This window comes from Nonomuraea sp. NPDC049378, from assembly GCF_055586745.1.
In genome coordinates, this window is sequence record NZ_JBVJHP010000027.1 from 55,812 (window position 1) to 112,528 (window position 56,717).

47 protein-coding genes and 1 pseudogene (2 of these 48 cut by a window edge) are annotated in these 56,717 nt (G+C 72.6%); 22 read left to right on the forward strand and 26 right to left on the reverse strand.

What is annotated here, in order from left to right; translation table 11 throughout:
- The 3 genes from ACZ6SA_RS41900 to ACZ6SA_RS41910 form a co-directional block, all read right to left on the reverse strand.
- A protein-coding gene (locus ACZ6SA_RS41900; RefSeq protein ID WP_465834598.1) for an NtaA/DmoA family FMN-dependent monooxygenase crosses the window boundary here: on the reverse strand, positions 1-895 show its 5' portion. 425 nt of this gene lie to the left of the window's left edge; only the first 895 of its 1,320 coding nucleotides appear in the window; it begins with the start codon at positions 893-895; its stop codon lies off the left edge, out of view.
- Positions 896-1,001: 106 nt separating this feature from the next.
- A complete protein-coding gene (locus ACZ6SA_RS41905; protein ID WP_347649357.1) occupies positions 1,002-1,514 on the reverse strand; it encodes a flavin reductase family protein in 513 nt (170 codons plus the stop codon).
- Positions 1,515-1,885: 371 nt separating this feature from the next.
- Positions 1,886-2,473: a TetR/AcrR family transcriptional regulator gene (locus ACZ6SA_RS41910; RefSeq protein ID WP_347649358.1), complete on the reverse strand. Its 588-nt coding sequence runs from the start codon at positions 2,471-2,473 to the stop codon at positions 1,886-1,888.
- A 59-nt stretch (positions 2,474-2,532) separates the two neighbouring features.
- On the opposite strand from ACZ6SA_RS41910, the gene ACZ6SA_RS41915 reads away from it, so the two are divergent.
- Complete coding sequence (locus tag ACZ6SA_RS41915; protein WP_347649359.1) at positions 2,533-3,915, forward strand: amidohydrolase family protein; 1,383 nt, start codon at positions 2,533-2,535, stop codon at positions 3,913-3,915.
- Positions 3,912-4,406: an FAD-dependent oxidoreductase gene (locus ACZ6SA_RS41920; RefSeq protein ID WP_465834601.1), complete on the forward strand. Its 495-nt coding sequence runs from the start codon at positions 3,912-3,914 to the stop codon at positions 4,404-4,406. The genes ACZ6SA_RS41915 and ACZ6SA_RS41920 overlap by 4 nt, the downstream gene beginning before the upstream one ends.
- A 133-nt stretch (positions 4,407-4,539) precedes the next feature.
- On the opposite strand, the gene ACZ6SA_RS41925 is transcribed toward ACZ6SA_RS41920, so the two are convergent.
- Positions 4,540-5,199 (reverse strand): carboxymuconolactone decarboxylase family protein, encoded by a 660-nt coding sequence (locus tag ACZ6SA_RS41925; protein WP_347649363.1) that lies wholly within the window; start codon positions 5,197-5,199, stop codon positions 4,540-4,542.
- Entirely contained in the window at positions 5,196-6,116 is a 921-nt protein-coding gene (locus ACZ6SA_RS41930; RefSeq protein WP_443156742.1) for an SDR family NAD(P)-dependent oxidoreductase, read from the reverse strand. The genes ACZ6SA_RS41925 and ACZ6SA_RS41930 overlap by 4 nt, the downstream gene beginning before the upstream one ends.
- 127 nt (positions 6,117-6,243) lie before the next feature.
- Here ACZ6SA_RS41930 and ACZ6SA_RS41935 point away from each other — a divergent pair, with 127 nt between their 5' ends.
- From ACZ6SA_RS41935 to ACZ6SA_RS41945, 3 genes are all read left to right on the forward strand, one after another.
- Positions 6,244-9,012: a helix-turn-helix transcriptional regulator gene (locus ACZ6SA_RS41935; protein WP_465834604.1), complete on the forward strand. Its 2,769-nt coding sequence runs from the start codon at positions 6,244-6,246 to the stop codon at positions 9,010-9,012.
- Positions 9,013-9,111: 99 nt separating this feature from the next.
- Positions 9,112-12,234, forward strand: coding sequence for a hypothetical protein (locus ACZ6SA_RS41940; protein ID WP_465834606.1), 3,123 nt, complete (start codon positions 9,112-9,114; stop codon positions 12,232-12,234).
- A 251-nt stretch (positions 12,235-12,485) separates the two neighbouring features.
- A complete protein-coding gene (locus ACZ6SA_RS41945; protein WP_465834608.1) occupies positions 12,486-14,027 on the forward strand; it encodes a PQQ-dependent sugar dehydrogenase in 1,542 nt (513 codons plus the stop codon).
- On the opposite strand, the gene ACZ6SA_RS41950 is transcribed toward ACZ6SA_RS41945, so the two are convergent.
- From ACZ6SA_RS41950 to ACZ6SA_RS41975, 6 genes are all read right to left on the reverse strand, one after another.
- Positions 13,996-14,586: a MauE/DoxX family redox-associated membrane protein gene (locus ACZ6SA_RS41950; RefSeq protein ID WP_465834610.1), complete on the reverse strand. Its 591-nt coding sequence runs from the start codon at positions 14,584-14,586 to the stop codon at positions 13,996-13,998. The genes ACZ6SA_RS41945 and ACZ6SA_RS41950 overlap by 32 nt on opposite strands.
- Before the next feature lie 6 nt (positions 14,587-14,592).
- Positions 14,593-14,985, reverse strand: coding sequence for a S26 family signal peptidase (locus tag ACZ6SA_RS41955; protein ID WP_465834612.1), 393 nt, complete (start codon positions 14,983-14,985; stop codon positions 14,593-14,595).
- Positions 14,982-16,790, reverse strand: a complete 1,809-nt coding sequence (locus ACZ6SA_RS41960; protein WP_465834614.1) for an ABC transporter ATP-binding protein — start codon at positions 16,788-16,790, stop codon at positions 14,982-14,984. Before ACZ6SA_RS41960 ends, ACZ6SA_RS41955 begins: the two co-directional genes overlap by 4 nt.
- Positions 16,783-17,310, reverse strand: coding sequence for a TlpA family protein disulfide reductase (locus ACZ6SA_RS41965; RefSeq protein WP_465834616.1), 528 nt, complete (start codon positions 17,308-17,310; stop codon positions 16,783-16,785). Before ACZ6SA_RS41965 ends, ACZ6SA_RS41960 begins: the two co-directional genes overlap by 8 nt.
- A gap of 79 nt (positions 17,311-17,389) precedes the next feature.
- Positions 17,390-17,566 (reverse strand): hypothetical protein, encoded by a 177-nt coding sequence (locus ACZ6SA_RS41970; RefSeq protein WP_347649379.1) that lies wholly within the window; start codon positions 17,564-17,566, stop codon positions 17,390-17,392.
- A gap of 23 nt (positions 17,567-17,589) precedes the next feature.
- On the reverse strand, positions 17,590-17,763 hold the full coding sequence (locus tag ACZ6SA_RS41975; protein WP_347649380.1) for a hypothetical protein: 174 nt from the start codon (positions 17,761-17,763) through the stop codon (positions 17,590-17,592).
- 141 nt (positions 17,764-17,904) lie between these two features.
- Between ACZ6SA_RS41975 and ACZ6SA_RS41980 the strand changes: the two genes are divergently transcribed.
- Positions 17,905-20,616 carry an AfsR/SARP family transcriptional regulator gene (locus ACZ6SA_RS41980; RefSeq protein ID WP_465834619.1) on the forward strand — a complete coding sequence of 904 codons (2,712 nt, stop codon included), beginning with the start codon at positions 17,905-17,907 and terminating at the stop codon, positions 20,614-20,616.
- 22 nt (positions 20,617-20,638) lie between these two features.
- Here ACZ6SA_RS41980 and dgoD read toward each other — a convergent pair whose 3' ends face one another.
- Genes dgoD through ACZ6SA_RS42005 form a run of 5 tightly spaced genes read right to left on the reverse strand, consistent with a single transcriptional unit; the run spans position 20,639 to position 26,468 of the window.
- Positions 20,639-21,784, reverse strand: a complete 1,146-nt coding sequence (gene dgoD, locus ACZ6SA_RS41985; RefSeq protein ID WP_465834621.1) for a galactonate dehydratase — start codon at positions 21,782-21,784, stop codon at positions 20,639-20,641.
- A 34-nt stretch (positions 21,785-21,818) separates the two neighbouring features.
- On the reverse strand, positions 21,819-22,559 hold the full coding sequence (locus tag ACZ6SA_RS41990; protein WP_465834623.1) for an SDR family NAD(P)-dependent oxidoreductase: 741 nt from the start codon (positions 22,557-22,559) through the stop codon (positions 21,819-21,821).
- Positions 22,556-24,220, reverse strand: coding sequence for a discoidin domain-containing protein (locus ACZ6SA_RS41995; protein ID WP_465834625.1), 1,665 nt, complete (start codon positions 24,218-24,220; stop codon positions 22,556-22,558). Before ACZ6SA_RS41995 ends, ACZ6SA_RS41990 begins: the two co-directional genes overlap by 4 nt.
- An 8-nt stretch (positions 24,221-24,228) precedes the next feature.
- Positions 24,229-25,785 carry an alkaline phosphatase D family protein gene (locus ACZ6SA_RS42000; RefSeq protein WP_347649385.1) on the reverse strand — a complete coding sequence of 519 codons (1,557 nt, stop codon included), beginning with the start codon at positions 25,783-25,785 and terminating at the stop codon, positions 24,229-24,231.
- Positions 25,782-26,468 carry a FadR/GntR family transcriptional regulator gene (locus tag ACZ6SA_RS42005; protein WP_465834627.1) on the reverse strand — a complete coding sequence of 229 codons (687 nt, stop codon included), beginning with the start codon at positions 26,466-26,468 and terminating at the stop codon, positions 25,782-25,784. The genes ACZ6SA_RS42000 and ACZ6SA_RS42005 overlap by 4 nt, the downstream gene beginning before the upstream one ends.
- Before the next feature lie 107 nt (positions 26,469-26,575).
- On the opposite strand from ACZ6SA_RS42005, the gene ACZ6SA_RS42010 reads away from it, so the two are divergent.
- The 5 genes from ACZ6SA_RS42010 to ACZ6SA_RS42030 all read left to right on the forward strand — a co-directional run bounded on the left by ACZ6SA_RS42010 (position 26,576) and on the right by ACZ6SA_RS42030 (position 33,166).
- Entirely contained in the window at positions 26,576-27,823 is a 1,248-nt protein-coding gene (locus tag ACZ6SA_RS42010; RefSeq protein WP_465834670.1) for an extracellular solute-binding protein, read from the forward strand.
- Entirely contained in the window at positions 27,820-28,695 is an 876-nt protein-coding gene (locus ACZ6SA_RS42015; protein ID WP_347649387.1) for a carbohydrate ABC transporter permease, read from the forward strand. The genes ACZ6SA_RS42010 and ACZ6SA_RS42015 overlap by 4 nt, the downstream gene beginning before the upstream one ends.
- Complete coding sequence (locus ACZ6SA_RS42020; protein WP_465834629.1) at positions 28,692-29,528, forward strand: carbohydrate ABC transporter permease; 837 nt, start codon at positions 28,692-28,694, stop codon at positions 29,526-29,528. The genes ACZ6SA_RS42015 and ACZ6SA_RS42020 overlap by 4 nt, the downstream gene beginning before the upstream one ends.
- Positions 29,525-31,501: a beta-galactosidase gene (locus ACZ6SA_RS42025; protein WP_465834631.1), complete on the forward strand. Its 1,977-nt coding sequence runs from the start codon at positions 29,525-29,527 to the stop codon at positions 31,499-31,501. The genes ACZ6SA_RS42020 and ACZ6SA_RS42025 overlap by 4 nt, the downstream gene beginning before the upstream one ends.
- 102 nt (positions 31,502-31,603) lie before the next feature.
- Positions 31,604-33,166 carry a carbohydrate-binding protein gene (locus ACZ6SA_RS42030; RefSeq protein WP_465834633.1) on the forward strand — a complete coding sequence of 521 codons (1,563 nt, stop codon included), beginning with the start codon at positions 31,604-31,606 and terminating at the stop codon, positions 33,164-33,166.
- A gap of 47 nt (positions 33,167-33,213) precedes the next feature.
- Here the strand turns inward: ACZ6SA_RS42030 and ACZ6SA_RS42035 are convergent, their stop codons facing one another.
- Together ACZ6SA_RS42035 and ACZ6SA_RS42040 are read right to left on the reverse strand one after the other, a co-directional pair.
- On the reverse strand, positions 33,214-34,947 hold the full coding sequence (locus ACZ6SA_RS42035; protein WP_465834635.1) for a protein kinase domain-containing protein: 1,734 nt from the start codon (positions 34,945-34,947) through the stop codon (positions 33,214-33,216).
- A gap of 9 nt (positions 34,948-34,956) precedes the next feature.
- Positions 34,957-35,193, reverse strand: coding sequence for a hypothetical protein (locus ACZ6SA_RS42040; protein ID WP_465834637.1), 237 nt, complete (start codon positions 35,191-35,193; stop codon positions 34,957-34,959).
- Positions 35,194-35,369: 176 nt separating this feature from the next.
- On the opposite strand from ACZ6SA_RS42040, the gene ACZ6SA_RS42045 reads away from it, so the two are divergent.
- Complete coding sequence (locus ACZ6SA_RS42045; RefSeq protein ID WP_465834639.1) at positions 35,370-36,632, forward strand: DUF3558 domain-containing protein; 1,263 nt, start codon at positions 35,370-35,372, stop codon at positions 36,630-36,632.
- Positions 36,633-36,791: 159 nt separating this feature from the next.
- Here the strand turns inward: ACZ6SA_RS42045 and ACZ6SA_RS42050 are convergent, their stop codons facing one another.
- From ACZ6SA_RS42050 to ACZ6SA_RS42065, 4 genes are read right to left on the reverse strand one after another with little or no spacing between them, the layout of a single operon-like run.
- Complete coding sequence (locus ACZ6SA_RS42050) at positions 36,792-38,468, reverse strand: urease subunit alpha (RefSeq protein WP_443156763.1); 1,677 nt, start codon at positions 38,466-38,468, stop codon at positions 36,792-36,794.
- Positions 38,465-39,079, reverse strand: coding sequence for an urease subunit gamma (locus ACZ6SA_RS42055; RefSeq protein ID WP_347649394.1), 615 nt, complete (start codon positions 39,077-39,079; stop codon positions 38,465-38,467). Before ACZ6SA_RS42055 ends, ACZ6SA_RS42050 begins: the two co-directional genes overlap by 4 nt.
- Positions 39,080-39,087: 8 nt before the next feature.
- The gene (locus ACZ6SA_RS42060; protein WP_347649395.1) at positions 39,088-40,086 is read right to left on the reverse strand and encodes a dimethylarginine dimethylaminohydrolase family protein; all 999 of its coding nucleotides are present in this window, start codon (positions 40,084-40,086) and stop codon (positions 39,088-39,090) included.
- Between the two features lie 20 nt (positions 40,087-40,106).
- On the reverse strand, positions 40,107-41,396 hold the full coding sequence (locus ACZ6SA_RS42065; protein ID WP_465834642.1) for an MFS transporter: 1,290 nt from the start codon (positions 41,394-41,396) through the stop codon (positions 40,107-40,109).
- 99 nt (positions 41,397-41,495) lie between these two features.
- Between ACZ6SA_RS42065 and ACZ6SA_RS42070 the strand changes: the two genes are divergently transcribed.
- Together ACZ6SA_RS42070 and ACZ6SA_RS42075 are read left to right on the forward strand one after the other, a co-directional pair.
- A complete protein-coding gene (locus ACZ6SA_RS42070) occupies positions 41,496-42,644 on the forward strand; it encodes a PucR family transcriptional regulator (RefSeq protein ID WP_465834644.1) in 1,149 nt (382 codons plus the stop codon).
- A gap of 146 nt (positions 42,645-42,790) precedes the next feature.
- A complete protein-coding gene (locus tag ACZ6SA_RS42075) occupies positions 42,791-43,609 on the forward strand; it encodes a hypothetical protein (RefSeq protein WP_347649398.1) in 819 nt (272 codons plus the stop codon).
- A gap of 25 nt (positions 43,610-43,634) precedes the next feature.
- Here the strand turns inward: ACZ6SA_RS42075 and ACZ6SA_RS42080 are convergent, their stop codons facing one another.
- Positions 43,635-44,267: a pyridoxamine 5'-phosphate oxidase family protein gene (locus ACZ6SA_RS42080; RefSeq protein ID WP_465834646.1), complete on the reverse strand. Its 633-nt coding sequence runs from the start codon at positions 44,265-44,267 to the stop codon at positions 43,635-43,637.
- Between the two features lie 102 nt (positions 44,268-44,369).
- Here ACZ6SA_RS42080 and ACZ6SA_RS42085 point away from each other — a divergent pair, with 102 nt between their 5' ends.
- Complete coding sequence (locus tag ACZ6SA_RS42085; protein ID WP_465834648.1) at positions 44,370-47,177, forward strand: AfsR/SARP family transcriptional regulator; 2,808 nt, start codon at positions 44,370-44,372, stop codon at positions 47,175-47,177.
- 24 nt (positions 47,178-47,201) lie between these two features.
- Here the strand turns inward: ACZ6SA_RS42085 and ACZ6SA_RS42090 are convergent, their stop codons facing one another.
- Together ACZ6SA_RS42090 and ACZ6SA_RS42095 are read right to left on the reverse strand one after the other, a co-directional pair.
- Positions 47,202-48,170 (reverse strand): threo-3-hydroxy-L-aspartate ammonia-lyase, encoded by a 969-nt coding sequence (locus tag ACZ6SA_RS42090; RefSeq protein ID WP_347649401.1) that lies wholly within the window; start codon positions 48,168-48,170, stop codon positions 47,202-47,204.
- Between the two features lie 95 nt (positions 48,171-48,265).
- On the reverse strand, positions 48,266-48,958 hold the full coding sequence (locus tag ACZ6SA_RS42095; protein WP_347649402.1) for an alpha/beta fold hydrolase: 693 nt from the start codon (positions 48,956-48,958) through the stop codon (positions 48,266-48,268).
- 180 nt (positions 48,959-49,138) lie between these two features.
- On the opposite strand from ACZ6SA_RS42095, the pseudogene ACZ6SA_RS42100 reads away from it, so the two are divergent.
- From ACZ6SA_RS42100 to ACZ6SA_RS42110, 3 genes and pseudogenes are all read left to right on the forward strand, one after another.
- Positions 49,139-49,207 (forward strand): annotated as a pseudogene (locus ACZ6SA_RS42100) (hypothetical protein); the annotation flags it as partial.
- A 275-nt stretch (positions 49,208-49,482) separates the two neighbouring features.
- Positions 49,483-50,322, forward strand: coding sequence for an RNA-guided endonuclease InsQ/TnpB family protein (locus ACZ6SA_RS42105; RefSeq protein WP_465834651.1), 840 nt, complete (start codon positions 49,483-49,485; stop codon positions 50,320-50,322).
- A 152-nt stretch (positions 50,323-50,474) separates the two neighbouring features.
- Complete coding sequence (locus ACZ6SA_RS42110) at positions 50,475-51,437, forward strand: helix-turn-helix transcriptional regulator (RefSeq protein ID WP_347649404.1); 963 nt, start codon at positions 50,475-50,477, stop codon at positions 51,435-51,437.
- Between the two features lie 72 nt (positions 51,438-51,509).
- Here the strand turns inward: ACZ6SA_RS42110 and ACZ6SA_RS42115 are convergent, their stop codons facing one another.
- Entirely contained in the window at positions 51,510-54,449 is a 2,940-nt protein-coding gene (locus tag ACZ6SA_RS42115) for an AfsR/SARP family transcriptional regulator (protein ID WP_465834653.1), read from the reverse strand.
- A 99-nt stretch (positions 54,450-54,548) separates the two neighbouring features.
- On the opposite strand from ACZ6SA_RS42115, the gene ACZ6SA_RS42120 reads away from it, so the two are divergent.
- From ACZ6SA_RS42120 to ACZ6SA_RS42135, 4 genes are all read left to right on the forward strand, one after another.
- Entirely contained in the window at positions 54,549-55,130 is a 582-nt protein-coding gene (locus ACZ6SA_RS42120; RefSeq protein WP_465834655.1) for a dihydrofolate reductase family protein, read from the forward strand.
- 72 nt (positions 55,131-55,202) lie between these two features.
- On the forward strand, positions 55,203-55,499 hold the full coding sequence (locus ACZ6SA_RS42125; protein ID WP_347649407.1) for a DUF3817 domain-containing protein: 297 nt from the start codon (positions 55,203-55,205) through the stop codon (positions 55,497-55,499).
- Between the two features lie 188 nt (positions 55,500-55,687).
- Positions 55,688-56,026 carry a histone-like nucleoid-structuring protein Lsr2 gene (locus ACZ6SA_RS42130; RefSeq protein WP_347619729.1) on the forward strand — a complete coding sequence of 113 codons (339 nt, stop codon included), beginning with the start codon at positions 55,688-55,690 and terminating at the stop codon, positions 56,024-56,026.
- Positions 56,027-56,436: 410 nt separating this feature from the next.
- A protein-coding gene (locus ACZ6SA_RS42135) for a sulfotransferase (protein WP_465834658.1) crosses the window boundary here: on the forward strand, positions 56,437-56,717 show its 5' portion. 661 nt of this gene lie beyond the right edge of the window; only the first 281 of its 942 coding nucleotides appear in the window; it begins with the start codon at positions 56,437-56,439; the stop codon falls past the right edge of the window.

Below are 56,717 nucleotides of genomic sequence, written 5' to 3' on the forward strand. Positions count from 1 at the left end.
CCGTCTGCGGCCCGACCTGCTGGCGGCGGATGCGAGCCGCGTTCTCCGCGGCCTCCTCCTCGGTGTCTCCCAGCGCGAACGTCACCCCAGGCATGATCTTGAGCTGGTGCGGCTCCCGGCCGTACCTGGCCAGACGGCTCTTGACGTCGGCGTAGAACCGCTTGCCGTCCTCCAGCCGCCCGTGCGGGGAGAAGATCACATCGGCGTGGGCCGCGGCGAATTCGCGCCCCTCGCCCGAGTCGCCGGCCTGGATGATGACCGGGCGGCCCTGCGGGCTGCGGGGCAGCGTGAACCGGCCGCCGACCGTGAAGGACGGCCCCCGGTGCTCGACCGTCCCGATGGCGCCGGGCCGGACGAACGTGCCCGTGTCCGGGTCGGCGGCGAGCGCGTCCGGCCGCCACGAGTCCCACAACTCTCGTGCCAGGCTCACGAACTCCTCGGCCCGCCGGTACCGGTCGGCCCGGTCGAGATAGCCGCCGCGCCGGAAGTTCTCGCCGGTGAACGCGTCGGACGTGGTCACCACGTTCCACGCGGCCCGGCCCTCGCTCAGATGGTCGAGCGTGGACAGCCGCCGGGCCAGCTCGTACGGCTCGTTGAAGGTGGCGTTCACGGTGCCGGCCAGGCCGAGCCGGTCCGTCACCGCGGCCAGGGCGCTGAGCACGGTGAGCGACTCGGGCCTGCCCACCACGTCGAGGTCGTGGATGCGGCCCTTGAGCTCGCGCAGCCGCAGCCCTTCGGCGAGAAAGAAGAAGTCGAGCTTGCCGCGCTCGGCCGTCCGGGCCAGGTGGGCGAACGAGGCGAAGTCGATCTGACTGCCGGAGCGCGGGTCGGCCCAGACGGTGGTGTTGTTCACGCCGGGGAAATGAGCCGCCAGGTGGATGCGCCTGCGGCTCATCGGCCGCGCCCGTGCTGGACGTCGCCGCGGCGGCCGGGCCCGGCGTCGGCAGGAGTCGCGTACGGTTCCGTGGCCGGTGTGGGTGTGGACACGAGCAGCTCCGGGTTCAGGAGTCGGGGTGGGCCAGGAAGCGGCCGAAGCGGCCCTGGTGGTAGAGGAGCGGGCGGCCCGCGTGCCGCACGCCGGCCTCCGCGACCAGGCCGACGACCAGGAGATGGTCGCCGACCTCGACCCGCTCGTAGGGCAGGCAGATGAGGTGTGCGGAGACGTCGTGCAGCAGCGGGGCGCCCAGCGGTCCCGGCCGCCAGCGGGTGGGGGCGGCGAAACGGTCGATGTTCTTGCGGGCGAACCGGGCGGCCAGGCCGGCCTGGTCGCTGGCCAGGATGTTGACCGCGAAGTGGTCGGCGGCGCCGAGCTGCGGCCAGGTGGTGGAGGAGCGGTCCACGTAGAAGGAGACCAGGGGCGGGTCGAGGCTGACGGAGGAGAAGGAGGTGGCGGTGAGCCCGGCGGGGACACCGCCGTTCTGCGCGGTGATGATCACGACGCCGGCGGCGTGCACGGCGAGCGCCTGCCGGAACCGGTCGGCGGCCAGGGCGCGGTCGGGCAGGGTGTCGGTCATGCGAGTGGCTCCGTCCGGTACGCGCGGTCGCTGGGGTGGCCTGATGTCGGCGATGGATTGATCACGAGAGGGTTCCTCACGGGGAGAAGGCATGCTCACGCGGCGCCCCGGCGGTCGGTCCGGGGCGCGGGGTCGTCATGGTCGGCGAGGGCGTGGGCGTCGTCGGCCACGCCGGCGGCACGAAGAAGGCGGGCGGCGGGGCCCGCGGCTACATATCCGTGATCAACGACACTGGGCGCTGGCGACGTGGCCGAAGTCCACGTGGGAGCGCTTGGTCAGGAGGGGATCCTGCCTCATGTTGATGACGCTAAGCCGACATTCCGGATAAGTCAACATTTCCTACTAGTTTTGCCGGAAATCCCGGTACGCCCCTAAGCGTCGAGGTAGCGCTGCACGTTGTCGCCGACCGCGGCGACGAGGTCCTCGAAGTCCATGGAGGCCAGCGGCTCCAGGCGGAGCAGGTAGCGGCCGACGATCACGCCGAGGCCCTGCCCGTGCACCAGGCCCGCCTTCACCTCGATGGCCGGGTCGTCGGGCCTGGCGGCCTTCAGTGCGGGTAGCACCTGGCGGTCGACCAGCCGCTGCACGGCCTCGGCGGCGTCGTCGCGGGTCATCGCGGCGCGGTGCAGCGCGGCCATGGCCTCGTTGCCGCCGCGCTCCCACGGCTCCAGCGCGGCGCGGGCGAAGCGGCGGCCGATCTCCCCGCGCGGCACGCCGGTCAGGTCGAGCGCGGCGAAGCCGGCCTGCGTGGTCAGCGCGAACAGGTCGGCCTTGCTGCCGTAGTAGCGCACCACCATCGCGGCGGTCACCCCGGCGTCGGCCGCGATGCCCCTGATCGTGGTCTTCTCGTAGCCGTCCTTGGCGAACCTGGCCCGCGCCGCCTCCAGGATCGCCCGCCGGGTCGGTGCCGAGCGTTCGCTGAAGCGCGCCACCGGCGTCCAGGTCCCGTCGTCGTCCATGGCGTTGACAATATCAGCGCCCGTATGCATACGATCGTTTGCAAACATACGTTTACAGCATGGGAGTGATCGTGAAGGTTCTCCTCAGGGGCCTCGCGTACGTGGCCACCTTCGACGCCGAAGACCGCGAACTGACCGGCGCCGACATCCTCATCGACGGGCCCAGGATCGCCGCCATCGGCCACGGCCTGCCCGCCGACGGCGTCGACCGGGTCATCGACGGCACCGGGCTGCTCGCGCTCCCCGGGCTCATCAACGCCCACCAGCACCTGTACCAGGCCTCCATGCGCACCCTTCCCGCGCTGGAGCGCTCCGGCATGCCGCGCTTCCTCGGCCTGCAGAACGAGCTGGTGCTCCGGCGCTGGAAGGAGGGCAGGTTCGACGCCGGCGCCGTCGGCGCGACCGCCCGCGCCGCGCTCACCGAGTCCGTGCTCGGCGGCGTGACCACCGTCGCCGACCAGCACACGATCTTCCCGGGCGACGACCCGGAACCGTACGTCGAGGCCACCATCGAAGCCGCCACCGAGGTCGGCGTGCGCCTGCACGCGGGACGCGGCAGCGTGACCTTCTCCAAGGCCCGCGGCGGCATGGTCGACGACGTCTTCGCCGAACCGGTCGACGCCATCGTGCGGCACGCCGAACACCTCATCGCCGCCCACCACGACCCCGAGCCGTACGCGATGACGCGGATCGTGCTCGCCCCCTCCGGCGTGGTGTCGGACGTACCGGAGATCTTCGAGGCGTTCGCCGCGCTCGCGGCGGCGCACCCGGGCGTCCGGCTCCACACCCACCTGCACCACCACGAGGACACCCGCTTCGCCCAGGCCAGGTTCGGCTCGTCACCCTGGCGGATCCTGGCCGAGCACGGCTTCGCCAACGACCGGCTGTGGGTCGCCCACGCGGTCACGCCGCCGCCGGAGGAGATCGCCGAGTACGCGGCGGCGGGCATCGGCGTGGCCCACATCCCGGCCGCCGACCTCAAACTCGGCTGGGGCCTGGCCCCCGTACGCCGCTACCTCGACGAGGGCGTCACTCTCGGATTCGGCACGACGGGATCGATGACGAACGACGGCTCCAACCTCCTGGGCGACCTGCGCGTAGCCGCCCTCGCCCACCGCGCTCCGCGTACCGGTCCCGAGGAATGGCCCACCGTGAGAGAGCTGCTGGCGATGGCCACGCGCGGCTCCGCCGCCTGCCTCGGCCGCCCCGACCTCGGCTCGCTCGCCGTGGGCCGGGCCGCCGACGTCTCCTGCTGGGACCTGACCTCCGTCGACCGCGCCGGCGTGCACGATCCGCTGGCCGCGCTGCTGTTCACCGGCCTGAGCGACGCCGCCTCGCTGGTCCTGGTCAACGGCGCCGTGGTGGTGGAGGACGGCCGCGCGACGCGGACCGACGCGGACGCGACCGCACGCGAGGTGAACGCGCTCGTGGACGCGCGATGACCACGTTCGTGTGCGTCGTGGGCGCCGGCCCCGCCGGGCTGGTCACCGCCATCGGGCTGGCGCGCGCGGGAGTGCCCTTCGTGCTGCTGGACGAGGGCCACGGGCCGGTGACGGAGTCGCGCGGCCTGGTCGTGCACGCGGGCGCGCTGGAGGTGCTCGACGAGCTGGACGTGGCCGGCGACCTGCTGCGGGAAGGCACGCTGGTGCGCGACTTCCGCATCGCGGTACGCGGGCGCGCGCTCATGCGCATCCCGCTGGGCGAGGTGCCCTCGCGATTCCCGTACGTGCTGCTCGTGCCGCAGGCCACCACGGAGGCCGAGCTGTACGCTCGCCTCGCCGAGCTGGGACATACCCCCTTGTCCGGCCACCGCGTGACCGGCGCCCGCCAGGACGGCGACCACTACGAGATCACCGGCGAGGACCCCGGCGGCCGGCCGTTCACCGTCCGCGCCCGGCACCTCGTGGGCGACGCATGCCCTGCACCCGCCTGACCGTGACCGGTGACCAGCCAGGCCGTCCTGCCGCCGGGGATCGAGACGCGGGTGACCGGCGCGCTCTCGCGGAGCTCGGCGTACCGGGGCGGCGGGTCGAACGGGCAGGCCCGTGGCATCGGGAAGTCCTCGCTCACGACGTGCCCCCCTTCAGGTACGCGTCGAGCCGCTCCATCGCCTCGATGGAGCGGCCGACGCTCAGCTCGGCCATCATGCGCAGCAGCCACCGCAGCTCCTCCCCTTCCACGCCGGCGCGCCGGGCGGCCTCCACGTGCGTGCGGAAGGGGGTGCCGAGCGTCTGCTGGACGACGTCGGCGGCCACGCAGATCAGCGCGCGCTCGCGCGGCGTCAGGTACGGCCGCCCCCACCGCCGCCCGGCCTGATCGGTGGCGAAGGCGGCGAGCCCGGCGTCGGCGCCCTCCGGGTAGGCGGGAGGCTCCCACGCTTCCGGCGCGGGCAGATCTACGCCCTTCACCTCCGGGTGCGCGGCCTCGATCTCGGCCAGGCGGACGAACGCCCGCACCACGGCCGGGTAGCCCGCGTACGGCGCCAGGTGGCGCAGCACCTCCCTGACCGTCTGCCAGGAGGCCCCGCCCGCGGTGGTCAGCACCTTGAGATGCGTCTCGAACGGCAACCCGAGATTGCCGTCGCACACGTCGCTGGTGATCCAGGTGAACATCTTCTCCCGGATGCTCAGTCCTGGTACGGCCAGCATCGACTCGCCGACCTGCAACGCCATCGGCGCGAAGTCCGCGTCCAGCGAGGTGATCGGGTCAGTGGGCAGAGTGGTCATCGTCCATCTCGCTTTCGGGTCGCGGGCCGGGGGCGGGCTTCGTGCCGCCGGCCGCCGAAGGCCGGGTCCATGCCGAGCATCCGCAGGAAGAGCCGGTCGAGCAGGCGGTCGGGCAGCAGCCGGGGCAGCTTGGTGAGCAGCTTGGCGTGCCCGCCCGCGGGATATCGGGTCGCCGGGCGGGGCGCGGTCAGCGCGCGCAGGATCGCGCGGGCGATCACGTCGGGCGGGCTGCCGCGGTCGCTGCGCTCGGCGATCCTGTCGACGACCGCGCCGAACGACTCGCCGTACAGCTGCCTGCCCGGCTCGGGCAGGCCGTCGACGAGCCGCCGGGCGGCGGCGATCATCTTGCCCGGCGCCGCGGTCGCGGTCGCGCCGGGCTCGACCAGCACCACGTGGATCCCCCACGGGCGCAGCTCCATGCGCAGCGCGTCGGTGAGCGACACGAGCGCGTGTTTCGGCATGGTGACCGGGGCGATGTACGGCAGCGTGATCCGCCCGCCCTCGGAGCCCACGTTCACCAGCCGTCCGGCTCCCCTGCGCAACAACGGCAGGAAGGCCTGGGCCACCGCGAGCTGCCCGACGAGGTTGACCTCCAGCTCGCGCCGCAGGTCGTCCAGCGGGATCAGCTCCAGCGGGTACGGCGAGCCGGTGCCCGCGTTGTTCACCACGCCGGACAGCCCGCCGGAGCCCACGTGATCGGACACCGTCGCGACCGCCTCCGCGATCAGATGTCCGTCGGTGACGTCGAGCCGCAGCGGCAACGTCCTGCCCGGCGCCAGCGCCGCCACCTCCTGGGCCGCGGCGTCGCTCCTGACCCCGGCGAACACGGTGAACCCCACCCTGGCCAGCGCCAGCGTGGTCGTCCTGCCGATGCCCGACGAAGCGCCCGTGACGACCACGGCACCGCGATCCTTCATTCCGGCCACCCCCTGACCTCTCGTGATTACGGACCCCGACGGTAGGAGGAGCCGGCCGGGTCCCGAATCCGTCAACCGAACAGTGGGGATGCGGGAGGTCGCGGACCGTGGGCTAGGGTTCCGAGACATGCTGTACGGGCGCGACGCGGAGCTCCGCCGGATCCAGCACCTCATCGAGGCGGTCCGGGCGGGCGGCAGCGGAGCGCTCCTGCTGACCGGCGAGCCCGGCACGGGCAAGACCGCCCTCCTCGACCACTCCGCCGGCCGGGCGGAGGGCGTCCGCGTGCTGCGCGTCCACGGCGTCGAGAGCGAGGCCGACCTGCCCTTCGCGGCTCTGCACCAGCTCCTGCGCCCCCTGCTCCCAGGCGTTCGCGCGCTCCCTGGCCCGCAGGCCGCCGCGCTGTCCCGCGCCTTCGGCCTGGCCGGGCCCGGCGACGGCGGCCCGGCGGCGGAAGGCGCGGGCGGGCGGTTGCTGGTCTCGCTGGGCATGCTCACGTTGCTGGGCGACGCGGCCGAGGAAACCCCCGTGCTCTGCGTGGTGGACGACGCGCACTGGCTCGACGTGCCGTCCGCCGACGCGCTGGGGTTCATGGGCCGGCGGCTGACCGGCGAGTCGATCGGGCTGCTGTTCGCGGTCCGCGACGGCCACCCCGCACGTTTCCCCGGGCTGCCCGAGCTGCCCGTGCGAGGGCTCGACCACGCCTCCGCCTCCGCCTTCCTCGCCGAGCGGCACCCGGAGCTGGCCGCGCACGTACGCGAGCGGATCGCCGCCGCGGCCGGCGGCAACCCCCTGGCTCTCGCCGACCTGCCCACGGCGCTCACCGCGGACCAGCGCACCGCCCACACCCCGCTGCTCGGCCCGCTGCCGATCCCCGACCACCTGCGCCGCCTGTACGCCGACCGCGTTCGCGACCTCCCCGCGGACACGGCCACGCTGCTGCTCGTGGCCGCAGTCGAGGACGGCGGCGAGCTCGCCGCCGTCCTCCGCGCGGCCGGCGAGCTGGGCGTACGCGCGCAGGCGCTGGACGCCGCGGAGAGGGCGGGCATCGTCACGATCGAGGACACCGCCGACGGCCGCCGCGTGGTGTTCCGCCACCCCCTCGTCAGGACCGCCGTCTACCACGACGCGCCCTTCAGCCGGCGGCTCGCCGTGCACCGGGCGCTGGCCAGAGCGCTCGATCCCGAACGCGGAGCCTGGCACCGCGCCGCCGCGGCGACGGGACCCGACGCCGAGGTGGCCCGCGACCTCGAACGCGGCGCCCTGCGCGCGCTGCGCCGCGGAGCTCCGGGCACCGCGGCAGTCGCGCTGGAGCGGGCGGCGTGGCTGACCGCCTCGGCTCCTGACCGGGCCGCCCTGCTCGTCTCCGCGGCGGAGGCCGCCGGCACGTCGGGCGACCCCGAGCTCGCCGAGGCGCTCGCCGGCCAGGCGGAGCGCGCCGGCGCCGGCCCGGAGGGCCGGGCCAGGCTCGGCCTGCTCCGCGCGAGCGCCGCCTTCGACCGCGGCTCCCCGGCCGACGTCCACCGCCTGCTGCTCGACCGCTCCGCGCCCGTCGCGAGGACGCATCCGGAACTCGCCGCCACCATGCTGCTCGACGCCGTGAAGAACGGCTGGTTCCTCAACGACCCGGCACGTACGCGCTTGGCCTCCGAGGCGCTGGCCGCCGTCCCTCTCCCGCACGGCAGCCCGCTCACGCCTCTGGTCGGCACGGTGCTCGCCCTCGGCCAGGTCGTCGACGGCGCCGGCCACCCGGTGGACGGCATGGAGAACGCCAGGCCGCCGCTCGGCGCGGTCACCCCCGAGACGCCCCTCGGCGCGATCATGACCGCGGCCGCCGCCATGGTGGGCGACGACGTGGGGCTGACCGACGTGGCGGGCGAGGCGGTGCGGGCCTGCCGGGCCGCGGGCCGCATCGGCTGGCTGCCCCTCGCGCTGCAGCTGCTCGCCTCGGCCGAACTGCTGTCCGGCCGCCACCACTTCGCCGCGGCCACCGCCGCCGAAGGGCTCGACCTGGCCGTGGAGCTGGGCCAGGACAACCGCGCCTGCCACTTCAGAGGGGTGCTCGCCTGGCTGGACGCGGTGGCGGGTGAGGAGGAGTCGTGCCGTGAACGGGCCATGCTCTGCCTGCGCCACGCCGAGGCGCAGCGCATCCCGCCGAGCGCCGCCATCGCCTCGTGGGCGCTGGGGCTGCTCGACCTCTCGCTCGGCCACGCCGACGAGGCGCTGGCCCACCTCCTGCCCCATGCCGCGGTGAGCGGCGGCCATCCGCTGATCGCCATCATGCAGACCCCCGACCTGGTCGAGGCCGCGGCCAGGGCGGGCAGGGCCGACCTGGCCCGGCCGCACCTGGCGCGCTACGCCGCCTGGTCGGCCAGGGTGCGCCGCGACTGGGCACTGGCCGCGCTGCACCGCTGCTCCGCGCTGCTCGCCGACCACGACGACGCGGAAAGCCACTTCGAACGGGCTCTCGAACTCCATGACCGCGCCGGGCTCTCCGGCCGGCCACGGGCCTTCGACCACGCTCGCACGCGTCTGGCCTACGGCGAGTGGCTGCGCCGCGCACGCCGCCGCGCCGACGCCCGCGAACCCCTGCAGGCCGCGTTCGAGGCCTTCGACCGGCTCGGCGCCACGGCGTGGGCGGAGCGCGCGAGCGCCGAACTCCGCGCCACCGGCCACGGTTCCAAGCCCGCCGCCACGGCCACGGCCGGACTGGCCGCGCTCACGCCCCAGGAGCTCCAGGTCGTGCGGATGGCGACCACCGGCGCCAGCAACCGGGAGATCGCCGCGCACCTGTTCCTCAGCCCTCGTACGGTCGCCTACCACCTCTACAAGGCCTTCCCCAAGCTGGGCGTGACCTCGCGGGTGGAACTGGCCGCCCTGCTCCACGACCGTCCCTGACGCGGAGGGCCCTCTTTCTGGCGCGATCATCCGTCAAGCCGTTCGCAACCGGTGACCGGGATCATCACCCCATGTCGGCACATCGAATGAGGGGGGATCGTGGGCACGCCATCTGAGGAGCAGATCGGCGGCAACACGCTCATCGCGCAGCTCGGGCAGGACGGCGACGCGGTCACCTATCTGGCGCGCACCCCGGCCGGACGGCAGGTCGTCGTCAGGACCTTCGCCGTGGACGCATCCGCCGAGGCGGCGTTCGACGCCGAGGCGCTGCCCGGGCTGGAACGCGACCTCGCCGCGTCCCGCAGGGTCAGCTCTCCGTTCGTCGCCGGCGTCCTGGGCGGCGACGTCCGCGCGGCGCGGCCGTACGTGGTGTGCGCGCACGTCGAGGGCGAGACGCTGGGCCAGGCGCTGGAGCGCGGCCCCTTCTCCGGGCCAGGGCTGTGGCGCATGGCGGGCGAGATCGCGGCCGGGCTGCACGCGATCTACCAGGCAGGCGTACGCCGTAGCGGCCTCACGCCCGACGGAGTGACCCTCGGGCCTGAAGGGCTGCGGATCACCGGCTTCGGCCCCGCGGCCACCGTTCCCCTCGCCACCCCGCGACCCGCGTACATCGCGCCCGAGCAGGAGCCCTCCCAGGCCGCCGAGGTCTTCACCTGGGGCCGGATCGTGGTGTGCGCCGCGAGCGGCAACCCGTCGCCGGCCGCCGAGGACCTCGACGCGCTGGACGGACCGCTGCGCGACCTCGTGTCCGCCGCCGTGGACCCCAACCCGGCGGCCCGTCCCGGACTGGACGAGGTCGTCACCGCCCTGCGCGACGTCCCCACGGCGCCCCCACCCATCCTGCCTGCCGCGCCTCCGGGGATGCCCGCGACACCGGCCATGCCGCCGCACGGAGCACCTCCGCCCCCGCACATCACCGGCCCTCCCGCGGACGGCGGACCGCCGCACATGGCGCCCCCGCCATCGCACGGGGCACCGCCGCACATGGCACCCCCGCCTTCGCACGGAACGCCCTCGTCCGCGTACGGAGTGCCTCCGCCTGTGCACGGGACACCCGCGCACATGGCGTCGGCGCGGCGGCGCGCATGGGTGTGGGGAGCCGTGGCGGCCGGCGTCGTGCTCGTGCTCGGCGCGGCGGCCGCCTTCGTGGTGTTCCGGCCGGACGGCCAGGTCGCCCAGAAGGAGGCGACGGCACCGCGGACCGGCCAGGTGAACAGAGCCGACCGGCTCTTCCCGCCGCCGTCCAAGCCGGCGCCCGACGGCGGGCTCGACCAGCACGTCAACGCCGCGGCCGCCCACGGCGACACCGTGGTCGTGGTGGGCGCCGAAACCGTGGGTGCGTATTCCACGACACGTCCGATCTTCCTGGTCTCCGACGACAGCGGCACGAGCTGGAAGTCGGTGCCGCCGCCCGGGGCCGAGTCGATGGCCGCGGGCCTCGTGGCGGGCGGCGACAAGGGCTGGGTGGCGTTCCCCAGCAGGCTGTCCAAGCACTCCCCCGTGGCGTGGACCAGCGCCGACGGTCACACCTGGCAGCCCGTCAGCGGCGGCGCCCTCGGTGACATGGTCGACTACAACCTGTCCGGCCTCGTGGCGACCGACAGCGGATTCGTGATCAAGGGCGCGCAGGACGCGACAGCGCAGAAGGCGAGCCCGACGGCCGTCTGGACCTCGGCGGACGGCCGGCAGTGGCAGCGGGTGACGACCACGACCGCACTGCCGGCGGGCCGTACGAGCATGATCGCCCACGGCGACAACGTCCTCATCGACGGCGACTCCGCCGACGGGACGAGTGGCCGCCTGACCGCGAGGTCGGCGGACGGCGGCCGCACCTGGCAGACCGCCACGCTCGACACCGGCACGAGCACGCCCGTCCTCGCCACGGACGGCAGGACCTTCTACGCCGCCTTCAGCAAGGAGTTCAAGACCACCACCATCGCCGGTTCGACCGACGGCGCGTCGTGGAAGGAGGTGGGCTCCAGCGAGGGTTCCTCGCCGAAGGGGTTCGCCGCGGGCGCGACCGGGTTCTACCTGCTCATGGATGCCGTACCGATCGGGGAGCCCGGATATGGCGAAGAGGCCAGGCTCCTCCACAGCGAGGACGGCTCCGACTGGGACTCTCTGGGGACCTCCCGTGAGCTGAACGCCTACCAGCCGGTGATGGCGACGACCAAGACCGGTGCTCTCCTCAGCGGCGACACCTTGGGCGTCTTCTCCACCGACCGGCCGGAGCGTCTCGACCTGCGGATGTTCTCCGCGGGCCCGGACAGCGACGTCTCCCCCGTCGACTTCAGCGGTGTCGCGGGGCTGCGCTACCCCGTCACCCGGGTCAACGACCTGCGCCACGCGGGAGACGTCACCGTCGCCGTCGGCCAGTCCCAGGGCATGGCCAGCGCGTGGTGGAGCACCGACAGCGGCGCGACCTGGCAACGTTCGGGCCTGGAGACGCCCGGCGCGTTCACCACCGTGGTGCACGGCCCGAGCGGCTGGCTCGCGATCGGCCCCGGGGTCTACACCTCGCGCGACGGCCGCACCTGGCAGCGTTCCGGCCACGACTTCGGCACGATCAAGGAGGCCGCGGCGGCCAAGGACAGCTATCTGGTGACGTCCTCGAAAGACGCGAAGCAAATATCCTGGCGCTCGACCGACCTGGTCACCTGGCAGCAGGTCCCCTCCCCCTTCGAGTTCCCCAGCGACCTGGCGGGCGGAGAGTACGGCTACGTCGCCCCGGGCATGTGCCCGGGCATCAGCACCACGACGAACTGCCTGATGTACTCGGCCGACGGCCTGTCGTGGCAGCCCATGCCGGCGATCGGCCTGCCGGACGGGCAGGGAGCGTGGGTCACCGAGGCCGTCGTCGGCCGGGACACGGTGATCGTCACGGGGCTGGTGCGCCACGACGGCTCCCTCACCAAGACGTTCTCCGCCCTGCTCTCCACGTCAGGCCAGTGGGAGAAACCCCTGGTCGCCGAGCTCGGCCGCCCGGCGCTGTCCCAGCTCGCCAGGGACGGGGACGCATGGATCGGCCTGCGGGTGCAGGCGGGTGACATGGTCCTCGTGAGGTCGCAGGACGGGCGCACCTGGGAACCGCGGACCCGCATCGCCTGGCCGAAGGGCATGCAGCCCCAAGCCATCGCGGCCGCCCCCGGCACGATCCTCCTCGCCGGCTCCCTGCGAACGGCCACCGAGGACCACCCGCTCCTGGGCCGCCTCGCGCCCTAGCGCTGTCTTCCTGTCCTCGGCGTCTGAGCGCCTCGACCGCGCGTCCAGGTGCGCGCCGATGTACGTTTCATGCGGCCGACGGCGGACCGTGCCGGAGCCCTCCGGCATCACCGCAGTTCAAGCGTGGTTGAAGCAGCCGCAACGGCCTGGCGCCGCGGCGGTGCCCAGGCGTCATGATCGTCGCCCTGGTTGGGACGGCGGGCGAGCCTATACCGTCCGATCCGACGAAGCCTCGCCTCTGGAGTCCCGACATGCCAGGAAAACGCTGGGCAGCGCCCGCACTGCTCGCCCTGTCCCTGCCACTGCTCGCCCCCGTGAGCGCGCTGACGCCACCGGCCGCCGCGGCGACGTCCACATCCTCATCCGTCCCGGCCGCCTCCGAGGTGCCGCTGGAAGAGATCAACACGATCACCACCCAGGTCGCCTTCGGGTTACGCCGCCCCACCGCCATCGCCGCACCCGATGACGGGACGGACAGGCTGTTCGTCACCGAGAAGCGCGGGACCGTGCGGGTCTACCACCCGGACACCGGCCTCGACCAGACCCCGATCATCGACATCACGGCGTCGGTGGACGAGTCCGGCAACGAGCGCGGGCTGCTCGGCATCGCCCTCTCGCCCGACTTCGCCGAGAGCCATGACGTGTACCTCGCCTACACGGCGCTGCCGGACGGCGCGGTGACCCTGGCACGGTACGGGCTGGACGACGCGAACCTCGAACCCCTGCTCTCCCAGGAGCACGCCGAGAACAGCAACCACAACGGCGGCCAGATCACCTTCGGCACCGACGGCAACCTGTACATGAGCATCGGCGACGGCGGCGGCTCAGGCGACCCCTTCGACTCCGGGCAGCGCGTGGACACCCTGCTGGGCAAGATCCTGCGCATCGACGTCAGCCGGAGCTGCGGCGACCTGGCCTACTGCGTACCCGAGGACAACCCGTTCGCCGGCGTCGCGGGCGCGCGCGAGGAGATCTGGATGTACGGCGGGCGCAACCCCTGGCGCTTCTCCGTCGACCCGGCGGACGGCTCGATGTGGATCGCCGACGTCGGCCAGGGCAGGTGGGAGGAGATCAACCACATCAAGCCCGGACGGCAGTCCGGCGCGAACCTCGGCTGGTCCTGCTACGAGGGGCTGGAGGTGTTCGACGAGACCCAGTGCGACTCCGGCGCCGACTACACCGAGCCGGTCTTCACCTACTCCCCGCACACCGGCGGCTGCGCGGTCATCGGCGGGCAGGTCTACCACGGCGAGGAGTTCGCCGACCTGGTCGGCGGCACCTACATCGCCACCGACTACTGCTCCTCCACCGTGTGGGCGCTGCGCGAGGACGGCGCGGGCGGCTATCACCAGGCCGAGATCGGCCAGACGCCGACGCAGGTCACCGCGTTCGGCGCCACGCCGGAGGGCGAGCTGTACGTCGTCAACGACCTTCCCGGGGGCCTGCACCGCGTCTCGTTCGAACGCGCGAAGCCGGCCTGCCTCATCGGGCACACCACGCAGACCTGGGGTGGCGGCATGACCGTCGACCTCACCATCACCAACACCGGCACCACCCCGATCAACGGGTGGACGCTGAGATTCCCCCTCTCGCGCGGGCAGACCGTCATCTCCGACTGGAACACCGACCTCACCCAGAGCGGCGACATCGTCACCGCGGTCAACGCCGCCCACAACGGCTCCATCGCCCCTGGCGGCAGCGTCACGCTGGGTTATCTCGTCAGCCACACGGGCGACACGTCCCTGCCGAGCAGGTTCTCCCTCAACAGGGACGCCTGCGCCGTCGACCGCTGACCGATGTCCGGCCTCCGGCGGTGGCGCCGGAGGGTCCGGACGGCCCCAGCAGCGCCGCGAGGTCGTCCCATCGCGCCATCAGCAGCCCCAGTACGGCTCCCAGAACCCCGGCGGCGGAGCTGAGCACCGGGTCGGCGGAGCCGTTCGTCAGCGATCCCGCCAGCCCGAGCAGAGACGCCGCGACCAGGATCAGATTGCGCACCACGTGCGGCACGCCGACCGGGGTCCTGGAAGGGCCGAAGCAATGACACGGCACCGGGACGGGTCTGCGGGCGACCGCGCCCACGGCCAGCGTGAAGCAGGTGAGCAGCACGGCCGCCAGCGCGTATCCGGCCGTCGCGGCCCAGCGCAGGGGAGCCAGGACCAGCACGATCACCGCGGCCTCCGCCGCGGTGACGGCCACCGCGGCCATCGGGACGAGCGCCCTGCCGACCACCGCCATCTCGCTGACCGACTCGACGAACCCCGCCCACGCCCCGCGGCCGCGCACCTTGCCCGCCAGGGCGGACGCGAACACCGTGACCAGCAGCAGCCCGCTCGCCACCTCGACGTACCGCATGATCGGCTACCGTCCCTCTCGTGGCGGCAGGGACCTGATGACCGCCACCACATGAGAGGCGGGCAACAGGCCGAAGTGCCGGGAGTCCACGCTCCGGGGCGGGTTGTCGCCGAGGACCGCGACGCGCCCGGCGGGCACCAGCCCGCCGCCCAGCACCGCGGGCAGCCGCTCGCCTTCGCAGGCGGCCAGCCGCTTGACCAGCAGCGGCGGAACGGGGTGCGGGTTGCGCACGATCACGACCTCGCCGGTCACGCCCCTGGTGCGCCGGGCCAGCAGCCGCTGGCCCGGGTGCAGGGTGGGTTCCATGCTGGCGCCCTCGACCGTGACCGTGACGAACCGCCCGCGCAGCCACACCAGGACGGCGACAGCGCCCAGCACGGCTCCCACCACGTATCTCATGCGGTGTGCTCCGTGACGTAGCCCGCCGACTGCAGGGTGAACAGCCTGGCGTAAGGGCCCTCCCGGTCCATCAGGTCCTCGTGCCGCCCCTGCTCGGCCACCTGTCCCTCCTCCAGCACGACGATGAGGTCGGCGTCGCGCACGGTGTTGAGCCGGTGGGAGATGAGCAGGCTGGTACGCCCTGACCGGCCGGCGCGCATCCGGACGTGGATGTCGTGCTCGGCTTCGGGATCCAGCCCCGAGCTGGGCTCGTCGAGGATCACCAGGTCGGGCCGGTCGCGCAGCAGCGCGCGGGCGATGGCCATGCGCTGCCACTGCCCGCCCGACAGCTCGACCCCGGTGGACGCGGAGTCCTCGTCGCCGTCGCTGAAGAAGAGCCGGGTCAGCAGGGTGTCGTAGCCGCGCGGCAGCGCGACGAGCGTGTCGTGGACGCCGGCCCGCCGGGCGGCGGCCTGGATGTCGGGTTCGGAGCCGATCAGGGGAAGGTTCCCGAGGCCGATGTTCTCGGCGGCGGACAGGTCGTAGGCCATGTGGTCCTGGAAGACGGCGCTGATCCTGGCGCGCAGGTCGGCGGGGTCGCAGCGGCGCAGGTCCGCCCCGTCCCACAGGATCGTGCCCTTGGTGGGGTCGTAGAACCGGCACAGCAGCTTGACCAGGGTGCTCTTGCCCGCTCCGTTCAGCCCGACGAGGGCGATGGTGCCGCCGTACGGGATGAACAGGTCCACGCCGCGCAGGATCCAGGGGTGGTCGTCGCCGTACCGGAACCACACGTCACGCAGTTCGATGCCGCGCCGCAGCGCCGGCAGCGGGGCGGTGGCCGTCACGGGCAGGTCGGGCGGGGTGTGGGTGACGTCGAGGTAGTGGCCGAACATCCTCAGGCTCTGGGCCATCTGCGCGATCATGTGCACCATCGTGTTGAGCCCCAGCTGGGTGCCGGCCACCGCGCCGATGAACATCACCACGTCTCCCGCGCTGATCCTGCCTTCGCGCGCCGCCATTCCGGCCCACACCAGCCCGCCGCCGGCGACCAGCGCGGCCAGCAGTTCGAGCGCGCCGTTCGTGGCCAGCCTGCGCAGGTCCAGGCCGCGCTGGGCGCGGTTGACGCCCCTGCGCTCGGCCAGCATCCGCTCGCGCAGGAAGCCGCCGATCCCGAACAGCCGGACCTCCTTGGCGGCCTGGACGCCGGTCAGCAGCTGGCCGTAGAAGAACTCCCTGCGCTGGGCGGGGCTGGTCTGCCACATCATCGTCGTGTACTGCCTGGCCAGGCGTAGCTGGGCGGCGAGCGCGGGCGCGAGCGAGACCAGCACGATCACGGCCATCCACGGGTTGATCAGGGCCAGCGCCCCGAGGAACCCGGCGACCGTGAGCGCGGCCCTGCCGACGTCGAAAGCGGATCCGAGCAGCCCGTGGCAGTCGGTGGTGGACTGCTGGGCCAGGCGCAGCCGGTCCAGGAAGGCGGGGTCTTCGAAGTAGCGCAGACCGGCGAACTTCCCGGTGGCGGTGAACAGCCGGTCGGTGGCGCGCAGGCCGACCGCCCTGCCGAGGGCGCCGTTGGCGTAGGTGGACAGGCTCGGCAGCACGCCGGCGGCCAGGCCGCTGGCGGCCAGCCCGAGCGCCGCGCCGAGCACGGAGCCGCGCTCGGCGGTCAGCGCGTCGAGCAGCGCCTTGGTGAACCAGGTCGTGGAGATGGGGACCGCGGCCTGGGCGAGGGTGGCGCCGACGTAGAGGATCACCGTCACGGGCGCGCTGCGCCAGGCCAGCCCCGTGACGGCGGCCAGGGCGCGCGGCCAGGACCGCTCAGCCACGCGCGGCGGTCAGGGCCAGCACGTCGGCCAGGTCATGTCCCGTCGCGAGCACGGTACGGCTGTCGTCGATGAGGAAGACCCGGGGGAAGGCAGCCACCTTGAACGCCTTGGCCATCGACCCGCCGTCCGGGCCGGCCGTGTCGACGATGGCGACCGGTTCGAGCAGCTCGCGCATCGGCCCGATCTCGTCGCGGAAGCCGGCGATCACGGCGATGACCTGGTCACGCGGCATCGTCGCGGCCAGCTCGGCGAACTTGGGGGCCAGTTCCTTGCAGGGCGCGCACGACGGGGAGAAGAAGCCGACCAGCGTACGCCCGCGCAGCCCGTGCTCCACCTCGAACTCCGCCACCGTCTCACCGGGCAGGAGCGAGGGCGGCGGGGCGCCGCCGGCCTGCTCGTACAGGCCGTTGAGGCGCTCGGTGTGTTCGCGCAACCTGCGGATGATGCCCAGGCCCAGCGCCAGGTTGAGGGCGCACAGCACGGCCAGCACCACCACGGCCGCCCACAGGGCGTAAACCATCACGATCTCCTCATCGCGGTACGGAGGGCCGGGCCTGATCAGAGGGCCCGGCCCGTGGATCACGACACCGGATCGGCGTCTAGCAGTACGACCAGCCGTTGCACCTGGTCCCCGTGTTGTAGGTGCAGCACCTGCGGTACTGGCACCGGCCGCCCATCACGGTGCGATATTCCTCCCAGCAGCTGCTGGCGGCGGCCCTGACCTGGGGGACGAGCCGTTCGACGAGCCGATCGGTGAATCTGGTGAGAACCCGCATGACGTCCTGCTTTCTGTTCCCGGTCAGCAGCGGACCCAGCCGTTACACCTGGTCCCGTTGATGTACTCGCAGCACCAGCGCTTGTAGCACTGCTGCGGCTTGTCGTCCCACTGCCAGTAGCACCCCAAGGCTGAGGCCTTGACCTGGGGGACGAGCCGTGCGACAAGGCGGTCGCAGAGTCCGTGTAAGGCGTTCATGAGCCCTCGCTTCCTGAAGAGGAGCCTTCGCCTGGCAGCCTCACCCGGGCATCTCAGCGATTTCTCAATGACTTCTCAATGCTGTTCCGAACACATGACAACCTGCGAGGAGTCGATCTCCCCTGACTACGCTGGAAAGCCATGTTGATTCGGTTGCTCGGACCGGTGGAGCTGGAGCGCGCGGATCAGACCAGTGCGGTGCGCCCTCCGCAGGCCGCGCTCGCGCTCGCTGCCCTCGCCTGGGAGGTCGGCCGGGTCGTTCCCGTCGAGACGCTGCTGACCCGCATCTGGGGCGAACGGATCCCGTCCGGCGCGCGGAACACCCTGTACACGATCATCACCCACCTCCGCCACGAGGTGCTCGGCGACGACGGCGACGTGCTGCGCAAGCTCGGCGGCTACCTGCTCGACGTGGACGAGTCCGCCGTGGACCTGTCGCGGTTCCGCCGCCTCGCCGAGCGGGCAGCAGCCGTACCGGATCCCCGGCCGCCGCTGGGTGAGGCGCTGGCGCTGTGGCGCGGTGACCCGCTGACAGGGCTGCCGGGCGAGTGGGCCGAGCGGGCCCGCCGGCGGCTGCGGGACGAGCGGAAGGAGATCGTGCTGCGGTGGGCGCGTTCGGTGGCCGAAGCCGATCCGGGAGCCGCGGTGGCGGCGCTGTCGCCGCTGGCGGAGGAGTACCCGCTGGACGAGCTGGTCGCCGTCGCGCTGATCGAGGCGCTGCACGCGTCGGGGCGTACGGCCGAGGCGCTGACCTGCTTCGCCGGCGTGCGCCACACGCTCGCCGAGGAACTGGGCGTCGAACCCGGGACGGCGCTGCGCCAGGTCCATCGCATGTTGCTGCGGCAGGGCGAGGTGGCCGAGGCCGAACGTCCCGTACCCGCGCAGTTGCCCGTCCGCCTCGGGTGCTTCGTCGGCCGGAAGGCCGAGTTGGATGGGCTGGCCGCCGCCGGCGCCGTGTGCGTGATCTCGGGACCGCCGGGAGTGGGCAAGTCGTCGCTGGCGCTGCGCTGGGCCCACCTGCACCGCGACCGTTTCCCCGGCGGCCAGCTCTACGCCGACCTCGGCGCCCTCGACCCCGCCGGCGCACGCACGGTCCTGCCCCGCTTCCTCGGCGCGCTCGGCGTCGCGGAGAGCCAGGTGCCCTCCGGCGTCGAGGCGCAGACCGGGCTCTACCGCAGTCTGGTGTCCGACCGCAGGGTGCTCGTCATGCTCGACGACGCCCGCGGCGCCGAGCAGGTCGCTCCGCTGCTGGCCACCGCCCCTGGGTCGCTGACGCTGATCACGAGCCGGTCCGAGCTGCCCTCGCTGTCGGTCACCGTCGGAGCGTCCCTCCTCCATCTGGGCGTCCTTTCCCGTCAGGAGGCCCGCGACCTGCTGGCCGCCCGGGTCGGTGAGGCTCGCCTGGCGGCCGAGCCCGAGGCCGCGGAGCTGATCATCGACAGGTGCGGGCGCCTGCCGCTGGCCCTGGCCATCGTGGCGGCGCGGATGGTACGGCGGAGCGAGCTGCCCCTGGCCGAGGTCGCCGCCGACCTCGAACGAGCGGAAACCGGCCTGGAACCGTTCGCCGACACCGACCCCGCGATCGACCTGCGCGTCGTGTTCGCCCGGTCCTACCGCGAGCTCACCGAGGAGGCGGCCGGCCTCTTCCGCCATCTCGGCAGGCAGGCCGGGCCGGACTTTCCGGTGACCGCGGTGGCGAGCCTTGCCGCCCTGCCCGTGGAGCGTACACGGAAGCTGATCGACCACCTCGACCGCGCCAACCTCGTCGACCACTCCGCCCGCGGCCGCGTGCGCCTGCACGACCTGCTGCGCGCGTACGCCGCCGAGCAGGCCCGCGCCACCGACAGCCGCACCGTGCGCCGGTCCGCCACCCGCCGCCTGCTGGACCACTACCTGCACTCGGCCTGCGCGGCCAGCGCCATCTGCTACCCGCACCGCGAACGCGTCAAGCCGGACCCACCCGCCCCCGGCGTCGCCGTGGAGCACTTCGCCGGGCAGGGGGAGGCCCTGCGCTGGTACGCCGCCGAGTCGGTGGCGCTGCCCGCGGTGGTGTCGGAGGCGGCCGAGGCCGGGCTGGACCGGCACGCCTGGCAGCTGGCCTGGGGGTTCGGCGAGTTCATGCAGCGCCGCGGCCCCTGGGAGGAGATCCTGCACGTCGAGGCGGTGGCGCTGGGCGCCGCCGCGCGGCTCGGTGACCGCCTGGCGCAGGCCGGCAGTCACAGCCGCCTGGCCCGCGCCCGCGCCAAGCTCGGCCACGACGAGAAGGCGGTCACGCACTTCGACCAGGCCATCGAGCTCCACCGCGACCTCGGTGAGCCCGTCCTGGAGGCGCACCTGCACCTGGGCCTGACGGTCCCGGTCAGCCGGGTACGGCCCGGCGAGGAGCTCCGCCACGCGCTGCGGGCCCTGGAGCTCTTCGAGGAGGGCGGGGACACCATCGGCAAGGCCCGGGCGCTGAACAACGCCGGTTGGTGGCGCGCCCAGCTCGGTGAGTACGACCAGGCGCTCACCGACTGCAGCCATGCGCAGGCCATCCTGTCCGACCTCGGTTACGCCCAGGGCGAGGGGCATGCCTGGGACAGCATCGCCTACGTGCTGGACGCCATGGGCGACCACACGCGGGCGGTGGCCGGCTACGAGCGGGCGGCCGAACTGTTCCAGGAGTGCGACGACCTCCACCCTGCCGCGCAGACGCTGGTCCGGCTCGGGGAGACGCACGCGGCGGCGGGCGATACGGCGGCCGCGCTGGACGCCTGGAAGCGGGCCGTGGAGTGCTACGACGCTCTCGGGGACACGCAGGCGGAGGCAGTCCGCGCCCGCTGCGCGGCGCTGGGCCGCCCCACGTGGCCGTGAGCGCGTGGTTCCCGCAGGGCGATCACCACTCGGCGAGGCCGCCGTCGTCGCGGCGCCAGACCGGGGAGCGCCAGCGGTGGCCGGTCTCGGCGGCGCGTTCGACGGCGGCGGCGTCGATCTCGATGCCGAGGCCGGGGCCGGTCAGCAGCGGCACGTGCCCGTCGGCGTACCTGAACACCGACGGGTCCACCAGGTAGTCGAGCAGGTCGGCGGGCTCGTTGTAGTGGAGGCCGAGGCTCTGCTCCTGGATGAGCAGGTTCGGGGTGGCGAAGCCGGTCTGCAGGCTGGCGGCCAGGGCGATCGGGCCGAGCGGGCAGTGGGGGGCGAGGGCGGCGCCGTAGACCTCGGCCATGGCGGCGATACGCCGGGTCTCGGAGATGCCGCCCGCGTGCGAGACGTCCGGCTGGGCGACCGCGATCCCCGCCTCCAGCGCGGGGCGGAAATCCCACCGCGAGTACAGCCGCTCCCCCGCCGCGATCGGGATGGCGGTGGCCGAGGTGACCGCCGCCAGCTCGCCGGTGAGCTCGGGCACGACCGGCTCCTCCACGAAGAACGGCAGGTACGGCTCCAGCAGCGGCAGCACCCTGCGGGCCATGGGCAGGCTCAGCCGTCCGTGGAAGTCCAGCGCGATGTCGACCTCGTCGCCGACCGCGGCGCGCACCGACGCGAGCCGGTCCACGATCGCCCTGACGGAAGCCGCCGTGTCGATGGCGCGCAGGATGCCGGCGGCGTTCATCTTCAGCGCGGTGAACCCGGCCTCCACCAGCCCTGCCGCCGCGTCGGACGCCTCGGCGGGAGAGTCGCCGCCGACCCAGCTGTAGACCCGGACGCGGTCTCTGACCGGCCCGCCGAGCAGCCGGTGCACCGGCACGCCGTAGGCCTTGCCGGCGATGTCCCACAGCGCCTGGTCGATGCCGGCGACCGCGCTGGACAACACCGGCCCGCCCCGGTAGAAGCCGCCCTTGGTGAGCACCTGCCAGTGGTCCTCGATGCGCAGGGGGTCGGCGCCGACCAGGTACTCGGACAGTTCCGCCACGGCCGCGGCCACCGTGGCCGCCCTGCCCTCGACCACCGGCTCGCCCCAGCCGGTGATGCCCTCGTCGGTGTCGACGCGCAGGAACAACCAGCGGGGCGCCACCAGGTAGGTCGTGAGCGAGACGATGCGCATGGGTCCCTTTTCGATCAGTAGCGGCAAGACGGGTTCAGTCGGAGTCCTTCATGACGCTCCAGCCGCCGTCGACGGTCAGCGCGGCGCCGGTGACGAACGACGCCTCACTGCTGGCCAGGAACGCGATGGCGGCGGCGACCTCGTCCGGGCTGCCCAGCCGCCCGGCCGCCGTGGCGCGGGCGCTGCGTTCCCGGCCGGCCTCGTCGATGCCGTCCCACGCCCCGGTCAGGATGGGGCCGGGCACCACCGCGTTGGCGCGTACCTCGGGGCCGTACTCCACGGCGAGCTGCCTGGTCAGCGAGAGCAGCCCGCCCTTGGACGCGGCGTAGGCGGGGCGGCCGGGCAGGCCGAAGCCGGCGTGCACGCTGGAGACCGCCACGAGAGCGCCGCGTGCCCGCCGCAGCTCGCCGATGAACGCGCGCACGCCCAGGTAGAACCCGCCGAGGTTGACCGCGAGCTGGGCGTTCCAGTCGTCCGGCCCCACCTCGTCGGCTGGCCCATTCCGCAGCACGTACGCGTTGCCGACGAGCACGTCCAGCCGCCCGAACCGGTCCAGGACCAGCGTGCGCAGGTCGTCCCACGCCTGCGGCGAGGCCACGTCGCAGGCGGCGTACACGGCCCCGGGGACGCTGTCCGCCACGTCCCGGCCCGCCGCGTCGTCGATGTCGGCGACGACCACCGAGGCGCCCTCCGCCGCCAGCCGGCGGACCGTGGCGGCGCCGATGCCCCGCGCGCCACCCGTGACGACGGCCGCCTGCCCCGCGAACCTGCTCATCGGACGGTGACCTCCGCCGCCGAAAGGTAGGACCCGCCGCTGGCCCGGCTGCCCTCCAGCCGCACGTAGCGGGCGTCCGCCGCGTCGAACGAGGCGCTCTTCTGCCGCGCGTCGGCCGCCCACGATCCGCCGGCGACCTCCGTGAACGTCCGGCCGTCTGTGCTGAGGTAGACCTTGTAGTCCAGGATCGTGCCGTTGAGGTTGCCGTCGAAGCGCGGCTGGTAGTCCAGCGCGCTGACCTGCCTGGTCTCGCCCAGGTTGAGGGTGATCGACTGGGGCAGCGGGTGCGGCGGCTGGTACTCCGAGTGCCAGTAGGTCGCGATGTCGTCGTCCACCGCCAGTTCGGGGCCGAAGCCTGCGTGGAAGCTGGTCGCGTACACCTTCGGCTCGACGCAGTCCTCGGTGACGGTGACCGGGATCTCCCGCTTCTCGCTGCCGATCGTCACGGTGACGGTGTGCTCGCCCGGCTCGGTGTCCCTGGGCGCGGTGACGGTCACGATCACGTTCTTCGCCTGGCCGGCGGGCACGTCGAGGGCGGCCCCTGCGGGGGTGGCGGTGAGCGGCTCGGACGCGCTCACGCGGACCGGCCGCGACAGCGGCGCCGCGGTGTTGTTGACGACCCTGGCCATCACGTCGGCGGTGCGCACGGCGAGCTCGCAGTGATCGAGGGCGAGCTTCGCCGGGACCACCGACTGCTGCTCGTCGCGGGCGGCCCCGATGAGCGCCCACCCGAACGGCTCGTCGGCGTAGTACGCGGCGCGGCAGTCCCGGTCCGCCGTGTGCGAGCGCCCGGCGTCGAAGGCCGCCTTGCAGTCCGAGACGTCCGGCATGTCGGTGTCGATCGCGGCTTTCAGCACATCCCCCCTGGCGAAGACGTACCCGCTGTGCCGGCGCGCCTGCGCGTCGCCGCGCTCGAAGTACGCGTCGGTGTAGGCGCGCGGCCCTGTCAGGTCCGCCCAGAACGCCTGCGGCTCGCAGCCGATGGCCTGGTCCTCCGCGGGTACGGCGCAGCGCCCGGCGCGGAAGTCGCCGCCGAGCACGGTGACGCCGCCCTCGCGGGCGAACCGATCGGCGAGCCAGGCGGCGGCCGGCGCGGGATCGCCACCGGGGTGCGCGGCGACCAGCGGCACGCGCAGCGTGCCGTCCCGCCGCGCGGCCACCACGTAGGCCTGGTCCTCGTCCTGCACCCGTTCGAAGCCGCCGCGCGCGGCGGCGGTCATCGTGCCGGTGTTCAGGATGATCGCGTTCTCCCTGACCGCGCCGTCGGGCAGGAAGGCGGAGCGTTCACCCGCCACCTCGGCCCGGTAGCGCTGCCCGGTGGCCCGGCTCAGCGCGTTCGCCAGGTGGCGGGCGCCGGGGCCGAGGATCTCGGTGAGCAGCAGGGCGTCCGGCGCCGCGGGGGCCTTCTCGGCCAGCAGCCTGGCGAAGTTGTCCAGGTCTCTGGTGTCGCGGGCGTCCGCCTGGCGTACCGAGTCCTGCAGGTTGGCCTGCACCACCAGGACCTGGCCCGCCGGCGTGACGGGCAGCCGCCGCACCGCGGCCCCGGCGGCGGACGGCCCGGGGGAGGCGGACCCGGCGGAGGCGGACCCGGCGGAGGCGGGCATCGTGAACAGGCCCGAGCAGAGCGCCACCGCGGCGGCGGCGTGGAACGTCCTTCTCATGATCAGCCTCACATGTCCTGCAGGGCCGGGTGGCCGGATTCGACGACGAACGATCTGCGCACCGACGCGGCGCCACCGGCCGTGGTGACCTTGTCCACCACCACGTAGTCGGTGGTCAGCGTGTCGGCGTCGGCCCGGCAGCGCACGTATCCGCGCTGGTTGTTGAAGAACTTCAGGTGGGGGTTGGAGGCCAGCCACTCCTGGCCTCCCGGCGTGTCGTCGGATCCGTCGCCGCCGGAGGTGATCGAGGTGCCGACGAACTCCACGCCCACGCTAGGCGAGCCGGGGTCGGCGTAGTCGGCCTTGAGCTCCGCGGCGCAGTTGACGTGGGCGTCGCCGGTGAGCACCACCGGGTTGGACACGCGGCGCTCGCCGATGCCGGTCCACAGCCGGTCGCGCGCGGCCGCGTAGCCGTCCCAGGTGTCGGGGTTGAGCTGCTGCAGCCCGGGGTCGGTGAGCCGGTCGAGCTGGAACATCATGACCTGGTTGGCCAGCAGGTTCCAGGTGCTCGACGAGTCGGCGAGCCCTTTGAGCAGCCAGCGCTCCTGCTCCTCCCCCAGCATGGTGCGGGAGGGGTCGAGCCGCGCCCCGATGTCGATGGGGCTGCGGAACTGCCGCGCGTCCAGCACGAAGAAGCTCGCCAGCCGCCCGTAGCCGATCCGGTGGTGCATGGCCATGTCGGGCCCGACCGGCAGCGCGGAGGGACGCATCGGGTTGTTCTCGTAGAAGGCGCGGAACGCGGCGGCGCGGCGGCGCAGGAAGTTCTCCGGGGTCGCGCCGGTGGGCGACCGGTCGGCGCCCCAGTTGTCCTCCACGTCGTGGTCGTCGAGGGTGAAGAACCAGGGGGCGGCGGCGCGGGCGGCCTGCAGGTCGGGGTCGGTGGCGACGAGCGAGTGCCGCAGCCGGTACTGCGAGAGGGTCTGGACGAGCGCGCCGTGCGCGGGCGACAGCGGCGTGCCGCGCCTGCCTCCGGTGGCGCCGATCCCGTTCTCGTAGATGTAGTCGCCGAGGTGCCCGACGAGGTCGAGGTCCTGGGCCGCCATGTCGCGGTAGGCGGTGTAGAAGCCTGCGTCCCAGGCCTGGCAGGAGGCGAAGGCGAAGCTGACCGGCGCGGACGAGCGCGGGTCGGGCGCGGTCTTGGTACGGCCGACCGGGCTGTCGTCGGCGCCGGCGGTGAACCGGTACCAGTACGCCCGGCCGGGACGCAGGCCGTGCACCTCCACGTGCACGGCGTGCGCCAACTCCGGGCGCGCGGTGGCCACTCCTCTGCGGACGACCTTGCGCATCCCGTCGTCCTCGGCGACCTCCCAGCGCACCGGCACCTGGGTGCGCGGCATGCCGCCGAGCCCGTCGTCGGCGAGCGGCTGCGGGGCGAGCCTGGTCCACAGGACCACGCCGTCGGGCCGGGGATCTCCTGAGGCGACGCCGAGCGTGAACGGCGTGCCGGGCAGGGCGGGTGAGGAGTCGGTCCAGCCGCCGGGCACCTGGGCCACGGCGGCCAGCCCGGCCAGCCCTGCGGCGTAGGCGAGCATGCGCCGCCTGGAGGTCATGTGGGGGGTGGTCATAATGCGGCTTCGTCCTTTCCGGCCTGCGCGAGCAGGTCCCGCATGGCGGATTCTGCGGCGTCTGGATCGGCGCGGCGGACCGCGTCCAGGACCGCCCGGTGCGTGGCGGCGAACCCTGGGCGCTCGCCGCCGGCGTGCACCAGCCGGTCCCGCGCGTACAGCGCGGCGGCGATCACGATCTGGAGGCAGTCGAGCACCTCGTTGCGCGCGGCGGCGAGCAGCGTGCGGTGGAAGGCGATGTCCGCCTCGGTGTGCGCGACGGGGTCGGAGACGGTGTCGGCCATGCGGGCCAGCGCCGCCTCGAGGACGTCCAGGTCCTCGTCGGTGCGGCGCTGCGCGGCCAGCCGGGCGCCGGCCGGCTCCACCACGGCCCGGACCTCGGCGAGGTCGCGGAGCATCCGCTCGTCGCCGCGCTGGGTGAACCGCCACCGCAGGACGTCCGGATCGAGCATCGACCACTCGGCGCGGGGCCGGACGTACGTGCCGCGTTTCGGCCGCGCGTCCACGAGACCCTTGGCCGCGAGGGTCTTCAGTGCCTCCCGCATCACTGTCTGGCTGACGCCGTAGTGCCTGGCCAGGGCGGTCGGGTCGAGCGTCCCCCCGGCGTCGGGATCGCCTCCGAGAATGCGCAGGCCGAGATCCTCGACGACCTCACCGTGCATGCCGCGCCGTGGATAGCTCAAGGCCGCACATCCCTTCCGATCCCCTTATGAAGATGATAAAAGCATATTTTATGGTTATTTGGCCACGACGCTTGGGATCCCCCCTCCTCAGCCTGGCCGCGGTGGCGATGCTGCTCGTGAGCGCCTGCGGGGGCGGCGCCGCTCAAGCCGGACGGGATCCCGTCCGGCTCACCTTCTGGGCGTGGGTTCCAGGGATGGACAAGGCCGTCGAGCTGTTCAACCGCACCCACGACGACGTCCAGGTCACGCTGGACAACATCCCGCCGGGCCCGAAGGGCGGGTACGCGAAGATGCACGCCGCCGTGCTGGCCGGCGACGCCCCGTGCCTGGCCCAGATGGAATTCCAGGAGTTGCCGTCGTTCCTGCTCAACGTCGAGTTGACGGACCTGAATCCCTATCTCACAGACGCCGACCGGGCCGACTTCCAGCGCAACACCTGGGACCTCGTGACGTACGAGGGCGGCACCTACGCCGTGCCCCAGGCGACCGGCCCGATGGCTCTCTACTACCGGGCCGACCTGTTCGACAAGTGGGGCATCGAGGTGCCGAAGACCTGGGCGGAGTACCGCGAGGCGGCCGTCCGGGTCCGCGAGGCCGACCCGGACGCGTACGTCACGAACTTCCCCGCCAACGACACCTCGCCCTTCATCAGCCTCGCCTGGCAGGCCGGCACGCCGTGGTTCGACACCCGCGGCGGCGTCTGGAACGCCAGGATGACCAGCCAGGAAACGCTGAAGGTGGCCGACTACTGGCAGGGCATGGTCAAGGACGGGCTGGTCAAGGTCAGCCCGCACTTCGCGCCAGGCTGGTACAAGGACCTCGCGTCCGGCCACCTGGTGGCGATCCCCCTCGCGCAGTGGGCCGAGGCCATCCTCGCGGCCAACGCGCCGGACACCGCCGGCAAGTGGCGGGCCGCGCCGCTGCCCCAGTGGGAGGCGGGCGGCAAGGCCTCCGCCAGCAACGGCGGCTCGTCCACCGCGCTGCTGCGCGGCTGCGAGCATCCCCGCGAGGCCGTCGAGTTCGCGTTGTGGATCAACCGCGACCCGCGCAGCGTCGCGATGCTGATCGAGAGCGGCTACGGCTGGCCCGCCGCGATCGACGGCATGTCCAGCCCGTCGCTGACCAAGCCCTCCGCGTTCCTCGGCGGGCAGCGTACCGACCAGCTGTTCACCGAATCCTCCAACCAGGTGCCGGGCGGCTGGGTGTGGTGGCCCGGCTACGAGGAGACCAGGCAGCGGCTCAACGACAGCTTCCCGCGGGCCGTCGCCGGCGAGGGCACCTTCGCGAGCGCGCTGCGGGCGGCGCAGACGCAGGTGGTCGAGCAACTGAGGGAGAAAGGGCTGAGGGCCCAATGAGGAAACGCACCGCCGCGGTGTTCCTGGCGCCGTTCGTACTGCTGTTCGCCGGGTTCTTCGTCGCACCCATCCTGTACGCGCTGGCGCAGAGCTTCACCGTCATCGAGCGCTCCGGCCTGCTCGGGCTGCGCGGCCAGAGCACGCGCTTCGCCGGCCTGGCCAACTACGGCAAGGCGCTGTCCGACCCGGGATTCGTGGAGAGCCTCGGCCGCATCCTGCTCTACGCGGCGATCATGGTGCCGCTGATGGTGGTCGGCTCCACGGTGCTGGCGCTGATCCTGGAGGCCGGCATGGCGCGCTGGCCGCGCTTCTTCCGCACCAGCTTCTTCCTGCCGTACGGCATCCCCGGCGTGATCGCCTCGATCATGTGGGGCTTCCTGTACGCGCCCGGCACGTCGCCGTTCACCCCGGTGCTCAGCGCGTTCGGCATCGAGGTCGACCTGCTCGGACCGGGCACGGTGTTCTGGTCCGTCATGAACATCGTGGTGTGGTTGTTCGTCGGCTACAACATGCTGGTCGTGGTGGCCCAGCTGCAATCGATCCCGCGCACGCTGTACGAGGCGGCCAGGATCGACGGCGCGGGACGGTGGGGCATCGCCTGGCGCATCCAGATCCCGCTGCTGCGTCCCGCGCTCGTGCTGATCACCGTGTTCACCATCATCGGCTCGCTGCAGCTGTTCAACGAGCCGCTGGTCCTGCTCCCGGTGTCCGGCGGCCTGTCCACCACCTACACGCCCACGCTGACCGCGTACCACGACGCGTTCAACGGCAACGACATGGCCCTGGCCGCCGCGGAGTCGATCATCCTGGCGCTGGTGACCGCCGTGCTGTCCTTCGGGTTCCTGCGCTTCGTGGGAAGGGGACGCAGATGAGAACGATCAGCCTGCGCTGGCTCACCACCGTCCTGCTGCTGGTGCTGGCGGCGTACTTCCTGCTGCCGCTGTACTGGCTGATCGTGGCGGCCACCAAGAACACCGGCGACCTGATCAACTCCTCCCCGCTGTGGTTCGCCAACCCGCAGCTGTGGACCAACCTCGGCGACCTGTTCTCCTTCAGCGACGGGATCTACCTGCGGTGGATACTCAACTCGGTGATCTACTCCGGGCTGGGCGCGGCCGGCGCCACGCTCGTCGCCGCGTGCGCCGGCTACGCGATGGCCAAGTGCGAGTTCCGCGGCAGGGAGGCGCTGTTCAACGTCATCCTCGCCGGGGTGCTGCTGCCCACCACCGCCATCGGCCTGCCGCTGTTCCTGCTGATGTCGGACGCCGGCCTGGCCAACACCTACTGGGCGGTCCTGCTGCCCAGCCTGGTCAGCCCGTTCGGGGTCTACCTGTCGCGGGTGTACGCGGCCACGGTGCCGGACGACGTGCTGGACGCCGCCAGGGCGGACGGCGCCGGCGAATGGCGGATCTTCCTCACCATCGCCCTGAAGATCATGTCTCCGGCGCTGGTGACGATCTTCCTGTTCCAGTTCATCGGGATCTGGAACAACTACTTCCTGCCGCTGGTGATGCTGTCGGACAGCAGCCTCTACCCGCTCACCCTCGGCCTGACCAGCTGGCAGGGCTTCGCCGACCGGGAGCCGATCCTCCAGACGCTGGTGGTGGTCGGCTCGTTCGTGTCGGTCATTCCGCTGATCGTGTTGTCGGGGGCCCTCCAGCGGTTCTGGCGGGCCGGCCTGACCGAAGGGAGCGTACGCGAGTGATCCGCTTCGGCGGGGACTACAACCCCGAGCAGTGGCCGCGCCCGGTCTGGGCGGAGGACGCCGAGCTGATGCGCGACGCCGGCGTCAATTTCGTGACGCTCGGCATCTTCGCCTGGGCCCAGGTGGAGCCCGTCCCTGGCGACTACCGGTTCGCGTGGCTCGACGAGGTCATGGACCTGCTGCACGACCACGGCGTGGCGGTGTGCCTGGCCACGATGACGGCCTCGCCTCCGCCGTGGCTGGGGCACCGCCATCCCGAGTCGCTGCCGGTCGACGCCGGCGGCGTGCGCCTGAGCTACGGGTCGCGCTGCCACATCTGCCCGTCGTCCACCGCCTACAGGGAGGCGGCGCGGTCCCTGGTCACCGAGCTCGCCCGGAGGTACGCGGGCCACCCGGCGCTGGCCGCCTGGCACATCGGCAACGAGTACGGCTGCCAGGTGCCCCGGTGCTACTGCGACCTTTGCGCCGAAGCCTTCCGCGACTGGCTGCGCCGCCGGTACGACACCCTCGACCAGCTCAACGAGGCGTGGACCACGACCTTCTGGAGCCAGCGCTACTCCGCGTGGGAGGAGATCCTCCCGCCCCGCCGCACCACCGGCATCCCCAACCCGGCGCACACGCTGGACTTCACCGCGTTCTGCTCCGACGCGCTGCTGGACTGCTACCGGCTCGAAGCGGACGTGGTACGCCAGGCCACGCCGGACGTGCCGGTCACCACCAACCTGTGCAACGTCGCCCCCACCACCGACTACCCGGCCTGGGCGGCGGAGATGGACGTGGTCAGCGGCGACTGCTATCCCGACCAGCGCGAGCCCGAGCCGCAGCTGCAGAGCGCGCTGTTCTTCGACGTGTGGCGCGGGCTCGGTGACGGCCGGCCGTGGTGGCTGCTGGAGCAGGCCACCTCCGCGGTCAACTGGATGGGCACCAACCCGGCCAAGAAGCCCGGCGGCATGCGGCTGGACAGCCTGCAGGCGGTGGCCCGCGGCGCGGACGCCGTGCTGTTCTTCCAGTGGCGCGCCTCACGCGGCGGCGCGGAGAAGTTCCACTCCGCCATGGTCCCGCACGCGGGCCCCGGCCATCCGCTGCACCAGGCGGTCCGCGACCTCGGCGGCGACCTGCGGTCGCTGGGCGCGGTCGGGGGATCGCGGGTGCGGGCCGAGACGGCGCTCGTGCTGGACTGGCGCAACTGGTGGGCGGTCGAGCAGGAGTCGCACCCGAGTGACCGGATCCGCATGATGGACCGGCTGCGCGACCACTACGAACCACTGTGGCGACTCGGCGTCACCACCGATGTGGTGCGCCCCACCTCCGACCTGAGCGGCTACCGGCTGGTGGTGGTGCCCAACCTCTACCTGCTCTCGGCGGAGGCGGCGGCGAACCTGGCCGCGTACGTCGAGGGGGGCGGTCACCTGGTGGTGTCGTTCTTCTCCGGCATCGTCGACGAGAACGACCGGGTGTGGCTGGGGGGATATCCGGGGCCGCTGCGCGATCTGCTCGGCGTGTCGATCACCGAGTTCGACCCGCTGCACGCCGGGGCGAGCGTCCCGATCGTCGTGGACGGCTCGGAGTCGCCGGCCACGCTGTGGTCCGAGCGCATCGAGTTGGCGGGCGCCGAGGCGGTGGCCTCGTTCGGCGACGGATCCAACGCGGGTGGCCCGGCTGTCACCCGGCACGTCTACGGCTCGGGCGTCGCCTGGTATCTCGGCACCCGGCCGGACCCGGCGGTGATGCGGGAGCTGACCCGCCGCGTCGCCGCCGAGGCCGGCGTGACGCTGCCCGGCCTGCCGGAGGGCGTGGAGGCGGTCACCCGGGCCGGCGCGGATGGTGTGAGCCATCTGTTCCTGCTCAACCACGCCTTCGAGGAACGCCGCGTGCCGGTCCCCGGCGGCGGGAGCGTGCTGCTCGACGGCGAGCGGTCCGGCGATGTGCTCGTCCTGCCGCCTCGGGGGGTGGCCGTGCTGGCGGCCGGATGAAAGTTTCAGCGGCGGTTGACGGGGGGAAAGCGCTTTCCTACTGTGGCATCCGTTTCTGCTTTGCCCGGGCAAGGGACGCCGTACCCAACCCATTGGAGCAGCATGATGCGCCTCACCTCCGTCATCGCCTGCGCCGGCCTCTTAGCCGGCACGCTCGCCGTCGCACAACCCGCACACGCCGCACCCACCCGCTACGAGGCCGAGACCTCCCCCGCCGTCTGCAACGGCAGCATCGACAACAACCACTCCGGATATTCGGGCAGCGGGTTCTGCAACGGCGACAACGACACCGGCGGCTACGCCCAGTTCACCGTCAACGCCGCCACGGCCGGCACCACCACCCTCGCCATCCGCCACGCCAACGGCACCACCAGCGGCCGCCCCGCCGGCCTGATCGTCAACGGCGCCACCACCCAGACCGTCCCGTTCGCGGCCACCGGCGCCTGGACCACCTGGACCACCACGACACTGACCGTGCCGCTGAACGCGGGAAGCAACACCATCCGGCTCAGCCCCACCACCTCGAACGGCCTGCCCAACATCGACTACATCGACGTGGAGGCGGGCGGCACGACCGAGCCGCCCGCCGACACGTTGTACGTGGCGCCGGGCGGCAGCGACAGCGCGGCCGGGACGGAGTCGGACCCGACCACCCTCACCTCCGCGATCTCCCGCGTCGCCCCCGGCGGGACGATCTACATGCGCGGCGGCACCTACCGCTTCTCGCAGACGGTCACCATCCCGCAGGGCAACGACGGCACCTCCGGCGACCGCACCGAACTGTTCGCCCATCCAGGCGAGACGCCGGTGCTGAACTTCTCGGCCCAGAGCGAGGACTCGGCCAACCGCGGGCTGGCCGTGGGCGGGTCGTACTGGCACATCCGCGGCATCGTCGTCGAGCGCGCGGGCGACAACGGCATCCTGCTCGCCGGCAACAACAACATCATCGAGCGCACGGTGACGCGCTTCAACCGCGACTCGGGCCTGCAGCTCTCGCGCCTGGTCGCCGGGGCGCCCGCGGACCAGTGGCCCTCCGGCAACCTCGTCGTGAGCACGGTGTCGCACGACAACGCCGACTCCGACGGCGAGGACGCCGACGGCTTCGCCCCGAAGCTCACCGTCGGGCCCGGCAACGTCTTCCGCTACACGGTGTCCCACAACAACATCGACGACGGCTACGACCTGTTCACCAAGGACGACACCGGACCCATCGGCGCGGTGACCATCGAGGACTCCCTCGCCTACGACAACGGCACCCTGAGCGACGGCAGCCAGGCCGGCGACGGTGACCGCAACGGCTACAAGCTCGGCGGCGAGGACATCGGGGTCGACCACGTCATCCGGCGCAACATCGCCTACGACAACGGCAAGCACGGGTTCACCTACAACCGCAACCTCGGCACGATGACGGTGTCGGGCAACGTCAGCATCGGCAACGAGGAACGCAACTTCAACTTCGACGGCGGCTCCTCGGTCTTCCGCGACAACACCTCGTGCGACAGCGGGTCGAACGACCGGATCATCGGTGACGCCGACGGCTCGAACCAGTTCTGGTCCGGCTCGAACGGGTCGCGCTGCTCGTCCTACAGCGGCTCGCTGAGCTGGTCGTTCGCCTCGGACGGCCGCCTCGTCGTGACCTTCGGCGGCAGGCAGGTGACGCCGTAACAGGCATCCCCGTGGCCGGCACGGCGGTGCCCTGCCGGCCACGGGGGTCACTGGAGTGTGCTCCAGTCGCGCAGAGCTCTGGGGCCGTCGACCACCGTGTCGGCGTAGGTCTCGTCGGCGACGCGAATCTTCATGTACTGGGCGCCGGCGAACACCCAGTAGTCGTTCCGCTCTCCCGGCACGGGCATCGCCGCGTCGATCCCGTGCCTGAATGCGGGGTGCCGGTAGAATGTGCCGGCCCACCCGTCGAAGCCCGACGGCCCGAAGGCGACCTCGCCGCCGGGGCCCTCGCCGGCCAGCCTGGTCCTGACGTACCGGTCACCCGCGAACACCCAGTACTGCTTCTGATCGTCCGGCGTGCGCATCACCGCGTCGATGCCGCCGCCGGCGAGCTCGCCGAAGGCGTCCGCCCAGTCGCGCAGCGGCCGCGGGCCCGTCACCAGCGTGTCGGCGTATCCTTTCTCGGCGCCGGCGATCCGCATGCGGAGGTACTGGCTGCCGGAGAAGACCCAGTACTCGTCCCGGGACCCGGGGACCCGGAGCGTCGCGTCGATCCGGTCACGGAAGCCCGGCAGGCTCTGGAACGTACCTTTCCACGCGTCGAGGTCCGAGGGCTCGGACAGGCGCTCGCCCACCGGGTAGCCCGAGGCCGACATGCGGGCCCGGAGGTAGCGGTCACCCGAGAACATCCAGTAATGGCCGGGGGCCTCGAGGTCGGGATCGTCCGGCACCGGCAGCACGGCGTCGGTGCGGGTCGGATTCGTGGCCTTCGCCGCCGCGTCGGTGCCTGCCGGGTGCGCGGAGGTCCCGGCCGCGTCGGAGTCGGCGCCGGCTCCCGAGCGGCTCATCAGCGCGCCCGCTCCGACGGCCGCGGCGGCCAGGCCAGCCGCGGAAACCGCCGCCACGCCCAGCAGGCGGCGGCGCGGAACGGCGCCGGACAGCGAGAAGCGCTGCGTGTCCGGTGCCGTCGCGGCCAGGGGCCGCAGCATCTCGCTCGCCTGCTCGACGGAGGGACGATCGGCCGGGTTCTTCCGCAGCAACGCTTCGATGGAGGGACGCAACGGTCCCGCGCTGGCCGGGATGTCAGGTTCGTCGCGGATGACGGCGTTCAGCACGCCGACGGGCTCCGGACGGGCGAACGGGGAACGGCCGGACAGCAGCACGCACAGGGTGACGCCGAGCGAGAACAGATCGCTGGGCGGCCCCACAGGCAGGCCGCTCAACCGTTCGGGGGCGATGTACTCGAACGACCCCACCACGGCGCCGCTCGCGGTGAGCGACTCGCTCCCCGCCAGCGCCGCGATGCCGAAGTCGCAGAGGATCGCCCTGCCGTCGCGGCGCAGCAGGATGTTGCCCGGCTTGATGTCCCTGTGCAGCGCGCCGGCGGCGTGCACGGCCTCCAGAGCCGACAGCAGCTGCAGGCCGATCCCGGCGACGGCGGCGGGATCCATCGGCCCGTTGTCGGCGACGTGCTGCTTCAGCGAGGGCCCGTCCACGAACTCCATCACCAGCCACAACCGCTCGTCGTGGAAGACCAGGTCGTGGATGTTGACGACGTTGGGGTGGGAGATACGGGCGATGGCGTGCGCCTCCCTGCGCGCGCGGGCGGAGTGCTCCGCGCCCTTGTCGCCGGTTGCCCGCACATGCGTCTCCTTCACGGCGACCGTGCGGTTCAGGAGCTGGTCGGTCGCGCGCCACACGGTGCCCATGCCTCCGCTGCCGATGCGATCCAGCAGCACGTACCGGTCGGACAGCGCTAACGGCGTACGGTTATCAGCCACATGACCAACCTACTGATCGTCCGTGTTCCCGGTGCGGCGATCAGAGATCCGTATCAGCGCGAGCCGGCCGACCGGCTCGATCTGCTCCAGCTCGCCATGGTCAACCGGCTGGGGACGGCCCAGGCTGGCGACCGTGATCGAATTAGCGGATTGGCGCTGCTCCTCGACCGTGCGGAGGAGGCCGTCCGGCACCTGACGGGCGTGGCCGAGCTCCATCCCTATGACGAGCGCCCCGCGCCAGAGCACTCAACCATGGCAGCGGACGGCTCACGGGGACATCCATGGTGTTTGGCAGGATCGATGGGATGTGCGTCCTTCAGTGCCTCTTCGTTACCGGCGGCACCACGTACCGTGATATTGATGGGCGGTCGAGCTGAGCGCGCGACCCAAGGGGCGGGGCGTCTGACCTCGGTGGGCCCAGAGTGGAACGGCGTCGTATTCCTGACGTCAGCTCGAAGATCGCCGGAAAAGTCCGGATTTCGCGGAGGGCTTCCATCAAGATGCGTGAGTCTGTCGTCGCCGTCTCCGCAGGAGTCGGACTGGCGCTTCTCCTGGTCGGCGGCCTCGTGATGTCCATAGTGAAGTACACCCGCGCCCCGAACGTCGAGGAGCGCCCGCTCGCCATACCCACGACCGCGGATCTTTACCCGGCGGCCAGGCCGTTCACCAAACCGGAGAAGTGCGGCCTGGACGACGCCACCCTCGGGAAGCTGGTCCCCGGCGCCACCGACGATCCGGATGAGAATAGCTGCCTGTTCATGATCCCCCTCCGCGCCTCCGACGAATCTGGGCTGGACGGCCTGCTTCGGGTGGATTTTACGGCCGGCTCCCTTGCCGATGCCATGGACCACTACGACTTGGCGACCGATCAGGGGCGCCACAGCAGGCATGCCGTCGAGGGCACCTGGCAGCCGGTCATCGGGCTCGGCCACGAGGCGATGATCAGCTACGAAGCAGACAGGACTTCCAGCGAGGCCGTGCTGCACTTCAGGTCAGGTGCGGTGTCCACGAAGGTGGAATACCAAATGACCCGCATCAAGGGTTATGCCGAGGAACCGCTCGGGGAGAAGCCCACCATGAACGGCGCTCTGGATGCCGCCTCCGAGGTGGCCGCGGCCATCGGCGCCAAGGTGGACGGCCCGGCGGTGGGCGCCGGGTCGGGTCGCCCCGAACCCGCCCTCACGGCGTCGGACCCGTGCGAGCTGGTCGGAGAGGCGGCTCTGCGGGCTGCCGGCGTCGACCCCGCCTCCCGCAGCGTCATGGGCGGAGGCATACGTGGTGTCACAGAGGGTTGCAGCTGGGGCTCTGCCTCAGACGACCGGTACACCTCCGCGGGAGTGTCCATCACGTCGTATCCCAACGGCCGCTATCGCGACGGAGCGGCGGAGGCGGACGGACAATTCATCCACTACTACCACGAATGGCGGAACGCCAGTGCCGCCTTCTACGCCCTGCGAGGTCCCGGCCAGAAAGCCATGGCCGACTACCGGATCGACACCAATGCGCCGCACGTGGGGACGCGCGGGGCGGCCAGGGTCGTGTTCACGGTCCGCAATCTCATGATCACGGTGTTCTACTCCGGCAACGCCGACGGCAAACCGCTCTCTGAGGAAGCCACGCTGAAACCAGCGCACGCCATCGCCGAGGCCGTAGCCGGCAAGTTACCGGCACGAGTGCCGGGCTGATCGGGCCGGAGCGGAATCCAGCCGGACCGGAGGCACGCACGTGACCGTTGACCTCATCCACCCCGCCTCCGGAGGCTCCCCCGCCTGCGCGGTTGAGGGCGCGCACGAGCCCGATCCGACCTCGGACAGGGCCGGCTCGCACAATCGTCACGGACCGGCTCACGCGAGATGCTGCACCTGGGTGAGCGGGAGCCGACTCGCCGGCGGCAGACCCACCGGCCCTCCGTCCACCAGGACAGGGCCGCCGTCGCGCGGCACGCGGACCTGCGGGACACGTGTGTTGAGGACCATGTCCTGGCGGGCCAGCCCTCGCGAGTCGCGAATCGGCAGGTAGCTCGCGCCGGCCGGCAGCGCACGCCGCGCGGCCGCGTCCTCCAGGGCCTCGCGGGCGACGAAGACGTGGGCCAGGCGCCGCGGCGCGTCGCCCATGGAGCCGAAGAACCGCCGGTACGCCCGCGGCTGACCCGCCCGCGTGGACGCCGCGCCGGACGCGCTCACGCCCCAGGCCACGAACCCCGACTTCACGACCAGCTCGGGCTTGGCGCCGAACCAGGCCGGGTGCCACAGAACGAGGTCGGCGACCTTGCCCGGAGCTATGCCGCCGATCTGGTCTGCCATCCCGTGCGCGATCGCGGGATTGATGGTGATCTTGGCGAGGTAGCGCAGGACCCGCTCGTTGTCGTGGCGGTCGTGACGCTCCGACACCGCCTTGGCGTGCGCCGCGAGCTGCCACGTGCGCCGGGCCGTCTCCCCGACGCGTCCCATCCCCATCGAGTCGGAGTTGACGATGCTGACCGCGCCGGCGTCGTGCAGCGCGTTCTCCGCCGCGATAGCGCTCGCCCGCACGCGGCTCCTGGTCACGTCGGCGTCTCCGGGCAGCAGCGCGTTCTGCCGGTGCACGGTCATCGTCATCGGGAACAGCTCCGCCACGGTGTTGACCGTGTACGGCAGCGTGGGCGTGGTCGAGGACGCCAGCACGTGCGGGTGGGAAAGGATCTCCAGCAGGTCGGGATGCCCGCCGCCGCCCTCGACGTGGTAGGCGTGCACCGTACGGCCCCGCGTCGCCTCGATCGTGTCGGACAGCAGGCCCGACTCGTTCAGCGAGTCGGTGTGCAGCGCCACCGGCAGGTCGGCGGCGTCGGCCACCGCGAGGCAGGTGTCCACGACGGCAGGCTGCGCGCCGAAATCCTCGTGCACCTTGAACCCACCCGCCCCGGCGAGGACGGCCGCCTCCAGCGGCGCGGGCCGCACCGACGAGCCGCGGGCCAGGAACGCCACGTTCACCGGCACCTCCCGCCAGGCCTCGATCATCAGGTCGAGGTTGCGCTTGGGGTTGACGCCGACGTCCCACACCCCGCCGAGGCCCATGCCGACCACGGTGGTCACCCCGGCGGAGAGCGCCACGTCGAGGAGCGCCGGGCTCGACAGGTGGACGTGGGAGTCGACCACGCCGGGGGTGACGATCATTCCCTCGGCGGGGATCATCGCCGTGTGCGGGCCGACCACGAGCTCGACGCCGTTCACTGCGTCGGGCGACCCGGCCCGGCCCAGCCCGGCGATCCTGCCGTCCTTGACGCCGATGTTGGTCTTGACCACGCCGAGCAGCGGGTCGAGGACGAGGGCGTTGGTGACGACGAGGTCCAGCTCCGAGCTGCGGGGGCCGCTGGTGAGCAGCAGTCCTTCCCGCACGGTCTTGCCGCAGCCGCCGAGCAGCTCGTCGCCGGCCTCGGTGTCGTCACGCTCGACCTCGACCACCAGCCCGGTGTCGGCCAGGCGCACCCGGTCGCCGGTGGCCGGGCCGTATACGGCCGCGTACGTCGCCCTGTCGAAGCTCATCCTTCGCCTCCAAGCGTGAGCCGGGGCGCGGTGGCCGTTCCTCCCAGCATGACCAGCCGCACGGTGATCGTCACCCCTGGCGGGAAACACAGGCTGCTGCCCGCCGGCACGTCCAGCCGGTGACCGCGCGCCGCCTCCCTGTCGAACGACAGCGCCGCGTTGACCTGCCAGAACGGATAGTGCGACGAGACGTGCACGTCGACGTCCGCGGTGTTGGTCACCTCGATCTCCATCCGGGCGCGGCCCGGCGCCGGTGCCGTCTGCTCCGCCGCCGGGAGGACGGCGCCCGGGTCCGCCGGATCCGGCTCCCGGCCCAGCGGGTCGTCGACGGCCACGAGCGCCGTCCCCGCCGGGAACAGCGCGTCCACCTCGACCCGGCGGACCAGCGCCGCGACACCGGGCCTGGCCTCCTCCGCGCGCACCGCGCCGCGGCCGGCCGCGATCACCGCCTCCATCGGCAGCCCGTCCCAGGCGGCCTCGAACACGGCGTCGGCGACCAGCGCCACGGCCTCGGGCGCGGACAGCTGAGCGCCCCTGTCGCGGCGGCGGCGGGCCAGCTCCGCCACGGTGAAGACGGTCAGGCGGTCGTGCTCCGCCGGAGTCAGATGCATTGGTCCCTCTACCAGTCGCGGACGAGTTCCATGGTCGAGCAGTGAATGCCACCGCCGTTCTTCAGGATCTCGTCGTAGGGCACCGGTACGATCTCCACGCCCTCGGCGACCAGCCGGTCGGCGGTGCGCACACAGTGCGCGGGAAACAGCAGCCGCCGCGGCCGGACCGTGAGCGAGTTGCAGGCGTACTGCTCCTCCGGGTGAGGCGAGACGACCTTGATGCCGAGGCTGTCCAGCCGGGCCAGGAACTCGTACGGCAGGCGGTGGGTGTTGGCCAGCGCCAGGTCCTCGCCGACCATGTGAAACTGCCCGTCCACGTGGATCGTATAGCCCGGCAGCGGCACGGTCACCAGCTCGATGCCGAGTGGTTCGAGGATCCCGGCGAGCTGCCGCGCGCCCTCGGGGTTACACCGGATCGACAGGCCGAACACCGCCAGGTCGCGCCGGAGCTTGACGAACGTGCCGCCCTCCGCGAGCCCCGCACCGATGATCGTGCCGAGGATCGGCATGCCGAGCCCGGCGATCGTCCTGGTCACCGACGCCTCCTCGCCGCGCCGCATCCGCGGGGCCAGGCGGGTGACGACGGCGCCGCCCGGCACGGTCAGCATCGGGTCGCGGGTGAAGACGGACTTGGTGTGGTCGGGCAGCTCGGGCGCCTCGACGACCTCGACGTCCTCGGCCCGCAGCGCGGCCACCAGCGCCGCGTGCTGCTCCATCACCAGTTCCATGTTCGGCGCCTTGTCACCGCGCCAGTACCACCGCCGTCCGGGATCGACCAGCGCTCCGGCGCGCGGGTCCCACGCGTCGGCGGTGATCGCGGCCAGGCCGCTGCTCGGACGGCGTACCAGCACCGTGCGCAGACGGCTCACCTCGTCCGCGGCGCCCCAGCGGCGGCCCCAGTAGCGCTCCAGCTCGGCCGGGTCCTGGAAGGGCGGCTCCGGCTCGGGGCCGACCAGCTTGTGGTAGTAGTGCTCGGGCTGCGCGCCGTCGTCGGCGATCGTGCTCATGGTCGAGTCCTTTCCGTACGTCACAGCTCCGCGACGCGGAGCCGCTTGGCCGCCACGGCGGCGAACAAGGTGATCAGCGAGAACACGCACAACATCGCCGCGACCGGCCACAGGCTCTCCCCTGTCGCGGCCAGCAGCGCGGTCGCGCCCAGCGGCACGAACCCGCTGATGGCCCCGGACACGTTGTACGACAGGCCCACGCCGGAGTAGCGCACCTCCCGGGTGAACATCTCGCTGAGCAGCTGCCCGCACGCGGCATAGCTGACCGACACCAGCACCACGCCGAGCACCAGCCCGGCCGCGACGCCCGCCGCGCTGCCCAGGCCGACCAGCCAGAAGATCGGGAACGCCGCCACGGCGGAGGCCGCCGCCCCCCAGACGGCCACCGGTCCCGGCCCGACGCGGTCGGCGATCCGGCCGAACGCCGGGTAGAGACACAGGTTGATGAAGGATCCGAGGGTGGCCGCGTTGAGCAGCACGGTACGGTCGATGCCCACGGTGTCCGAGCCGTAGTTGACGAGGAACGTGCCGCACAGGTAATAGCCGCCGATGCCGACGAACGACACCGCGATACCGGCGATCAGGCGCCTGCCGCTGGTGCGGACCAGTTCGACGAGCGGCCGCTTGGCGGCACGCTGCTGGGTCAGCATCTCCTGGAACACCGGCGACTCGTCCACCCTGCTGCGAACCCAGAGCGCGATCAGCAGCAGCGGGAAGCCCAGCAGGAAGGGAATGCGCCAGCCCCAGGACTCGAACTGCGCGTCCGGCAAGACGCTGACCAGCGCGAACACGGCCGTGGCCGTCAAGGAGCCGACCGGGGAGCCCATCTGCGGCATGACGCCGTAGATGCCGCGCTTCTCCTTTGGCGCGTGCTCGACCGCCAACGTCGCGGCGCCGCTCCACTCGCCGCCGACGGACAGGCCCTGCAGCAGGCGGAGCGTGGCGAGCAGGATCGGAGCCGCCACCCCGATCTGCGCGTACGTCGGCAGCAGGCCGATGCACCCGGTGACGACGCCGATGAGGACGACGGTGACCATCAGAATGCGGCGCCTGCCGTACCGGTCGCCGAGGTGGCCGAAGACGGCCGCGCCGAGAGGCCTGGCGACGAAGCCGACGCCGAACGTGGCGAAGGAGGCCATCGTGCCCGCGAGCGGGCTCAGCTCGGGGAAGAACTGGCTGTTGAAGATCAGCGCCGCCGCGGTGCCGTAGACGTAGTAGTCGTACCATTCCAGCGCGGTGCCCGCGAAGGCGCCCAGTGCGACTGTTCGGGGGTTGGTTTCCGGCTTCGGGGGGTGAGCCGTGGGTTGCATAATGACACCCTGTCGTGCCTCTGATCTGCGGTTCAATCGCAAATCGGCACCCAGGTGCCGCCGTTAGACTGTGCATTCGCACAGCGGGAGGGGGCGCGGATGACGTCCGAAGTGGTCGACCGGCTCTCGCGCGAGCTGGTGCGCGACGTCGCCCCGCTCGCCGACCGTTTCGTCGCCGAGATGATCGGGATCGGCGCACCCTACGCCAGGACGGTCGTTCCCGAGGAGACCCTGCTGGCCGACGCCCGCCGCAGCCTCGAACTGATCCTGCGCCTCGTCGGGCGGCTGCCGGTGCCGGAACACGTCGCGGGCGCGTCCGCCGAGATCGGCGCGGCGCGGGCTGAGGCGGGGGTGCCGCTGGACACGCTGTTGCAGGCCGTACGCCTCGACGCCCGGGTCGTCTGGGACGAGCTGCGCCTGCGGGCCGGCCCCGGCGACCTGTCAAGCCTGGTGGCCGAGGCTCCGCGCGTGTGGGAGGCGGTGGAGCACCACTCCATGGGCATCATGGCCGCCTACCAGCAACGGGTGCTGGAGATGGCGCAGGCCCGGCAGGATGAGCGGGCCCGGTGGTTCGCGCGGCTGCTGGAGTGCGACGGCCGCCATCCCGACATCCGGCGGCAGGTGTCCACCGTGCTCGGGCTCGACGAGAGCGCGTCGTACGTGGTCGTGGCGTTCCCGCCGGGCCGCCTCGCGGCCCTTCGTCCCGTACGCGATCAGCTCGGCGTCCTCGACGTCCGCGCGCACGAACAGGAGCGTCCCGCCGGGTCGATCGTGGTGCTGCAGCTTCCCGCGCGGGCGGGCGCCGCCGCGGCCGAGGGCTGGTTCGGCGGTGTCCGGTGCGCGGTGAGCCCTGCCGTCGAAGGCCTCGCCGAGGTGCCCAGGGCCGTGCGGCTGGCCGAGCTGACCCTGTACGCGCTGCCGCCGGACGCGTCCGGGCCCGTCGCCGCCCGCGATCTGTGGCCGGCGATCGCGGCGGGGACGCTCGGCGAGTTCAGGACCGACCTCGTCCGCGACGCGCTCGGCGGGCTGGGAGGGCTTCCGGCCCGTGACGTCGCCAGGGTGCTGGAGACCGTGGAGCGCTACCTGCGCACCGGTTCGGTCTCGGCGACGGCCCGGCAGCTCTACTGCCACCGCAACACGGTGCTGAACCGGCTGCGCCAGTTCGCCGTCGCGACCGGCCGCGACGTCATGGCCTCGGCCGACGCCACTGTCGTCACCCTGGCACTCCGGGCACGCACGTACGAGTGACCGGCTCCCCCGGCACCGGCGTGCACCGCGTCGAAAGCGAGAGCGTCCGCGTGGAGGGCCGATCCAGCTCGCCGCGCTCCGGCTTGACCGCCGATCTTCGGTGCACGAGATTGATCGTGACCTTCCACATCATCCGAGGAAACGTGATGAAACGAACCGTCATCGGCATCGTCGTGGTCACGGGCCTGACGCAGGTCACCGGTCCCGCGCAGGCCGCGCCCGGGGTCGATCCCGTCAAGGCAGTCGAGGCCGCGCTGCAGCCCGGCAGGACCGTCACCATCACGTCCACGGCGAAGACCGACCACGGCCGCGGTCTCTCCTACACCACCAGCGCGGACGGCACGATCGGGTTCGGCCCGCAGGACGAGATCGCCGCCGATCTGTCGCAGTCCATACGCTTCGGCAAGAAGGCTTCGAAGGGCATGAAGGACGACCTTGCCCTCGCCGCGATGCCCCTCAGGATCATCTCGTCCGGAGAAGACGACTATGTCTCGGGCGCCCTGGTGGACGCCGCACTGCCGCAGGAGAAGCGGTGGGTGCGTTACCGGGCCACGAACCTGCCGGCCAGCAACCGGCTGCTCGACGTCCTGGACAAGGCCACGCTCAGGGCCCTGGTGGCGCACCGCACCTCCTGGCGGGACGGAGTGCTGCGCGGGACGATCACTACCGGCGAGCTGGTCAAGGTGTCCCGTCCCTTCGTGTCGCGCTTCGGACTGCGGTCCAAGAGCGGGCGGGAGGGCAAGGTGTCCTACGTGCTCCGGCTCGGCCCGACCGGGCTCGTGGAGCGCCTGTCGGCCGAGGCCGTGCTCCCCTTCTACGACGGCTCCATCCGCGTCGAGGCGGACACCCGTTACTCCGGGTGGGGCCGCCGGGCCACCGTGCTCCTGCCGCGGGAAGGCGATGTGATCGACGGGGAGGAGCTGGGGGACGAGCTGCCGTACCCGTTGCCCGGCTGGGTCTCGTAGCCGGCATCCGAGGGCGCGCGGCGGGTCAGTACCGGTTCATCTTGGCGTCCAGGGCCAGACCGGCGTCGATCGCCTTGGCGGGGACCTTGAGGCCCATGTGATCCTTGGCGATCCGCCCGAGCGTGGGCAGGCTCCTGCGGTCCGGCCAGGTCTCCGGATCCCACAACGACGAGCGCAGGAACGCCTTCGCGCAGTGCATGTACAGCTCCTCGACGTCGACGAGGACCGCCAGCCGCGGCCGCTTGCCCTGGACGACCAGGTCGTCGAAGAAGGGGGCTTCCGACACGAGCGTCGCGCGGCCGTTCACGCGCAGGGTCTCGTTCATCCCCGGCACGAGGAACAGCAGCCCGACGTGCGGGTTCTCCAGCACGTTGCGGAAGCTGTCGAGCCGGTGGTTGCCCGGCCGGTCGGCGAGCGCCAGCCGGTGGTCGTCGAGGACCAGCACCGACCCGGCGGGGTCTCCGCGGGGTGAGACGTCGCAGATCCCGGCGGCGTTCGCGGTCGCCAGCAGCACGAAGGGCGAGTGCGCGATGATCGTGCGCGCGTGCTCGTCGATGCGGGCGATGTCCTTGTCCCAGATGGAGCGGGGCGGCTCCTTCAGGATCTCCCGGAGCTCGGCCTCGGTCGCCACGGTACGGATCTCGGAAGGATTCACCATTTTTATAAGGTATGCCTTACTAGAACGAAGCGTCGATCACAGCGGCACTTGCGGTGGAGAGCTCCCATAATGTCCTCACCGAGCGAGGGACGGGAGCACTCCTTGAGGCTGGGCATCAACGTTCTGGGGCCGTTCGAGGTCACCGTCAACGGCGAGCCTCTCAAGCTGGCCGGGGAGCGCCGAATCGGGCTCCTGGCCCGGCTGGCCATGAACGCCGGGCACCCGGTCTCCACCGAACGGCTCCTCACCGACGTCTGGGGCGAGAGCACGGCGTCCACCGCCGGCAAACAGCTGCACATCGTGGTGTCGAAGCTGCGCGAGCTCCTGGACGACGACATCATCGCGACCGTCTCCGGCGGCTACCGGCTGAACCTCGCCCCGGAGAACGTCGACGCCCACCTGTTCTCCCGCCTTGTCCGCCTGGCCCGGGAAGCCCGGGACCGGGGTGACGGCACGACGGCGAGCAGGATGTTCCGGCAGGCCCTCGGCCTGTGGCGGGGCGCCGCGCTGAGCGGCATGTCTGCCCCCTGGACGCAGATCGAGGCCGCGCGCCTGGACGAGGAGCGCCTCACGGCTCAGGAAGACCACGTCGACCTGCGCCTGACCGCCGGCGAACACCGGGAGGTGGCGGCCGAGCTCGCCGCCCACGTCAAGGCGCATCCCCTGCGGGAACGCCGCCGCGCCCAGCTGATGCTGGCGCTCTACCGGGCCTGCGGGCCGTCCGACGCGCTCGCGGCGTACCAGGAGGCCCGGCGCGTCACGGTCGACGAGCTGGGCGTCGAGCCGGGAGCCGCGCTGCGCCGGCTCCAGCAGGCGGTGCTGACCAGGGACCCGGCGCTCGACCTCGCCGCCGGGACGCCCGGCGCGCCGGGCGTCCCGGCCGAGCTGCCCGCCGACACGCGGGTCTTCACCGCGCGGGCCACCGAGATCGCCTGGCTCGACAAGGCGGTCGCCGACGCCGCACCCGGCGCGCCGGCCATCGCCGCGATCGACGGCGCCGGCGGCATCGGCAAGTCGGCCCTGGCCGTCCACGCCGCCCACGCCATCGCCCACCGCTTCACCGGCGGCGTCCTGTACGTCAACCTGAACGGCGCCGCCGCCGGCCTCCAGCCGCTGGAGCCCATCCAAGCGCTCGGCCAGTTGCTGCGCTCCCTGGGCCTGGACGGCTCAGCCGTGCCGGCCGGCCTGGAGGAGGCCGCGGCCCGCTACCGTTCCCTCACGTCGAACCGCAACCTGCTCATCATCCTCGACAACGCCCGCCACGCCCACCAGGTGCGGCCGCTCATCCCCGCCGGCGACGCCTGCGCGGTCATCATCACCAGCCGGCAGGCCATGGTCTCGCTCGACAACGCGAGCCATCTCCGCCTGACCGGGCTCGACCACGCCGACGCCACCGCCCTGCTCGCCCGCATCGCCGGCCCGGGCCGCGTCCAGGCAGAGCCGCACGCCGCCGAGCAGATCGTACGGCTGTGCGGCGGCCTCCCCCTGGCCGTCCGCATCGCGGCGGCACGCCTGGCCGCCCGCCCTGACTGGACGCTCTCCTACCTCGCGGACCGTCTCAACGACGCGGCCCGCCGCCTCGACGCGCTGGAACACGCCGACCTGGCCGTCCGCGCCTGCATCGCCGTCAGCCACCACCACCTGCGCGAAGAGCCCACCGGCCACGACGCCGCTCACCTGCTCACGTTCCTCGGCCTCCTCGACACCCCCACCTTCACCCCGGCCGCCACCGCCGCCCTGGCCGGCTGGCCGGAGCACAGGGCGGAAGCCGCGCTCGACCGCCTCCTCGACGCCCGCATCCTCGAGCCCGCGGGGCCCGGCGGCTGCCGGATGCACGACCTGGTCCGTCTCTACGCCCGCGAGCAGGCCGCCGTGGACCTCACCGCCCCCGAACGCGCCACCGCGGTCAACCGCGCCCTCGAGCACTACCTGGCCACCGCCCAGACCGCCAGCCTGCTGCTCGATCCCACCTCGGACGGGCCCATCAAGGCGTACCCGGCCGGCGGGCGCGGCACCGACCTCTCCACCCTCGAAGCAGCGATCGCATGGGCCGAGAGCGAGCGGGACAACCTCCTCGCCGCCGCCCACCAGGCCGCCGCCGACACCGCCGCCCCCCGCACCGCGATCGGTCTCTCTCAGGCCGTCCACTGGCTCTTCTGGCGCAAGGGATGGCTCACGGAACTCCCCGGGCTGTTGCGGAAGTCGCTGGACATCGCCCAGCAGGGTGACGACTGGGTCGGCCTGGCCATGGGACACACGAACATCGGCTCCGTCTTCCAGGAGCAAGGGCACTTCGCGGCCTCGGTCCATCACCTCAACGAAGCCCTCGCCTGCTGGGATCGTACGGACGAGCGTTTCCGCAAGGCGGGGACGTACAACGACCTCGGCATCACCTACACCATGCTCCGGAGGTTCGACGACGCGCTGGCCGCCCTGGACAGCAGCCTCGCCCTGACCCAGGAGAGCGGCCGGCGCGACCACGAGGCGTCCGTCCGCAACAACCGCGTGCACGTCTTCTACCGGCAGCTGAGGTTCGAAGAAGCGATCGAGGAGGCTCGCCTGGTCCTGGATCTCTGGGCCGACCTGCAGATCCCGTCGGGGGAAGGGATAGGCCAGGACACCTTCGCCGACGCCTGCCGGGCGGCGGGCCGGCTCACCGAGGCGGTCGGCCACTACCGGGAGGCCATCCGGCTCCAGCACGAGACCGGCCAGTGGCTCGGGGAGGCGGTGTCCTGCTGGTGGCTCGGCCAGACGCTGTACGACCTCGGCAGGCACGACGACGCGCGTGAGTCCTGGCGGCGGTCGTTGCGCCTCTTGGAGGACGCCAACCTCCTCGCGGCGGAGGAGGTCCACCAGCTCCTCGCACAGCCCGTGCCGGACGTCCCGCTGCCCATCAGGAACCAGCTGTGAGCCGCCGCCCGCAACGTCGCGGGATCAGGGCCCGCACAGCTCGGCGAAGCGGCGGGCGTCGACGTTGCCGCCCGAGATGACGACGCCGACCCGGCCGGGCAGCTGCTCCACGCGCCCCGCGAGCAGGGCCGCCAGGCCGCCGGCGCCGCTGGGTTCGACGACGATCTTCAGGCGTTCGAAGGCGAAGCGCATGGCCTGGCGGATCTCGTCGTCGGTGACCAGCGCGACGGTCTCGACCAGGCGCTGGTTGATCGAGAAGGTCAGCTCGCCCGGCGTGGGCACGGCCTGGCCGTCGGCGATGGTACGCGGCACGTCGATGGTGACGCGCCGGCCCGCCTCCAGGGAACGTCTGGTGTCGTCACCGGCCTCCGGCTCGACGCCGATCACGCGGATGCCCGGGTGCAGACCCTCGGCGGCGGTGGCGCAGCCGGCGATCAGCCCGCCGCCGCCCACCGGGGCGAGGAGCAGGTCCAGCCGCCCGGCGTCCTCCAGCAGTTCGAGGGCCGCCGTGCCCTGCCCGGCGATCACGTGCGGGTGGTCGTAGGGCGGGATCAGGGCCAGGCCCCGCTCGGCGGCGAGCTCCACGCTGAGCGCGGTGCGGTCACCGGAGTAGCGGTCGTAGGTGACGATCTCGGCGCCGTAACCGGCGGTCGCCTCCATCTTCGACGGCGGGGCGTCCTCGGGCATGAGGACCACCGCGGTGGTGCCGAGCTCCCTGGCGGCCAGGGCGACGGCCTGGGCGTGGTTGCCCGAGGAGTAGGCAGCGACGCCCTTGACCAGCTGCTCGCGCGGCAGGCGCGAAACGGCGTTGTAGGCGCCGCGGAACTTGAACGCGCCCACGCGCTGGAAGTTCTCGCACTTCAGGAACACCTCGGCGCCCACCAGCCGGTCCAGGGTCCGCGAACGCAGCACCGGGGTGCGGTGCGCGACGCCCTCGATCCTGGCCGCGGCGTCGCGGACGTCGTCCAGAGTGACCGGGGGAATGGACGTCATGCGGTGTCTCCCATCGAGAGGTGGCGCGTCGAGCCGGTCGCCGGCGACCTGACGTGAGGCTACCGAAGCCCTTGCCCGCGCTTCGCGCCGCCCGATCAGCTCCCGGTCTCGGCGGCCGCCTCGGCGAGGAGCCGGGCGAGCTCGGCCGGCCTGGTCATCATGGGCCAGTGGCCCGAGTCGATGTCGACGAGGTCGACGTGCTTGGCCCTGGCGAGCTCGGGCAGGTCGCCGGCGTCGAGCCACTCCTGAGCCTGGGCCGGCGTGTATTCGGGGCACACGAGGACGACCGGGACGTCCCACCGTCGTTCGTCCGTCAGCCGTACCACTCCCTTGGACACTCCCTCGGGCACGGGGATCGCGGCGGCCGAGAAGCGCAGCCGCGCCTCCTCGTCGAGGTCGGCGGAGTCCGGCCCCTCGAACGGCCCCCAGCCTGGGAAGGGCATGGCGCCGTCCTCGACCTCGAAGAAGTCGGCGTAGCGGTCGCCGTCGCCGGCCGGGAAACCGCCGACGAGGACGACCTTGGCGACCTGTTCCGGCCGCGCGTCGGCGGCCAGCCACGCCAGGGTGCAGGCGGCGGAATGCCCCACCACCATCGGCCTTCCCCGCGCCGCGTCCACGGCCGCGAGCACCGCCGCCGCCTGGTCGTCGAGCGTGGCCGAGGCGGATCCGTCGCCCTGGCCCGGGAGTGCGACCGGCACCGGGCGGTGACCGAGCGCCCTGAGCTCGGGCACGACCTCGTCCCACGCGGATCCGTCGAGCCACAGGCCGCCGATGAGCAGGATGTCCATCAGAGTCTCCCGAGGGGACCGTCGCCTTGCGGCGACGGGTAAATCGGTAGCGGGAGGGCCGTCAAGGCCCGAGCGTGCCCTGACTTGTCAGGTTCGCGCATCACGGATGTCCTTCCTGGTTTTGTCGGCGCCAGCCGATATCGTGGCGTTGTCGTTACCGAACGTGACGGGAGGTGGGGTGTGCGCAGGTCGTTCAAACTCCTGCTGCGCCCCACCGCCCGGCAGGCGGCGGCGCTCGCGGCGTGCCTGGAAGACCACCGCACGCTGTACAACGCCGCCTTGGAGCACCGCCGCACCGCCTACGCCAAGGCGGGCGTGAGCGTCCGGTACGGCGATCAGTCGGCCGAGCTGAAACACATCCGCGCCGATGACCCGGACGGGCAGGGGCGTTGGTCGTTCTCCTCGCAGCAGGCCACCCTGCGACGGCTCGACAAGGCGTTTCGCGCGTTCTTCGACCGCGTCAGGGCCGGACGCGCGCCGGGGTTCCCGCGTTTCAAGGGGCGCGGCCGGTTCGGCACGGTCGAGTGGCCGAAGGACGGCGACGGCGCCGGTGGGACTCCCAGCCCGGCCACCCCACCGTCACCTACGTGCGCCTGCAGGGCGTCGGGCACGTCCGCGTCCACCGGCACCGCGCGGTCAAGGGCCGGGTGAAGACGATCGCGGTAAAGCGGGAAGGCAACCGGTGGTTCGTGGTGCTGTCGTGCGACGACGTGCCCGCCGAACCGCTGCCCGCCACCAGCGCGGTGGCCGGGATCGACATGGGGGTGGCCTCGCTCGTCACCACCTCCGACGGTGGCCGGGTGGTCAATGCGCGCCACCAGGCCGCCACCGCCGGCCGTCTGGCGGACGCCCAGCGAGACCTCGCCCGCAAGAAACGGGGTTCCAAGCGGCGGCGTAAGGCGGTGGCCCGCGTGGCCGCGTTGCACGCCAGGGTGCGCAGGCAACGTCTGGACGGCGCGCACAAGGCCGCGCTCGCCCTGGTGACCGCCTATGACGTGATCGTGCACGAGGACCTGCGGATCGCGAACATGACCCGCTCGGCGGCGGGCACGATCGAAGCTCCCGGCCGCAACGTCGCCGCCAAGTCCGGCCTCAACCGGTCGATCCTGGACGCGGGCTGGGGGGTGTTCCTGACGATCCTCGCGCACAAGGCTGAAAGCGCCGGTCGAGAGCTGATCGCGGTGAACCCTGCCGGCACCTCCCGCACGTGCGCCCGCTGCGGGCACTGCGCACGGGAGAATCGCGTCACCCAGGCCGCGTTCGCCTGTACGGCGTGCGGACATGCCGCGCACGCCGACGTGAACGCGGCGGTCAACATCTTGAGGGCAGGGCTTGCCCTTCGCCAGGCTGCGCAAGCGGCTTAGCGAGAAGCCGCTTCCTTCAGGGAGCGGAGGAGTCACGTCAGTCCTCTTTCTCCAGTAGACGGACAGATAACGTTCGCTGCAGCGACCTCACGATAGGACCGATTCCGGACGATGTACTTCCGGTTCTTGCCGTGGCCGCCTAGTCTGCTCGTGTGCCGGCCGACCTCAGCCCAACCGCGCGCGCCCTGCGCACGCTCGAAACCCTCCAGGCCCGGCCCGGCGTGACGGCCGGCGAGCTCGCCGCCACCCTGGGAGTCACGGAACGGGCCGCGCGCCGGTACGTCGGGATCCTCAGGGAGGCGGGCATCCCCGTCGATTCGGCCAGAGGCCCCTACGGCGGTTACCGGCTCGGGCGCGGGACGCGACTGCCTCCGGTCGCCTTCACCGAAGCCGAGGCCCTGGGCCTCGTCATGGCGGTGCTCGACGGCCAGCCCTCCGCCTCCGGCACCGACGACCTCGTCGGCGCCGCCCTGAGCAAGGTCATCCGCGCGCTGCCCGAGAGCGTCGGCCGGCAGGCGGCGGCGCTGCGCGCGCACGCCTCGGCCGCGCCCGACCCGCGCTCCGCCCGCCCTGACCCGGCCACCACCGGCACGCTCGTCGCCGCCGCCGCGGGCCGGCGCGGCCTCGTGATCACCTACCGGAGCGAGTCCGGCAACGAATGGGAGGCCGACGTCGATCCCTGGGCGGTCGTCGTCCGCCACGGGCGCTGGTATCTCCTGTGCCACTCCCACCGCGCGGACGCGATCCGCACCTACCGGGTCGACCGCATCCACGCCGTCCGGCAGACGGCCCGCACGTTCGAACCGCCCGGCGACCTCGACCCGGTCGCGGCGCTGGAGGAGAACCTGGGCACGGGATGGAAGTTCCCCACCCGCGTGGTGTTCGACGCCCCGCCCGCTGAGGTCGCGCCCTGGATCCGGCCGCCCATGGGACGCCTCGAACCGTCGGGCGACGGGTGCGTGCTCACCGGGAGCACCAGCAATCCGGCGATGTACGCGCAGGAGTGGCTGGCCTGCGTGCCGCTCGCCTTCCGGGTGGAGGGCGGGCCGGAGCTCCGGGCCGCGGTCGCGGCACTCGCCTCGCGTTTCGCCGCCGCCGTGGCGGACCGCCCCTGACCCCGGCCCGCACGCTCCGTCCCGCCGAGGCGGCGACCTCGGGGAGGGCACCGTCCGGAAGGTGTCATCAGCTCAGGCGCCGCCGGGGAAGGCGCCATCAGGACAGGCGTCCACAGGGAAGGCGCCATCGGGACGGGTGCCATCGGGACGGGTGGCATCGGGACGGGTGGCGGAGAAGGTGGCGGCGGCAAGTCCGTCAAGGGCAGCCAGTTGGGCGCGGATCTGGTCGGTGGTCGAGGGGTCGAGGTCGCCGAGGAGAAGGTGGGCGTGACGCCAGTGCTCGCGGGCTGCCGCGTGGTCGCCCGCGAGACGGTGGCAGGCGCCCAGGTGGGCGAGGGTGCTGGCCTCGGCGTACGGGTCGCCGAGCGCCCGGAACAGGGCGAGTGCCCGGTGGTGGCAGTCGACCGCGGCGGCGGTGTCGCCCAGCCGGAGGTGGGCGTCGGCGAGACACGACCACGCGTGGGCCTGGTAGGGCCGGTTGCCGAGCTCCTGGTGCAGGGCCAGGGCCTGCTCGCACAGGTCGCGCGCCTGCCCGTGGTCCCCCAGGCGGCCGTGGTGGAGACCGAGGTCGGTGAGCGCGATGGCCTGGCCTGGGCGGTCGCCCAGCCGGGCGAAGAGGTCGTGGGCGCGGCGGGCGGCGTCGAGGGCTTCGGCGTCGCGGCCCTGGAGAGCGTGGACGTGGCCGCGATAGTGGTGCGTCCACGCCTGGTGGGCCGGGTCGTCACCTGATCGTTCCAGCGCGGCGTCGAGGTGGTGGTGGGCGTCGTCGAAGCGCCCCAGGTCGGCCAGCGCGGCGGCCAGGTTGCGGCGTACGCGGATCTCTTCCGCCCGGTCGCCCAGCCGCCGGGCGGCGGCCACGGCGGCCCGCTGGGTCTCGGCCCGGTCGTGCCAGCGCCCGCGCCGGTGCAGGTGGACGAACAACGCCCGGGCCAGATCGCAGACGTGCCGGTCGAGCCCCAGATCGGCGGCGACCTTCAGGACGGCGAGCAGGGCGGGGCGCTCGGCCGTGAGCCAGTCCATCGCCTCGTCAGATCCTTCGAAGCCGGTGACGGAGACACCGGGCAGGGGCGCCGCGGGAGCCTCGATCTCCACGGGCCCGTGGAGGTGCAGCGCGGCGGCGTACGCGGTGTGCGCGTAGTGGTCGGCGAGGCGCCGCAGCGCGGCGTCCCTGTCGTCGTCGCGGGCCAGGCAGAGTTCGGAGGCGTAGGCGCGCAGCAGGTCGTGGCAGGAGTAGCGGCCAGGGGCGTGCTCGGCGAGCAGGCTGGCACGGGCCAGCTCGGCCAGCGGCGCCCGTACGCGCGAGACCGGGACGCCCGCCAGGCTGGCGGCGGCGTCGACCGTGCAGCCAGGGCCGGGATGCAGCCCGGCGACCAGCCGGAACAACCGCGCCGCCGCCTCGCCGCCGAGCGTCTCGTACGACCACGAGAAGATCGCTCGTACGCCGGCGGCACGGTCGAGCGCGCCGAGGGTGTCCCGGAGCTCGCCGGCCAGCTCGCCGAGCGGGTGCGCGGGCTGGATCGCGGCACGGGCGGCGACGATGGCCAGCGCCAGCGGCAGCCCGGCGCAGCGGCGGACGATGGTGCCGGTGGCGTCGGGGTCGGCGGCGATGCGGTCATGGCCGAGCCGGCGGGCCAGCAACCGGCGGGCCTCGTCCGGAGGCAGCAGGTCGAGGGTGAGCGGGCGCGCGCCGTACGTCATGACCAGCCCGGCGAGGTGGTCACGGCTCGTGACCAGCACCAGGCATCCCGGCGCGCCGGGCAGCAGCGGAGCCACCTGGCCGGCGTCGCGGGCGTTGTCCAGCACCACGAGCATGCGCCGCCCGGCCAGCAGGCTGCGGTAGAGCCCGGCCTGCGCGGCCGGTCCGTCCGGTATCCGGTGCGGCGGCACCTCCAGCGCGCCGAGGAACTCGCGGACGGCCGTCTCCGGTCGTACGGCCTCGCATGACGGGTCGTATCCGCGCAGGTCGGCGTAGAGCTGGCCGTCCGGGAACGAGCCGGCGACCCGGTGCGCCCAGTGCACGGCGAGCGTGGTCTTCCCGACGCCGGCCGTGCCGGCGATCACGGCGATCCGCGCCGACCCGGGCCTCGGCTCGTCGGGCGGGCCGAGCAGCGCGTCGAGCGCCGCCCTTGACCTCTGCTCGTCGGGCGGGCCGAGCAGCGCGTCGAGCGCCGCCAGCTCGGGCTCCCGCGCGGCGAACCCGTCGAGGGCGGCGGGCAGCTGCCTGGGCACCACGCGTCCGCGGGGAGCGGCTCCGCCCGCGAGCAGGTCGGCGTGGACCTGCCGCAGCTCGGGGCTGGGATCGGCGCCGAGCTCCGCGGCGAGCCGGCGCCGGATCGTCTCGTAGCGCTCCAGCGCCTCCGCGGGGCGGCCGGCCGCCTCCAGGGCGCGGAGCAGCCGCGCCCAGAGGGATTCGCGCAGCGGGTGCCGCTCGGCCAGGTCTGCGGGCTCGGTCAGGTCGGGGCACGATCCGCCGGCGAGGTCCAGGTCGATCCGCCGCTCCCACGCCGTCAGGTACCGCTCCTGCAGCGCCGGCGCCACGGACTGCTCCAGCCAGTCCGAGCGGATCCCGTCGAAGGCGGTGCCGCGCCACAGGTCGAGCGCGGCGGCCACCCGGGACCGCTCGGTCACCCGGTCGCGCGCCGCCGCGGCCTCGTCGAGCAGGCGGCCGAAGCGGAGCGCGTCGACGCGGTCAGGCTCGGTGGACAGCAGGTAGCCGCCCGGTCTGGCCACGATCAGCTGGTCCGCTGGAGCGCCCAGGACGCGGCGCAACCGCTTGACGTTCGTGCGGACGTTGGCCCGCGGGTCGCCGCGCCGGTCGGCGCCCCACACCGCGCTCGCCAGCCGGTCCACCGGGACGACCCGGCCCGCTGACAGCGCCAGCACGGCCAGCAGCGCCCGCAGCCGCCCGGCGGGCAGCTCGACCGGCCGTCCGGCCACCGAGACGCGCAGCTGTCCGAGCAGCTCGACGGTCAACACGCGGATCGTTCCCTTCCTGGTGGCGGCGAGTTTCACGCGACTGACACAACACTGCCACCGCGCTCCGCCAGGCTGGCGAGCGTCCCGTCCGAGGTGCGTACCGAGGGCCGGACTCCACCAGGGAAGGAACTGTCAATGAGCAAGGTCATTTCAGGAATCTCGATGTCGTTGGACGGGTTCGTCACCGGGCCGGACGTCACCCGCGAGCAGCAGCTGGGAGACGGCGGCGACGTCCTGCACAGGTGGCTGCACGAGCCGGACCCGCGCGACACCGAGCTGTTGGACGGGATGCGCGAAGGTGCCGGCGCGCTGCTGATGGGCCGGCTCTCCTACGACCTGGCCGAGGGCGACGGAGGGTGGGGGGACGGCGGCCCGGCCGGCCCGGTGCCGTGTTTCGTGCTCACCCACAACCCGCCGGCCCCGGAGACGGTCCGGGCACCGTCGGTCTTCACCTTCGTCACCGACGGCGTCCGCGGCGCCGTGGAGCGGGCGAAGGCGGTGGCCGGGGGCAAGGTGGTCGCCGTGCACGGCGCGAGTGTCGCCCAGCAGTGCCTGGCCGCGGGCCTCATGGACGAGATCCAGATCCATCTGGCTCCGGTGCTGCTCGGCGGCGGCACGCGGCTGTTCGAACATCTGGGCGGCCGGTTCCTGCTGGAGCGCGTCGCGGTGATCGACAGTCCGAACGCCACCCACCTGCGCTACAGGGTGGTCCGCTAGCGCTCCGGAGGTGACGGGTTCGTGCTCTACAGCCTGTAGAGTACGAATTCCGTTCGGGCGAAAGGTGAAAGCATGCTGCGTTGGTTCCGGGTCGTGGCGGTGGCCGAGGCGTGCTCGTGGGCGGGCCTGCTGGTCGGGATGTTCTTCAAGCACGTGACCGCCACCGGCGAGCTCGGCGTGAAGGTGTTCGGGCCGATCCACGGGGCGATGTTCGTGTTGTACGCGCTCGGCGTGGTGCTTTCCGCGCGGGAGGCGGGCTGGAGCCGGGGCGCCGTGGTGCTGGGCCTGGCGTGCGCGGTGCCGCCGTTCACCTCGTTGTGGTTCGAACGCCGGATGGCGGCGCGCGCGGCGGTCGGCCAGGCGACCTGACCGGGCCGGTCGCCGGCGGCGCCGGTTCCCCCACGAATAGGGCTGTCTTGAATATTTTTTCAACTTCGCCGATCTCGGCACCCCCGCGACAGGTCATGTGAAACGCGGCTCACACGACCCCGGACGATGCATATGGTGCTGAAGGCGGCTACAGTACGCTGCAACCATAGCGTCCTTGGAGCACCATCATGGCGAAGCGCATCGTTGAATCTTTTATCGACGACATCGACGGAAGTGAAGCCGAGGGAACCACCGCGTTCGCCCTCGACGGCACTAACTACGAGATCGACCTGTCCGGCGACAACAGGGAGAAGTTGGAGAAGGCTCTCGCGCCCTTCATCACCAAGGCGCGCGCGGTCCGCGCCGAGCGGACCCGCGGGCGGCGCGGAGCCGGCGGCGCGTCCCGGTCCATCAGCCGTGAGAAGTCCACCGAGATCAGGCGGTGGGCCAAGGCCCAGGGCCTTCCGGTGAGCGAGCGCGGCCGCATCGCCGCCACCATCGTCCAGCAGTACGAAGCGGCCCACTGACCGGGCGCGCCCGGACCCGGCTCCGCCCTATTGGAAACGGGGCCGCCGGCACGATCGAGCCGCGCGGGCGAGCACATCTCCATAAGTCGCGGGAATTGCGGCCGGAGCCGAGTTCATGGAGACCGGCCCGCGGCCGCCGGTGCAGAACAAAGGGAACTAGCGGTAAGTGGCGCCGCTTTGAATAAAGGTTAATCTCGACCGTGCCGGCGGCTCTTCGCGTGGGCGAGGGCCGGGCTCCTCGCCGACCCATGATGTCGGCGACGCCGAGCCTCGACCTCCCTGTGATGGGCCCCAGTTCGCCGAAGCGGTTTCGGCCGGAGGGGGTTGGACCCTACGTTGGGGTGGATGAACCCGAGCACGATCGCTTCCCCATTCGTAGCCCGCCTCTTCCCACGCTCCCAGGTGTGACCATGGCACCGACTCCCCCGCATCAGCCGATCCGCATCCTGTTCGTCGGTGGCCACGGCAGGTCGGGCAGCACCCTGGTCTCCCGCGCGCTGGGCGCGGCCGAGGGCGCGGCCTGCGTCGGCGAACTGCGCTACCTCTGGACGCAGGGCGTGACCAAGAACCAGCTCTGCGGCTGCAGCAGGAGATTTCGCCGGTGCACGTTCTGGCAGGAGGTCGGCCAGGCCGCCTTCGGCGGCTGGCGGAACGTCGACGCCGCCGAGATGGCCAGGCTGCACCGCTCCGT

Bases quoted from the DNA above. Each gene is read 5' to 3' on its own strand.
- ACZ6SA_RS41980 (WP_465834619.1), top strand. From the start codon at position 17,905: ATGTTGATTCGGTTGCTCGGACCGGTGGAGCTGGAGCGCGCGGATCAG.
- ACZ6SA_RS41930 (WP_443156742.1), bottom strand. From the start codon at position 6,116: ATGAAGGATCGCGGTGCCGTGGTCGTCACGGGCGCTTCGTCGGGCATC.
- ACZ6SA_RS41975 (WP_347649380.1), bottom strand. From the start codon at position 17,763: ATGAACGCCTTACACGGACTCTGCGACCGCCTTGTCGCACGGCTCGTC.
- ACZ6SA_RS41925 (WP_347649363.1), bottom strand. From the start codon at position 5,199: ATGACCACTCTGCCCACTGACCCGATCACCTCGCTGGACGCGGACTTC.
- ACZ6SA_RS41970 (WP_347649379.1), bottom strand. From the start codon at position 17,566: ATGCGGGTTCTCACCAGATTCACCGATCGGCTCGTCGAACGGCTCGTC.
- ACZ6SA_RS41965 (WP_465834616.1), bottom strand. From the start codon at position 17,310: ATGGTTTACGCCCTGTGGGCGGCCGTGGTGGTGCTGGCCGTGCTGTGC.
- ACZ6SA_RS41915 (WP_347649359.1), top strand. From the start codon at position 2,533: ATGGGAGTGATCGTGAAGGTTCTCCTCAGGGGCCTCGCGTACGTGGCC.
- ACZ6SA_RS42010 (WP_465834670.1), top strand. From the start codon at position 26,576: ATGCTGCTCGTGAGCGCCTGCGGGGGCGGCGCCGCTCAAGCCGGACGG.
- ACZ6SA_RS41935 (WP_465834604.1), top strand. From the start codon at position 6,244: ATGCTGTACGGGCGCGACGCGGAGCTCCGCCGGATCCAGCACCTCATC.
- ACZ6SA_RS41905 (WP_347649357.1), bottom strand. From the start codon at position 1,514: ATGACCGACACCCTGCCCGACCGCGCCCTGGCCGCCGACCGGTTCCGG.
- ACZ6SA_RS42080 (WP_465834646.1), bottom strand. From the start codon at position 44,267: ATGGTGAATCCTTCCGAGATCCGTACCGTGGCGACCGAGGCCGAGCTC.
- ACZ6SA_RS42055 (WP_347649394.1), bottom strand. From the start codon at position 39,079: ATGCATCTGACTCCGGCGGAGCACGACCGCCTGACCGTCTTCACCGTG.
- ACZ6SA_RS42020 (WP_465834629.1), top strand. From the start codon at position 28,692: ATGAGAACGATCAGCCTGCGCTGGCTCACCACCGTCCTGCTGCTGGTG.
- ACZ6SA_RS42070 (WP_465834644.1), top strand. From the start codon at position 41,496: ATGACGTCCGAAGTGGTCGACCGGCTCTCGCGCGAGCTGGTGCGCGAC.
- ACZ6SA_RS42075 (WP_347649398.1), top strand. From the start codon at position 42,791: ATGAAACGAACCGTCATCGGCATCGTCGTGGTCACGGGCCTGACGCAG.
- dgoD (WP_465834621.1), bottom strand. From the start codon at position 21,784: ATGCGCATCGTCTCGCTCACGACCTACCTGGTGGCGCCCCGCTGGTTG.
- ACZ6SA_RS41955 (WP_465834612.1), bottom strand. From the start codon at position 14,985: ATGAGATACGTGGTGGGAGCCGTGCTGGGCGCTGTCGCCGTCCTGGTG.
- ACZ6SA_RS42090 (WP_347649401.1), bottom strand. From the start codon at position 48,170: ATGACGTCCATTCCCCCGGTCACTCTGGACGACGTCCGCGACGCCGCG.
- ACZ6SA_RS42130 (WP_347619729.1), top strand. From the start codon at position 55,688: ATGGCGAAGCGCATCGTTGAATCTTTTATCGACGACATCGACGGAAGT.
- ACZ6SA_RS42030 (WP_465834633.1), top strand. From the start codon at position 31,604: ATGATGCGCCTCACCTCCGTCATCGCCTGCGCCGGCCTCTTAGCCGGC.
- ACZ6SA_RS41995 (WP_465834625.1), bottom strand. From the start codon at position 24,220: ATGAGAAGGACGTTCCACGCCGCCGCCGCGGTGGCGCTCTGCTCGGGC.
- ACZ6SA_RS41990 (WP_465834623.1), bottom strand. From the start codon at position 22,559: ATGAGCAGGTTCGCGGGGCAGGCGGCCGTCGTCACGGGTGGCGCGCGG.
- ACZ6SA_RS42015 (WP_347649387.1), top strand. From the start codon at position 27,820: ATGAGGAAACGCACCGCCGCGGTGTTCCTGGCGCCGTTCGTACTGCTG.
- ACZ6SA_RS41945 (WP_465834608.1), top strand. From the start codon at position 12,486: ATGCCAGGAAAACGCTGGGCAGCGCCCGCACTGCTCGCCCTGTCCCTG.
- ACZ6SA_RS42065 (WP_465834642.1), bottom strand. From the start codon at position 41,396: ATGCAACCCACGGCTCACCCCCCGAAGCCGGAAACCAACCCCCGAACA.
- ACZ6SA_RS42060 (WP_347649395.1), bottom strand. From the start codon at position 40,086: ATGAGCACGATCGCCGACGACGGCGCGCAGCCCGAGCACTACTACCAC.
- ACZ6SA_RS42050 (WP_443156763.1), bottom strand. From the start codon at position 38,468: ATGAGCTTCGACAGGGCGACGTACGCGGCCGTATACGGCCCGGCCACC.
- ACZ6SA_RS42095 (WP_347649402.1), bottom strand. From the start codon at position 48,958: ATGGACATCCTGCTCATCGGCGGCCTGTGGCTCGACGGATCCGCGTGG.
- ACZ6SA_RS41920 (WP_465834601.1), top strand. From the start codon at position 3,912: ATGACCACGTTCGTGTGCGTCGTGGGCGCCGGCCCCGCCGGGCTGGTC.
- ACZ6SA_RS42120 (WP_465834655.1), top strand. From the start codon at position 54,549: ATGAGCAAGGTCATTTCAGGAATCTCGATGTCGTTGGACGGGTTCGTC.
- ACZ6SA_RS41950 (WP_465834610.1), bottom strand. From the start codon at position 14,586: ATGCGGTACGTCGAGGTGGCGAGCGGGCTGCTGCTGGTCACGGTGTTC.
- ACZ6SA_RS42000 (WP_347649385.1), bottom strand. From the start codon at position 25,785: ATGACCACCCCCCACATGACCTCCAGGCGGCGCATGCTCGCCTACGCC.
- ACZ6SA_RS41910 (WP_347649358.1), bottom strand. From the start codon at position 2,473: ATGGACGACGACGGGACCTGGACGCCGGTGGCGCGCTTCAGCGAACGC.
- ACZ6SA_RS42125 (WP_347649407.1), top strand. From the start codon at position 55,203: ATGCTGCGTTGGTTCCGGGTCGTGGCGGTGGCCGAGGCGTGCTCGTGG.